The organism is Massilia sp. CFBP9026, from assembly GCF_034045165.1.
In the GTDB taxonomy this organism is placed as follows: Bacteria; Pseudomonadota; Gammaproteobacteria; order Burkholderiales; family Burkholderiaceae_D; genus Telluria; species Telluria arenae.
Genome location: NZ_JAXCWH010000006.1, coordinates 1 through 56,002 on the forward strand (window position 1 = coordinate 1; position 56,002 = coordinate 56,002).

A 56,002-nucleotide genomic window follows, 5' to 3' on the forward strand; every position below is an offset into this window, starting at 1 on the left:
CGATCTCCCGCTTCGAGGGCAACTTCTTGTTTGTCATGTAAATCCTCCCGGGGCATATTGTCCCCTATTCGGAAGTCCATGAAACCCGGACCATCTCAACCTGACCCCAGCTGTTCATGCAGCCCATGCGGACCGCAACCTCACATCATCAGTTCTTCGAATCCGATGACGCTTCACCCTGGGTATGGCCCGCGCCTTGCTCCAGGAAGGCGCGCAGCATCCACGCATTCTTCTCGTGCACTTCCATACGATTTGCCAGCATGCCGGCGGTCGGCTGGTCGTCGGCGGCGTCGGCGATGCGGAAGGCCGCACGGGCGGTGCGCGCCACCGCTTCCTGGCCTGCGACCAGCTGGCGAATCATTTCTTGCGCGCCCGGCACGTTCGCTTCTTCCTTGATGGTCGACAGCTCGGCGTAGCGCTGGTAGGTGCCCGGTGCGAAATGGCCCAGGGCGCGGATGCGCTCGGCGATGTCGTCCAGTGCGTTCCACAGCTCGGTGTACTGTTCCTGGAACATCACGTGCAGGGTCTGGAACATCGGGCCGGTCACGTTCCAGTGAAAGTTGTGGGTCTTCAGGTACAGCATATAGCTGTCAGCCAGGACGCCCGAGAGCGAGTCGACGATTTTTGCGCGGTCTTCGGTGCTGATGCCAATATCGATATTCATGTGCTTCCTCCGTAAGTCAGTAATGGGTACGTGGTGCTGATGTCTGAAAATGCAACAGTGTCATAACAGCATGAGCTTACCATTTCGGGCAAAAACGCGATGGACGCCATCTGTGGCCGCATCTGTGGCCGCATCTGTGTCCTACCTAACGGCAGACCTGTCGATTCCTCCCTACTATCGGTAACTTATCAACTGTGGCTTTCGATAGCAATCATACGGGAGGATGGTATGCCCCTTCATGCCGCCATTCGCGCCGGAGACCTTCCCACCGCGAACGCACTGCTCCGCACCGGCGCTGACCCGGATCGCCGTGATCCCGAGGGCTTCACGCCCCTGATGATCGCGGCCGGCCTCGGACAGTCGTACATGGTGTCGATGCTGCTCGCCGCCGGCGCCGACGTGCTGGCGCTCGATCCTCGCATGGGGGCGAGCGCGCTCCACAAGGCGGCGCAGTCCGGCAATGCCGACGTCATCGGCTTCCTGCTCGATCGCGGCGCCTTCATCGACCAGCAGTCGCCCGTGCTCGGCAATACGGCGCTGATGGACGCGGTGCTCCACAAGCATGCCGGCGCCGTGGCGCGGCTGCTGGAGCGCGGCGCCAGGCCGAACATCCGCAACCACTGGGCGCAGACAGCGCTCGACATCGCACGCGGCGACGGCCTTGACGCCATCGCGCGCCTGATCGAGGCCAGGATCGACGCCGACGCCGGGCGCGTCGCCGCGCTGACCCTCGTCGCGGCGGTCAAGGCCGGCGACCGGGCCGAGGTCGAGCGGCTGATCGCGGCCGGCGCGAATCTCGACGAGCAGGTGCCGATGGTCGGCGGCCTCGATGACAACTACACGCCGCTGGGCATCGCCGCGCGCGAGGGCCATCTCGACATCGCGCACCTGCTGCTGGAGGCCGGCGCCGATCCGACCCGCATGATTGGCCTGATGGGCGGCACCGCCCTGCACGACGCCACCTATTTCGGCCATGCCGACATCGTCCGCCTGCTGGCCGAACCACGGCACGGCGTGCGGCCCTTGCCCGAGCTGAACGCGCAGGGCGCCTACAACGGCTTGTGCGCGCTCCACGACGCCGTGTGGCAACAGCAGGTCGATGCGGTCCGGGCCTTGTGCGACGCCGGCGCCCGCCACGATCTCAGGGGCCATACGGGCCTGACGCCGCGCGAGCTGGCGCTGCACTACGGTGATGACGCTATCGCCGACCTGCTGGCCGAGAGAGAGCGCAAGCGTGCGCAAACCCCAACCGACGATCAACGAGGAGACCAGCCGTGAGCAACGCCATCCGACCGCATCCCTTCGCCATTCCCGAGGCCGACCTCGACGACCTGCGCCAGCGCCTGGCGCGTACGCGCTGGCCCGACAAGGAAACCGTCGACGACTGGAGCCAGGGCGTGCCGCTGGCCAGGCTGCGGGCGCTGGCCGACTACTGGCGCGACCGGCATGACTGGCGCGCGACCGAGACGCGGCTGAACGCGCTCGAACCATCCTCGACGACCATCGATGGCCTCGACATCCACTTCCTCCACATCCGCTCGCCGGAACCCGATGCGCTGCCGCTGGTGATCACCCACGGCTGGTCCGGTTCAAGCGTGGAAAACGTGAAGGCCGCCAGGATGCTGGCGGATCCGCGCGCGCATGGGCACGACCCGGCTGACGCTTTCCACGTCGTCCTGCCGTCGATGCCGGGCTTCGGCCTGACGGGCAAGCCGCGCGAACCCGGCTGGACGCCGGAGCGCATCGCGCACGCCTGGGTCGAACTGATGCGCCGCCTCGGCTACGACGGGTTCGTGGCCCAGGGCGGCGACTGGGGATATTCGATCACGAATGAACTGGGCGGCATCGGGCTGCCGGCGGTCAAGGCCGTGCACTTCAATATGCTGCCGGTGGTCGAGGGAATGGAAGCGCGCGACGCGCAGGAGGAGGAAGGGCTGCGGCGCGTGCGCGACTTCAAGGAAAACCAGTCCGGCTACCAGCTGATGCAGATCCAGACCCCGCAGACGATCGCTTATGCGCTGACCGACTCGCCGGTAGGCCAGGCGGCGTGGCTGCTCGACCTGTACTGGCGCTGGATGGACCACGATGGCGATCCGACCGACGCGGTGAGCATGGACGACATCCTCGACACCGTCGACTGGTACTGGCTGACCGGCACCGCAGGGTCGTCGGCCCGCATCTACTGGGAGAGCATGCGCACCTTCAAGGAACGCGAGATCGCCGTGCCGGTGGCCTTCAGCCAGTTCCCGCGCGACCTGCACATGGCCAGCCGGCGCTGGGTGCAGGAGCGTTATCCGACGCTGATGTACTACAACGAGGTAGCGAAGGGCGGCCACTATCCCGCGATGGAGCAGCCGGAACTGTTCGCCGACGAGTTGCGCAAGAGTTTTCGCAGCGTGCGCTGATGCGCTGAATGAAGCGTTGCTTTGTCAGCCTGTAAATGTCGTCCCCGCGAAGGCGGGGACCCAAGCTCGCATGCACGCCGCCTGCTTCCAACGCAAGTGGCCACGTAAATGCCTTGGGTCCCCGCCTGCGCGGGGACGACGTGCTGGCGTCAGTAGAAGAACGACGTCGATAGCTTAATGCGTGCTACCGCTCGGCGGAATCAAGGTCTGGACCGGGCTGTCGCTGGCGAACAACTGCGCGCAGTCGACCTTGTCGAAGGCGTAGTGCTTGCCGCAGAAATCGCAGTTGATCCCCAGTTCGCCCAGCTCGGCCAGCGCCGATTCGACTTCTTCCTGGCCCAGCATCTTGAGCATATTGCCGACCTTCTCACGGTTGCAGCTGCAATGGAATTGCGGGTGCACCGGGTCGAACACGCGGATGGTCTCTTCCCAGAACAGGCGGTGCAGCAGCGTCGAGATATCGGTCGTCAGCAGCTCTTCGCGCTTGACGGTCTGGCCCAGCATGGCGGCGCGGTTCCAGGTTTCCAGGTCTTCGGCCTCGGAGGCCTGCTTGACCTGGTCGTCCTTGCCGCTGTGGCGCGGCAGCTTTTGCAGCAGCAGGCCGCGCGCGACCTTGTCGTCGGCCGCCAGCCACAGGCGCGTGTCCATCTGCTCCGAACGCAGCATGTAGTTCTCGATCACGGTCGCCATATCGTCGCCGTCGAGCGGCACCACGCCCTGGTAGGGCTGCTGGCCCGGGACCTTGTCGGCCGGGTCGAGCGTGATCACGAAACGGCCCTTGCCGTTGGCGTTGAACATGTCGCTCAGGGTGACGTCGTCCGCGATCTCGACGTCGGGCGCCAGTTTCGCCGTGGCGCGCATGCGCAGGTCGGCGTCGCATTCGACCACCAGCAGGCGCACCGGGCCGTCGCCGTGGATCTGCATCACGATCGAACCGTTGAACTTGAGGTTGGCCGACAGCAGGGCGCCAGCCGCGACCATCTCGCCCAGCACCGAACGCACCGCCTTCGGGTAAGCGTGACGGGCCTGGATCTCGCGCCAGGTGTCCGAAATCTCGACCAGCTCGCCGCGCACGGCCGCATTGTCGAAGATGAATTTTTGCAGGGTGTCCCTGTTGGTGGTGCCAGTATCCGTAGTCGTCATTCTTTATCCGATTTTCTTGAGCTGCGCCTTGAACAGCTGGCCGCGCGCAACATAGTTCGCGGCATTGCCTTCCAGGCGCAACAGGTCTTCTTGTGTCAGTGTCCGCACCACCTTCGCGGGCGAACCCAGGATCAGCGAGTGATCGGGAAATTCCTTGCCTTCCGTGACCAGGGCGCCGGCGCCGACCAGGCATCCCTTGCCGATCCGCGCGCCGTTGAGCACCACGGCCTGGATCCCGATCAGCGAACCGTCGCCCACCGTGCAGCCGTGCAGCATGGCTTGATGGCCGATCGTCACGTTCTTGCCGATGTCGAGCGGATAGCCCGGATCGGTGTGCATCACGGTGCCTTCCTGAACATTGCTGTTCTCGCCGATCGTGATGGGCTCGTTGTCGCCGCGCAGCGTGGTGCCGAACCATACCGACGCATTCGCGGCGAGCCTGACCCTGCCCACCAGGGTGGCCGTGTCGGCGACAAACGCCGACGGATCGATCTCGGGCGCATGCTCGCCCAGCTGGTAAATAGCCATGGATGTGCTCGCGTAGGTGGAAATGGCGCTATTTTACCGCCCCCGTCCTGTCCCGAAGTCCGGCAGATGGGGCCGCGATGCGCGAATTCAACCGCCGGCCCGTATAATCATCCGAACGACCGTACTAATTTCAGGAATAGCATGAAACCTTCCCGTTCCGAATTCCTTACCGTTCGCGGCCTGCGCATGCACGTGCGCCACTGGGGCTCGCCCGGCGCGCCCAGGCTGTTCATGCTGCACGGCTGGATGGACGTGTCGGCCTCGTTCCAGTTCATGGTCGATTGCCTGAAAGAAGACTGGCACGTGATCGCGCCCGACTGGCGCGGCTTCGGCCAGAGCGCACGTTCGGGTGCCGACACCTACTGGTTCCCGGACTACGTGGCCGATCTCGACGTCTTGCTCGACCATTACGCTCCGGGCGAGGCGGTGAACCTGCTCGGCCACAGCATGGGCGGCAATATCGCCGGCATCTACGCCGGCGTGCGGCCGCAGCGCATCGCGAAATTGATTAACCTGGAAGGCTTCGGCTTGCCGACCACGCACCCGAAACAGTATCCGGGCCGGGTGGCCAAGTGGCTCGACGAGTTGCGCGAGCCCCCCGAGATGCGCGGCTACGCCAGCCTGGACGAGGTGGCGGCGCGCCTGCGCAAGACCAATCCGCGCCTGGCGCCTGAGCGCGCCGCCTTCCTGGCCGTCCACTGGGCGGAACAGGACCGCGACGGGCTGTGGAAGATCCTGGGCGATCCGGCGCATAAAATGAGCTCGCCGCTGCTGTACCACGTCGACGAAATCATGGCCTGCTGGAGCGCGATCACGGCGCCGGTGCTGTGGGTCGAGGCCGAGGACACCGATATGTGGCGCTGGATGGGGGCCAAGGAACAGGCGCGCGCCGAGGTCGATCGGCGCATGGCTTATCTGAACAATGTGACGCCGCGCATGGTGCCGCAGGCCGGCCATATGCTGCATCATGATCAGCCGGAACTGCTGGCGACCATGGTCGAGGAATTCCTTGTTGCGGGTTGAGAACGTCCGATAAACCATCTTCACACTGATCGCCCATGAATATGCCCGGATCGGCCCATATGCGCAGGGCGCGCCGTCGGTGCCTGCTGGCGCTTCTTTTGTTGAGCGCTTCGACCGCATACGCCACGCCGCCTCCGCCACCGGAACCAAAGCAGGTGCGCGAGGCCAGCATGAAGGTCAGCGTTCACCTGCTCGAAACAAGGAATGGGCGTGTCAGCAAGCGGACCAGGCTCTGCGAGGTCAGCGGAAAAGTCCCAGTCTATGCCGATGACGGCAGTGCCGCTGGCGTATATGGCCGGCAGATTGCCGGTTGCCGTATGCGGTGGCAAGGCGGATATCTGCCGGTGGAGGTACGGGGAGCGGTGGCCGTCGTGCCCGGTCCCGTGACCTTCGCCACCGCAGTCGTCAGCGCGGTGCCGCCAGACGCCAGGCCACTGTGTCGCGACCTGTGCGGGCCGCAACCGCTGGCCGATTCCAGTGGAGAGGTCAGGGCAAGCGGCACGCCCGCGACACTGGCGTTCGGATTGACGCCGAACCCGGTGTCGATCCTGAATGCCAAACCACCGGTCTGGCTCGAGGCAGACGTCGTGGTCACCAACTGATTGTATCGACGGCGTGTCAGCCATGGCGCCGGGGGCGCCATTGTCGTTGTATCCACACCTCATCCTTAATAGATAAATTGCCCGAGGGAAACTGCTGTGATACAGTCGCCCCCGAGCGTGCGCCAGTCCGGTCGCACCATAGACCGACAGGATTCACGATGGCTTACCGAGGCGCCAGCGCGCTCGCCGCCGGCCTGCTGCTCGCAGGCTGCGCCATGCCCTACAGCCCGGCCCCCGTGGCCACCAATTTCGCCAGCACGCACCAGCCCAAGCTCCAGGCCGCGGCCCATTGGGGCGTGATCGCGCGCCATATGGCGACCGAGCTGGGCCCGACCCTGAAGACGGCGCCGAGCCGCTCCCTGTACGTGGAGCCGCTGCAACTGTCGATCTTCAGCACGGGCGTGAAGTCGCACCTGGTCACGGCCCTGGTCAACGATGGATTCGTGGTCGTCAAGAATCCCGTGCCGGGTGCGCTCAAGATCGAGCTCGACACGCAAGTGGTCGCCTTCTCGGCCGACCGTCCGCAGTACCGCTACGCCGGGCTGCCGACGGCGCTGGCCAGCGGCGCCTGGGTCCTGACCAGCATCCAGCACAGCCCCGAGTGGCTGCTGACGGCCGGCGTCTACGGCTTCGACGCGCATCGCTGGTTCACCGCCCAGTTCGCGCCGGGCGATACCCCGAGGACCGAAATGATCGTGACCGTCTCGGTTGCCGACGAGCAGCGCTATTACACGCGCAACACCTCGGTCTACTACACCAGCGACGAGGACCTGGCGCTGTACGACGCCGCCCAGGCAGCGCCGGTGCCGACATCGAAGACCTTCGCGGTCAAGGACCATTGAGCTGAACATGCGCACATTGAAACTATCGGCGGCCGCGCTGGGCCTGTCCTTGCTGCTGGGCGGCTGCGCGCTGGTCGAGCAACCCAACTACACCTCGGTGAGCGCGAACGATTTCGTCGCCGCCAACTACCGCGCGGCCGACGCCTTGCAGGCCCAGCTGGCCAGCAAGCTGACCGGCGACCAGCCACTGATCATGGCCACGCTCGTCAATATCGACGCCCTCGAACATAGCTCGATGCTGGGCCGTGTGGTGTCCGAGCAGATCGCCACCCGCCTGGCCCAGGGCGGCCTGCCGGTGCTGGAAATGAAGCTGCGCAACAGCGTCTACCTGAAGCGCAACCAGGGCGAGCTGATGCTCACCCGCGAGCTGGGCGAAGTGGCCGGCACGCACAACGCGCAGGCGGTGGTCGTGGGTTCGTATGCCGAGACGCGCGACACCATCTTCATCAACGTCAAGGTGATCCAGCCGACCACGAACCTGGTGCTGGCGGGACATGACTACGTGCTGGCGAAGCAGGGGACGATCCGTTCCATGCTGGTGCCGGACTGACCAGGGCAATCTGGCGCACGATTTCCGGCAGCTGATTGCGCACCCAGCGCAGCTCGGCGTCGTCCAGCGCTTCCGGCGCCTGCGCCAGCATCGCGAGCCGGTCCATCACGTCCGGGGCGATCCGGACGTCGTCCGCCGCGTCGATCGCCAGCACGAAGCGCTGCGCCAGCGCGCCGACCGGTCCTCCGTGCGCGCGGTAGCGCTGCAGCTCGCCCATCAGGTAAATGGCGAGAGCCGGCTGGCCCGCATCAGGCGGCGTCGCCGGCGGCATTGAGTTCACGCACTAGCGTCTCCACCAGTTCCGCCGCCGGCATGGCGCGCGCGAGCGGGGCCCCTTGCCCGGCCCAGTGCGCCGCATATTCATGGTTGCCTGTCTTCGCCGCCGCCGCGTGCAACTGCTTGGCCGCGTCATACGCCACCGGATAGGCGGCCGGAACGCCGGACGCGCCATGGCTTACCAGGCGATTGACGATGCCGCGCGCCGGCCGTCCCGAGATTGCCGCGGTCAGGGCGGTGGTAGCGGCGCGTTCGCTTTGTAGGTTGGTGCGGTAGGCGTCGTTGGCCGCCGATTCGGGCGTCAGGATGAAGGCGGTGCCGAGCTGCGCTCCCGCCGCGCCGAGGTCCAGCGCGGCCTTGATGCCGGCGCCGTCCATGATGCCGCCGGCGGCGATCACCGGCAGTCCCGTCCGTTTGACCAGCAGGCGCACCAGCACCGCCATGCTCAGCCGTTCGTCGGTCGCATCGAGGTCGAACATGCCGCGGTGGCCGCCGGCTTCGATGCCTTGCGCCACGATCGCGTCGATTCCCGCCCGTTCTATGGTCAGCGCTTCATCCAGGTTGGTGGCGGTGGCCATGGTGCGGATGCCGGCCGCGCGCAGCGCCGCCAGGCGTTCGCCCGACGGCAGGCCGAAGTGGAAGCTGACCACTTGCGGGCGCAGGTCGAGCAGCATCCTGAACGACTCTTCGTCATCGTTGAAGCTGCGGTAGATTTCATCGAGCGAGGAGGGCAGCGCCGCGCCGGCGTCCGCGAACAGCGGCGCCAGGTGAGCCAGCCAGGCCGACTCGCGCGCGGCATCGCGCTGGGCCGGCGCGTGGCAGAACACGTTCACATTGATCGCTTTCCCCGTCAGCGCCCGCGTTTCCTCGATCGTCGCGCGCGCCTGCGCCGCCGTGCTCGCGCCGATCCCCAGCGAACCCAGCGCACCGGCATTGGATACCGCCGCCGCCAGTTGCGGCGTGCCTACGCCAGCCATCGGCGCCTGGATGATCGGATGCGTGACGGACAGCTGGGAAAAGAATGGATGGGACGGTTGCATGGCGGCTCCTTTCGTTTGACTGTTATTCTCAATTCGAGAATGAAGTGATGGTATCATTCTGTTTTGAGAAAAGATATATGGAAACTGAATCTTTGCGCATTTTTTGCGCCGTGGCGGCGGAGCTGAGCATCACGCAGGCTGCGGCGCGGCTGGGGCGGGCGCCGTCGAATGTGACGACCCGGATCCAGCAACTCGAGGCGGACCTTGGGGCCGGACTGTTCGTGCGGAGGGCCAAGCGCATCGCGCTGTCGACGGCGGGCGAGGAGTTCCTCGTCTATGCCGAACGCCTGCTGGCGCTGGAAGACGAGGCGCGGCAAGTCGTATCGAACGGCGCCTCGGGCGGCGTGCTGCGGATCGGCAGCATGGAGAGTACGGCGGCCAGCCGCTTGCCGGGCGTGCTGGCCGCCTTCCACGTCGACCATCCGGCCACGCGGCTGGTCTTGCGCACCGGCCCGTCGCGCCAGCTCGTCGAACAGGTGAGGACGGGTGCGCTCGACTGCGCCTTCGCCGCCTTGCCGGACGATAGTGCGGAGCTCATCGAGATGGGGCTGCAATCGATGCCAGTCTGGGTCGAAGAGCTGCTGTTGTTGCTGCCGCCCGGCGAATCGGACGTCGAGGACGCGCGGCAGGTGAGGGCGCGCTCGCTGGCTGCCTTCCCGCAGGGCTGCACTTACCGCAGCCTGGCGGAAGACCGGCTGGGCATCGCCGGCGACCCGGCCTGGCGGGTGCAGGAGATGAACTCCTATCACGCGATGATCGCCTGCGTGGCCGCCGGCGCCTGCTTGACGGTGCTGCCGGCCAGCGTGCTGGCGCTGGGCGGTGCGCCGGCTTCGTTGAAGATCCTGCCATTGGGCCGTCTCGATACCTGCCTGGTGTGGCGGGATGGCTTCGCGACGCCGGCATTCCGTGCGTTTGCCGAGCGGCTGGGGTGGGGCTCGAACCGCGATAGCGGGCAGCCAAATGCGCGTACAATGTGTCGTTCCAGATACCACATTCGCCCCATGCTGAAAGTCGACCTGCACTGCCATTCCACCGTCTCCGACGGCGTACTCGCTCCTTCCGATGTGGCGGCTTACGCGCGCAAGGGCGGGGTTGACGTGTGGGCGCTTACTGACCACGACGAGGTCGGCGGCATCAAGGCCGCGCGCAAGGCGGCGGACGAACTGGGCATGCGCTTCGTGGCCGGGGTCGAGATCTCGGTCACCTGGGCCAACGAGACCGTGCACGTGGTCGGCCTGCAGGTCGACGAAGACAATCCGGCCCTGATCGCCGGCCTGGCCGCGACCCGCAACGGCCGCGAGCAGCGCGCGCGCGAGATGGCGGCCCAGCTGGAGCAGGCCGGCATTCCCGGCGCCTATGAGGGCGCATTGCGCTACGTCGCCAATCCCGACCTGATGTCGCGCACCCATTTCGCGCGCTTCCTGTGCGAGATCGGCGTGTGCGACACCACCTCCGAAGTATTCCGCCGCTTCCTCACCGAAGGCCGGCCCGGCTATGTGCCGCACCGCTGGGCCACGCTGGCCGAGGCGATGGGCTGGATCCGCGGCGCGGGCGGGATTCCCGTGATTGCGCATCCGGGCCGCTATCGTTTCAGCGACACGGCGCAAGGCGTCCTGTTCGACGAGTTCCGCCAGCTGGGCGGCAATACCATCGAGGTCGTCACCGGCAGCCACACGCCGGACCAGTACGGGATCTATGCCGAGCTGGCGCGGCGCTATGGCTTCCTGGCCTCGCGCGGCACCGATTTTCATGCGCCCGGGGAGGCGCGGGTCGAGTTCGCCGAATTGCCGCCGCTGCCATCCGGCGTGACGCCGGTGTGGCACGACTGGTTCTGAAGCAGCTGCTGTTTTAATCCTGGGCGGCTAGCAGTAGTTCGCCGTCCAGCTTTGCGTCCAGTTGCTCGCACTATGGTGCTGCCATACGTCTTCTGGCACGGCCAGGAACAAGTGGTGCTCTCCTTCACGCCAGAGCAGGCGATATTCGTCGGCCAGCAATTTGGCGGCTGGTGCGATTGCCTCGGGGGCGAATTCCGGTAACGCCAGTGCAAGCGCTTCCGAGGTGTGGATTGCGTCTTCGCACGCCAGCAGCAGGCGCCGTTCGAGGCCGTCGAAGCCTTGCATCGTTTCGGCCCCGAAGCGGCTGTCGTGGACGGTCAGCGTTGCTCCGTCATCGCTGTAGTACAGGTAGACAGCCCGTTGCCGATGCTGGGCCTTCCAGTGTTCGACCTGCTCCACCAGCATGCGGTAAAAAATGCAGAGTTCGTTCGGATAGTCAAAGCCTCGGGCGAAATAATAGGCGTAGTCATCCAGCCGAAAGTCATGCGCTTGCTGGAATGCGCGGGAGAACATGACGTCATAGCAGCGATGATGGCGCGGCTTGGGGGACAATCCGAAGCGTGTCGGATCTGCCTGCAAGGGGGCAAAGCGCGTGACGATCGTTTCGGTGCGGCTGACCGGCGGTGTCAGGTGGTATAGCTTGGGCAGCTGTTGCACCATTGCGCGATACCACGCGACCTGTTCGCCCGGCAAGCCATACAGGATGTTGTAATTGATCTGGATGCCGTGCCGGTAGCCGGACTTGAGGGTCAGGACGTTGTGGATGCCGCGTACGCCCTTGTCCATCAGCTTGAGCACCTCGGACGAGAACGATTCGATGCCGGGTTGGAGTTCGACGAAGCCTGCTGCCGCGAAACGGCCCAGGCGCTCGTCGCTCTGGTTGGCCTTGATTTCGCCCATCAGGCGCAGCCGTGGGGAAGTCTGTGCCAGCTGGTCGAGCATGTCGTGGTAGTACTGGCGTGGAAGGATATAGTCCGAGAAGCGATAGATGCGATCGCCATGGCGTTGGCGCATGGCGTCCAGCATGGACAGCACCTGCCCCGACGATTTGGCGCGATAACGCAGGGTGTCTTCGTCGATGCCGCAGAAAACGCAGTGTTTGTGCTGGCCCCACCAGCAACCGCGTGACGCCTCCACCGGCAACACCTTGCTGTGGACGGTAATGCCTTCGTCGGACTGAAGGGCATCGAGGTCGGCGAACCAGTCGGTGTAGTCGGGTGGCGGGTTCCGGTCAAGCTCAGCCGCCAGCCCCTTGGGAACGGGCGTTTGCATGGCTCCCGGCCTCGGGCGAACCTGAACGCCGGGAATCCGGGCAAACTCGTCCTTTCCCACCGATGCCCAGGCCAGGCGCGCGATTTGCGGTTCGCCGTCCCCGCGCGCCACGGCATCGATCCATAGGAAGCTGCGCAGTACGTTATCGCCAGGTAACCCTTCGAGCGCATAGCCACCCAGGATCACGGGCAGGTCGGGGCGCCGCATCTTGAGCAAACGTGCCAGGGCAACGGACGCGAGGGTCTGGTCGAACATGCAGGTGAATCCCACCAGCGTGGGTTGCAAGGCCAGGATGTCGTCGGCGCATTCGGCCAGGTAGCGCGGCATGACGTCGTCGCGCAGGTGGAGGCAGAGATGCAGCAGCGCTTCCGTCGAGCGGTAGCGGTCTTGCTGGACCGTCGCCGCATGCACTGCGCAGCGCTCGGCAAGACATGCGGCTTGCTCGTCGTCCAGTTCGCCGTCGAGTAGTCCTGTGAACAGGAATTCATTGATGCCCCAGAACGTGGCCAGCATGGAACACGATTGCGCACTGACATAGCGTAGCAAGCGCAGATTCAAGTGGCGGACCCGGCAAGCGATACCCGCTCGGTCCAGTTCGGCTTTCAATGTCGCCAGACCCAGCGAGGGCTCGGCGTAGGTTGCCCACGGCAGGCTGGCCAGCACGACGTTCGGCGCCGACGTCTCCATGCGCTACAGTCTCACGAAGCCGCGCTGGTCGATGACGAGTTCTTCCAGCGGATCGATGCCCTTGACGATCACGACGGTCACGGCCACGGCGACGGCCACCACGGCGATATTCATTACCGTGCTTCCAGGGGGAAGTAGTTCGTTGACCGTGACGAGCCGCTTGATGGCGTCCTCGGAAAGCGGCAATTTCAGTTTCTCCGCCACTTCCTGTGGCGCTTCCAGCAGGCGATCGATGTAGCGGCCGTCCTGCACCACCTTGTTGTAGAAGTCGAGCGCCTCCTGGGCCGTGCCGCGCGAGATCTCGAGGCGGTTGCCAATCAACTGGTCCGTATTGATATAGGCCGCTTCGAGCGCGGTCGTGGAACTGATGTATTTGTTCAGTGCCGGCCAGCGCCGCGAGAGTTCTTCACGGGCAAAAAGCTGCTGCTTGAAGGCAATGCGATCAGTCGACTTGCAGTCCATGATGAGCCCCCGGAATAACGTGGTTAGGAGAGCCTAATGGAGCGTTCAAGGCACTTCAATACACACGTGCGCGCAGACGGTGCGAGCTTGATATCTCTCACTGCGCCAGTCGGCTCCCGGAACTTTTGCTAAATGGACCGTAGGATCCAATCCCGCTGGAAAAGCTTGTGTGTTACCGCTTATCGGCATAATATACTCCAATTGGAGTATGAGAGGAGTATGAGAAGATGGTAAAGCGCGCATTGTCCCAAGCAAGGCTGCCTGATAGCGACAAGGTCACCGTCAACGTCGGCCTGGTCGACCTGGCCCAGGTGGATCTGCTGGTCGACGAAGGTTTTTATTCCAATCGTACCGACCTCGTCCGCGCGGCAATTCGCAACCTGTTGCAGCAGCATGCCGACGTGATCCGCCAGGCCGTCGTGCGCAAGCGCTACGTCATGGGCCTGCACCGTTATTCGCTGCGCGAACTTGAGCAGGTAGTGGCTCAGGGGGAACAGCTTGAAATTAATGTGCTCGGTCTGGCCGTGATCGAAGACGACGTGCCGGTAGAGCTCGCCGTGCAGGCGATCGCCTCGATCCATGTGCTTGGCGCCTTCGTTGCCGCCCCTGCAGTCCGGCAGGCGCTGGCAGACCGCATTTACACCCGTTATGGGAATTGATATGAAAAACCTCGATCGTTTTATCGGCCAGATGCTGGAATCGGCGCGCATGGTGCGCGGCAAGGACATGTCTGGCGCGACCGCCGTAATCCAGCAGGCACTGGCGCAGGCCGGCCTGGCCACCCCGGAATCGCATCCCTCAGCCAGCGCGTTTGCGCGCCAGCCGGAATTCGTCGACCTGAACCCGGCGCCCGACTGGAGCCGGAGTGCGGGCAAGCGCTTCGTCCCGCCCCGGCCCGCGGCCTGCCCATCGGCGTCCGCGAAGGCAGCGCCCGGCCGCTTCATCGCCGGCAGCCACGTCTGCGAAGCGGGCAGTCGCCGCTACAAGCTGTACATTCCCGCGAAACCGGCCGAGGGCCGCCGTCCGCTGGTCGTCATGCTGCACGGCTGCACCCAGAACCCGGACGATTTCGCGGTCGGCACCGGCATGAACGCGCTGGCCGAAGAACTTGGCGTCCTGGTGCTGTATCCCGAGCAGGACGGCCGCGCCAACCATTCACATTGCTGGAACTGGTTCGAGCCGGGCCACCAGGCGCGTGACGCGGGCGAGCCGGGCATCCTGGCCGCGATGACGCGCGAGGTCGTGCGGGAGTACGATGCCGAGCCCTCGCAGGTGTTCGTGGCCGGCATGTCGGCCGGCGGCGCGATGGCGGCGGTGCTCGGCGCCGAGTATCCGGAACTGTTCGCCGCGATCGGTGTCCATTCCGGTTTGCCGGCGGGCAGCGCGCGCGACATGATCACGGGTCTTCAAGCGATGAAAAAGCCGGGACGCGGGCGCAGCCTGCGCGAGGCGGTGCCGGTGATCGTCTTCCATGGCGATGCCGACCATGTGGTCAATCAGGGCAACGGCGAAGCGGTGCTGAAGCAATTTGTCGGCGCCCACGCCGGCCTGCGCGCCACGCCGCTGCATGCGAGCGATACCGAATCCACCCAGGGCGGGCGCCGCGCCACCCACCGCACCTGGCGCGACCAAGAGGGCCGGGCGATGGCGGAACACTGGATTGTGCACGGCGCCGGGCACACCTGGGCGGGCGGTGATGCGGCCGGTTCGCATACCGATGCGCTCGGCCCCAACGCCTCGCGCGAGATGCTGCGCTTTTTCCTGCAGAGGTAAGGCGTCAAGGCCCGGTTCGATAATGGCTGGGCCTTGAATTTCGCGCGGTCCAGCCCAATCTTGGCATCTTGCCATCAACTTACCGGAGATGTCTGCCATGAAGCGTGTCGTTCTGTTCCTTGCCACCAACCTTGCCGTCGTGCTGGTACTGACGCTGGTGATGAATCTGTTCGGCCTGGGCCGGGGTGTCTCGGCACAGGGCATCAATGTCGGCGAACTGGCCGTGTTGTCCGTGGTAATCGGTTTTACCGGCGCCATCATCTCGCTCCTGATGAGCAAGCCGATGGCCAAGTGGTCGACCGGCGCGCGCGTGATCGAGCAGCCGGCCAACTCCACCGAGCAATGGCTGGTGCAAACGGTGCGCCGCCTGTCCGAGCGCGCCGGCATCGGCATGCCTGAAGTCGCCGTGTATGACGGCGAGCCGAACGCCTTCGCCACCGGCGCGTTTAAAAATTCCGCTCTGGTCGCCGTCTCGACCGGCCTGCTGCAGAGCATGAACCAGGACGAGGTCGAAGCCGTCCTCGGCCACGAGGTGGCGCACATCGCCAATGGCGACATGGTCACCCTGACCCTGATCCAGGGCGTGGTGAATACCTTCGTCGTGTTCCTGGCGCGTGTGGTCGGTTTCTTCGTCGACAAGGTATTGTTCCGTAAGGAGGGCGAGGGCCCCGGCATCGGCTACTTCGCCAGCGTGATTGTGCTCGAAATTTTGTTCGGCCTGCTGGCCTCGATCATCGTTGCCTGGTTCTCGCGCCAGCGCGAATTCCGCGCCGACGCCGGCGCCGGCAAACTGATGGGCAGCCCGGTGCCGATGCAGCATGCGCTGGCCCGCCTGGGCGGTTTGGCGCCGGGCGCGCTGCCCAAGACGATGTCCGCATCGGGCATTTCCGGCAGCGGCGGCGGCTGGGGCGCGCTGTTCTCCACCCACCCGCCGATGGAACAGCGCATCGCCGCGCTCCAGCAACTGCGTTAATCAATCAAGGACGTTTAGATGGGCCAATATTTCCAGATCCACCCCGAGAACCCCCAGGCCCGCCTGATCAAGCAGGCGGCGCAGATCGTCAGCAGCGGCGGCATCGTCGCCTTGCCGACCGATTCCGCGTATGCGCTGGTCTGCCGCCTGGATGACAAGGCGGCGGTCGACAAGCTGCGCCGGATTCGCGGCATCGACGACAAGCACCACCTGACCCTGCTCGTCCGCGACCTGTCCGAGGTCGCGCAATATGCTCGCGTCGATAACACACAATATCGTCTGCTCAAGGCCACGATGCCGGGCCCGTATACGGTGATCCTGGAGGCGACGCGCGAACTGCCGCGCCGCCTGTCGCACCCGTCGCGCAAGACCATCGGCCTGCGTGTGCCCGAGAACCGCATCACGCTGGCGCTGCTCGAAGAACTGGGCGAGCCGCTGATCGGCACCACCCTGCAACTGCCGGGCGACGACCATATGCTGTCCGACCCGGAAGAAGTGCGCGAGCGCCTGGAAAAGCAAATCGAGCTGATCATCGACGGCGGCGCCGGCTTGCTGGAGCCGACCACCATCATCGACCTGACCGGCCCCGAACCAGAGCTGGTGCGCGAGGGCAGGGGCGATCCGGCGGCCTTCGGTCTGTGATACTGGGTCAATAAGCGGCTTAAGAATTCCACAGGACAAGTGCGTACCGGCCTCTGATAGAATCCCCCCTTATGGATGAAACGATACGCAACATCGCCGTCTACGCGCTGCCCGTTCTTTTTGCGATTACCCTGCACGAAGCCGCCCACGCCTACGCCGCCAAATTTTTCGGTGACAACACCGCCTATTCCCAGGGCCGCATGAGCCTGAACCCGCTGGTGCACGTCGACATCTGGGGCACCATCGTGATTCCGATCATGATGTATCTGTTTACGCCCTTCGTGTTCGGCTACGCCAAGCCGGTGCCGGTCGACTTCGGCCGCCTGCGCAATCCGAAGCGCGACATGGCCTGGGTCGCGCTGGCCGGTCCCATTGCCAACCTGATCATGGCCGCGCTGTGGCTGCTGTTCGCGGCGTTGCTGGTATTCTTTGGCGTCAGCGAGACCTTCCCGCGCCGCATGGCCGAGGCCGGCATCCTGACGAACCTGTTGATCATGGCCTTCAACCTGCTGCCGATCCCGCCGCTGGACGGCGGCCGGGTCTTGACCAGCATGCTGCCCAACAGCCTGGCCTGGAAATTCGCCCGCATCGAGCCCTACGGCTTCTTCATCGTGCTGGGCCTGGTGTTCCTGCAACTGGTGGGCTACTGGGTGGTGCCGGTGATGCAGCTGGGCCGCTGGATCGTGGACCTGATGGTCCTGCCGTTCACTTTCGTGCTGTTCTGACGCCATGCCAGTCGACGCGCCGCGTGTGAACATGCAGACGCTGCCGCCGTCGCCATGGGTGGAACGCTTCGTTTCCCTGGCGCCGCCGGGCGAGGCGCTCGACTTGGCTTGCGGCAATGGCCGCCACACGCGCCTGCTGGCGGCGCGCGGCCTGCAGGTGCTGGCGCTGGACCTCAAGCCCGAGGCGCTGGCCGCCAGCGCAGGCGAGAACGTCACGACGATGGCCTATGACCTCGAGGCCGAGGGTTCGCCCTGGCCCTTCGAGGCGGGGCGTTTTTCGGCGATCGTGGTCACCAATTACCTGCACCGGCCCCTGTTCGCCGCATTGGCGGCCAGCCTGCGGCCAGACGGCATCCTGATCTACGAAACTTTCGCGCAGGGGAACCAGATCTACGGCAAACCATCCAATCCTGCCTTCATGCTGGCGCCTGGCGAACTGCTGGGGCTGGCGCAGGACGGTGGCTTGCAGGTGCTGGCCTACGAGGACGGCCATGTGGAGCGGCCGCATCCGGCCCAGGTGCAGCGCCTGTGCGCGGCCGGTCCGGCATTTGCCAAAACCGAGGCCCGGCTCGACCATATTGTGGTCAGGAATGAACCATAGCGGCGGGCTATCCGCTACAATCAGATTTTTTAATGAATGGCACGGCCAAGATTATGATTAAGGGCAGTATCGTAGCACTCGTCACTCCGATGTTCGAAGACGGCAGCCTTGACCGCGATTCCTTGCGCAAGCTGATCGACTGGCACGTCGCAGAAGGCACCGACGCGATCGTCATCGTGGGCACGACGGGCGAATCCGCCACCGTGTCGCCGGAAGAGCATTGCGAACTCGTCAAGCTGGCCGTCGATCACGTCGCCGGCCGCATCCCGGTCATCGCCGGCACCGGCGGCAACTCGACCGCGGAAGCGATCGCGCTGACCCGTCACGCCAAGGAATGCGGCGCCGATGCATCGCTGCAGGTCGTTCCTTATTACAACCGTCCGACGCAAGAGGGCATGTACCGCCATTTCCGCACCATCGCGGAAAGCGTGGACCTGCCGATCATCCTGTACAACGTGCCGGGTCGTACCGTGGCCGACATGGCCAACGAGACCGTCGCGCGCCTGGCGCCGATCGAGAATATCGTGGGCATCAAGGACGCCACTGGCAATATCGGCCGCGGTATCGAGCTGCTCAAGATGGTGGACAAATCGTTCGCCGTCTATTCGGGCGACGATCCGAGCGCGATGACCCTGATGTTCTGCGGCGGCGCAGGCAATATTTCGGTGACGGCCAACGTCGCCCCGCGCGCGATGCACGAGCTGTGCGTGGCCGCGATGGCAGGCGACGTCGCGCGTGCGGTCGAGATCAACAACCGCGTGCTCGGCCTGCATGGCAAGCTGTTCGTCGAACCGAACCCGGTGCCGGTCAAGTGGGCGCTGGCCGAAATGGGCAAGATGCCCGCCGGCCTGCGCCTGCCGCTCGCGCCGCTGTCCGCCCAGTACCACGAGACCGTGCGTGCCGCCCTGGTGGAAGCCGGCGTTCATTCCTAATCCCGGACCCGCAAGGGTTCGGGTTCCTGACCTGATATCGAACGACATGACTAAAAGCAAGTACTCGGCATTCAACTCCGCGCGTTCCAATTTCTCGCCCCTGGTTTCCGCTCCTGCTGCCGCACGCGTGCTGACGCTGACCGCGCTCGCTTTCAGCCTGGCGGCCTGCACCACCATCTTTGAAGGCGACAAGGTCGATTACAAGGGCGCCAAGAAAGCCGCGCCGCTGGACGTGCCGCCCGATCTGACCAAGCTGCAGCGCGACAACCGCTACGCCATCCCTGACGGCCGTGGCGTCGCCACCGCGTCGGGCCAGGCGGCGGCCGCTGCCGCCGGCACGGGCGGCGGCTTCGTCCCTGGCGTCGCGGCAAGCAGCCAGCAGATCGGACCGATCTCGAGCGACGCGATCAGCGTGCAGCGCAACGGCGACCAGCGCTGGCTGGTGGTCAAGCAGACCCCGGAACAGCTGTGGCCGCAGCTGCGCCAGTTCTGGGAAGAGCAGGGCTTCGCGGTCGAGACCGAGTCGGCCACCACCGGCACCATGGAAACCGCCTGGGTCGAGAACCGTTCGAAGATCCCGCAAGACTTCATCCGCAACGCCATCGGCCGCGTGTTCGACCGCGCCTACTCGACCGGCGAGCGCGACAAGTTCCGCACCCGCCTCGAGCGCCTGCCGGACGGCTCGACCGAGATCTGGGTCAGCCACCGCGGCGCCGAGGAAGTCCTGACCGGCCCGCAGAGCGAAACCACCACCTGGACCTCGCGTCCCAACGATCCGGGCCTGGAATCGCAATTCCTGGGCCGCATGGTCGCGATGCTGACCGGCACCAAGGAAGTGGCAACGGCCGAAGCGACGGTCGCCAATGCACCGGTGGCGCCGCAGCACGCCAAGCTGGTGGGCGACACGGTCGAGGTCGACGAAGGCTTCGACCGCGCCTGGCGCCGTGTCGGCCTGGCGTTGGACCGCGTCGGCTTCACCGTCGAAGACCGCGACCGCGTGCAGGGCGTCTACTTCGTGCGTTACGTCGATCCGGACGCGGCTGAGCAGAAGGAAGGCTTCTTCAAGCGCCTGTTCTCGTGGGGCGGCAAGTCGGAAGACGAGCTCAAGGAAGCCCAGCGCTACCGCGTGCTGGTCAAGACCGAGCAGGGCGCCAACGTCAGCAAGGTCACGGTGCAGAACAACGAAGGCCAGGCAGATACCTCGCCGACCGCGGGCAAGATCCTGAACCTGCTGCATACCGAGCTGAAGTAATCCTGGAGCCGGCCACCGGCTTCAACACGTCGTCCCCGCGCAGGCGGGGACCTAAGTTTGCCAGCGTTTCGATAGCGCTGGCAGTACTTGGGTCCCCGCCTTCGCGGGGACGACTTTTTTTGTGCCAACGATTAGGTCAAGCCAATCGCCTGGTCACGAGAACAAAAGTACAGACGTAAAAAAACCGGCCCGCAGGCCGGTCTTTCTTGCCGAAGTAACGAATTACTTGGTGGTAGCAGCAGCGTCAGCAGCTTGCTCAGCCGAACCTTGAGCAGCAGCAGCTGCGTCGGTTGCGGTGGTAGCAGCAGCAGCAGCGTCAGCGGCAGCAGCGTCAGCAGCAGCTGGTGCGGTTGCATCAGCAGCTGGGGTAGCGGTTGCGTCAGCTGGTGCGACAGCTGCTGGGGTTTCGGTAGCAGCTGGTGCGACTGGAGCTTCTTCTTTCTTAGCGCAAGCAGCCAGGGTAACAGCGAACAGGGAGGCGATCAGCAGGGTTTTTTTCATGATTTTTCCTTAGTATTTACAAGAGTCGAACACTTGTTGCGATTAATAATTACCGGTAATTATTTCTCGGTGGAATTCTCGTGCTTTCACAAATAGCGTTAACGCCATAGACGCAACGGAACCTTCCTGATTGATATTATAGACAATTTTACAGTTTCGCAATAGCGAACACATGCCGTAACGAAAGAAATTTGCGGATGAATAAGCTTCATATTGTTACAAGATGCAACGTGGCTAAGAAACATCACGCTATGTAACTATCTGGCGCTTTTCAGGCAATTATTGCGCCCGCTCATAAACCCGTCCTGGACATTTGCAACGCGAGATATGACTCTTGCCAGATTGCTTCGAAGCGGTGCTGCGACAGTTCGCAGGCGGCCGGATCGTCGAAGCTCGCCTCACCGCGCATGTGGTCGCTGTGGAAGCGGCGCACGATGTACCGGTCGTCGCCGATACAGAAGGAATCGGTGAGCTGGCGCAGGCTGCGCGGGGTTTGCCGGCATTCGCACAGGTGACCGTAGTCGCGCAGCAGGCGCAGGAAGCGCGGATAGTGGCGCTCGACGTGGGACGGATCGTGCAGCGCCAGGCGCAGCCGGCCGCCACGGGCAAGAAAGGCTCGCAGCGCGGTGTCGATGCTGGTGCTGCCGAGTGGAAAGACCGCGACATCCGGATCGAAGACGGCCAGGGTGCTTTGCGCCGCTTCGATGCAGGCGTGAAAGTGCGCCTCGCAGTCGAGGCGGGTGTCGAAGGCAATCGTGCGTGGTTCGCTCATCGACACCCCGTCCCTCAGCCCAGCTCGACCCAGCCGTCCTGGTACCAAGTGTACAGGGCTTCGAGCACGTCGTCGGTGGCTTTGTCGAGCACGGCGCCAGCGATGCGGCGCTCGTTGGCCAGCACGTCCAGCACCTCCTTGTCGGCGCGGCCGACGGCGAACGATTCGCCGTTGATGAAGACGTGCTTGCCGCGGTACAGCATCAGGGTCTTGCTCGACAGCTTGATGCCGCGCTTGGCCGCGGTTTCCATGAAGCGGCCCACGGTCAATGGTTTCGCCGGACCGGTGAAGAACACATTGTGCTTCGGCTCGGACATATGCTCGCCCAGGAACACGGTCACGTCTTCCTCGTCCCAACGCACCTTGTTCAATTCTTCGGTGACGGTGTCGAGCATATCGCGCGGAATCTCGGCCGGGTTCTTGGCCGGCTTTAATTCCGGATCCCCATAACGACCAGGCAAATCGATGGAGTCGGCCATGAATTGCAGGAAGGCCTCTCCCAATTCCTGGAACGAAGGGGAGCGGAAGCCGATCGAATAGGTCATGCATTCGCCTTCGGCAATGCCGTCGTGGGCATAATGCGGCGGCAGGTACAGCATATCGCCCGGTTCGAGCACGAATTCTTCTTCGGGCTTGAAATTGGCCAGGATCTTGAGCGGCAAGCCTTCGACCAGGGTCAGGTCTTGCTGCGAACCGATCTTCCAGCGCCGCTTGCCGTGGGCCTGCAGCAGGAACACGTCATAGGAATCGTAGTGGGGACCGACGCCGGCGCCATCGGTGGCGAAGCTGATCATCAAGTCGTCCAGGCGGGCATCGGGCACGAAGCGGAACTGGCGCAGCAGCTCGTCGGCGCGCTCGTCGTACAGGTTCACGCCCTGGACCAGCATCGTCCAGTTGGGCTCGGTGCGGGCCGGGAGTTCGGCCAGGGGACCGTGCTGCATGTCCCAGTTGCCGTCCTTCTGGGTGACCAGGCGCGCTTCGACGTGATTCTGGCGCGCCATTTCGGCCAGTTTCTCGAATTTGAGCAGGGGTTTGAAGCCGGGGATCGCGCCACGGATCAGGAGCGGTTTCTTGTGCCAATAATCGCGCAGAAACTCGGCGGGAGTGATATTCCCGAGAAGCGGTAATTTTTTCATGCGTCATTATAACCAGCCGGACAAGTGACGGAACCCATCGGGGGTATAATCCGAGCCTTACTACGAAAGGATGTGCGATGAAGATTGCCAAAGACACAGTCGTGACGGTTAACTACAAGCTGTCGGATGCCCAGAACAACCTCATCGAAGAAGGCGTGCAGCCGATGGTTTACCTGCACGGCGGCTACGAAAATACCCTGCCGAAGATCGAAGAAGAGCTCGACGGCAAGGAAGTCGGCTATTCGTCAACGATCCAGGTAGAACCGGACGACGCGTTTGGCGACTACGAGCCAGAGCTGGTCAAGGTCGAAGAGCGCGCCCGCCTGCCTGAGCCGATCGAAGTCGGCATGCAGTTCGAAGGCGTGGCTGAAGGCGGCGACGACGAGCCGGTGATCTTCACCGTGACCGAGATCGCCGAAGACAAGGTAGTCCTGGACGGTAACCACCCACTGGCCGGCATGGCACTGCGCTTCGATCTGTCGGTGATCGACGTGCGCGCAGCCACCGCCGAGGAAATCCAGCACGGCCACGTGCATGGCGCCGGCGGTCATCATCATGAGATGGATGACAGCGACGAAGGCGACCACTTCCGTAGCCAGCCGCTGCAGTAATTGCGTTGGTGGTGGGCTGAGTGACTTGGGTTCCCGCCTTCGCGGGAACGACGTGCAAAGGTTGCGGGCCAATAGTGCTGCCAGCGACTACCACACGTAAAACCGTCGTTCCCGCGAAGGCGGGAACCTAAGTTCTCACGAACACTACACACGCGAACCAATCACTGCTTCGCATCCTCCACCCCAAACTGCGCTTCTTTCCCCACTTTCACATTCACCTCGACCGCCTTCGTCCCTACCGACAGCTGTCCCAGGTTGCCCTTCCACTCGATCTCGGGTTTCTTCCCATGCGGCGTACCGCCGTCGACCAGCAGCACCTTGCCATCGAATTTGAGCGCCTGGCCCTGGATCTGGCGCCGTACCGCCTCGAACCCATCCTTCTCCACCGGATCGCGCCGCAGCAGGCCGCGTAGCCCCGCCGGCTGGTCCAGGTAGAACGGCCGCACCGCGCCTTCCGAAAACAGCACCAGCGCCTCGGCCTTGTCGCTGCGAGCGATCGCGAACAGACGGTTCAGCCAGAAGCGGTTGGCGACCGTCCGGTCTTCGTACTCGCTGTTGCGGCCGGCCGCCGGCAGGAAATGGTTGTTGCCGGCCGGGAGATTGATGGTGGCGTACAGCACCTTGCCGACCTTCCAGTGCGCATTCTCGGCATAGCTGCGAAACCGCGGGCTGGCCGACAGCTGGGTGAGGTGGATTTTCTCGCGGCCCAGCGACTCGGGCTCGCCATGGAACAGTTCGCGCAGGCGGTTCAGGCGCTCGATCGCATTGGTGCGGTTGGCCGAGTTGCGGCAGGCCGTCCAGTCGCTGCCAGCCAGCGACACGACAGTCGGCCGCCGGGCGCGCTCGATGATGTCGCGCCGCTCCTGGTACAACCGGTCGCCGCAGCTTTCCTTCTCGCCCTTGATGCCGTTGATGACGACGAAGGCCAGCGATTTTTCGGACGAATCGGCCAGCGCCTGCTTCAGGCGCGGCTCGCCGTCTTCGCCCGAGTCGTTGCCGATCACCGCGAACCGGTGCGCGCCGTCATCCGCCTTGTCCTTCGCGCCGGCGAGCGAAGTGAAGGACAGCAGGGCCGCCAGCAGCAGGGATCGGCGCCGTGCTTGCATCAGGCGGCGAGTCGCTTGAGCTCGTAGAGGCGTTCGAGCGCTTCGCGCGGCGTCAACGTATCCGGATCGATCGCATCGAGCGCGTCGCGCAGGCCGTCGTCCTGCGCTTCGGCTTGCGCAAAGGCCGGCGCCGGGGCCTCGCCGATTTCTTCCTCGGCGAGCGGCGCCGCGAACAGGTCGCGCTGCGGCGTCGCATCCAGCGCCTGCGCTTCCAGGCGCGCCAGGTGCTTGCGCGCGGCCTTGATCACCGGCTGCGGCACGCCCGCCAGCTGCGCCACCTGCAGGCCGTAGCTTTGCGAGGCGGGGCCGTCCTGCACCGCGTGCAGGAACACGATGCTGTCCTTGTGCTCGACCGCCGACAGGTGCACGTTGGCGGCGCTCGGATAGGTCTCGGGCAGCTGGGTCAGTTCGAAGTAGTGGGTCGCGAACAGCGTGAAGCTGCGGCTGGTGTCGATCAGGTGGCGCGCGATCGCCCAGGCCAGCGCCAGGCCGTCGAAGGTCGAGGTGCCGCGGCCGACTTCGTCCATCAGCACCAGCGAATGCTCGGTGGCGCCGTTCAGGATCGCGGCCGATTCGGTCATCTCGACCATGAAGGTCGAACGGCCGTTGGCCAGGTCGTCGCTGGCGCCGATGCGGGTGAAGATGCGGTCGATCGGGCCGAGCGTCGCGCTGGTGGCCGGCACGTAGCTGCCGACGTAGGCCAGAAGCGTGATCAGGGCCACCTGGCGCATGAAGGTCGATTTACCGCCCATGTTCGGGCCGGTGATCAACAGCAGGCGCCGGTCGTTGGACAGCTTGCAGTCGTTGGCGATGAAGCGCTCGATCTGGTTTTCCACCACCGGATGGCGGCCTTCGACGATGGTCAGGCATGGCGCATCGGAGAGGACCGGCGCGCACCAGTTGTGGCGCAGCGCGTGGCTGGACAGGGCCACCAGCACGTCGACCTGGGCCAGCGCGCGAGCAATCGTCTGCAGGCAGCCGATATGCGGCGCCATGTCGGCCAGCAGCTGGTCGTACAGGATTTTTTCGCGAGCCAGCGCGCGGTCTTGCGCCGACAGGGCCTTGTCTTCGAAGGCCTTCAGTTCGGGCGTGATGTAGCGTTCGCAGTTCTTGAGGGTCTGGCGGCGGCGGTAGTCGTCCGGCACCTTGTCGGCCTGGCCGTTGGTGACTTCGATGTAGAAGCCGTGCACCTTGTTGTACTCGACCCGCAGGTTGGCGATGCCGGTGCGGGCGCGCTCGCGCGTCTCGAGGTCGACCAGGAACTGGCCGGCGTTCTCGGACAGCGCGCGCAGTTCATCGAGCTCGGCATCGAAGCCGCGCGCGAACACGCCGCCGTCGCGCACCATCGCCGCCGGCTCTTCCATCACGGCGCGCGTCAGCAGGTCGACGCACGCGCCCGGCGTGGTCAGATCGTCGTGGATCTCGCGCAGCAGGCAGGTGTCGCCCGGGATGAAGCAGCGCGCCACCTGTTCGCGCACCACCGGCAAGGCTTTGAGTCCATCGCGCAGCGCGGCCAGGTCGCGTGGCCGCGCGGTGAGCAGGGCGATGCGGGTGGTAATGCGTTCGATGTCCGGCACCTGGGCCAGGGTCGACGACAGCGCATCGTTGGCATCGGCCTGGATCAGCGCTTCGATCGACTGGTGGCGACTGCGCGCGATGGATTGGTCGCGCCGCGCGTGGTGCAGCCAGTGGCGCAGCAGGCGCGAGCCCATCGCGGTGCGGCAGCCGTCGAGCAGCGAGAACAGGGTCGGCGACTCCTGGCCGCGGATGGTCTCGGTCAGTTCCAGGTTGCGGCGGGTGGCGGCGTCCAGGCCGATGTATTCGTTCTCGGTCTCGCAGGCCAGGCCACGCACGTGCTGCAGGCCGCGGCCCTGCGTCGATTGCGCATAGCGTAGCAGCGCGCCGGCCGCGCCGAATGCGGCGCCCAGGCCGTCGGCGCCGAAGCCGGTGAGGGTGGCCACGCCCAGTTGCTCGAGCAGGGCCCCGTGGCCCTTGACGACGTCGAAATGCCATTCGGGCACACGCTGGAGGTGAGCATTTGACCCATCAGTCTCGAACATGTCGGCGCAATCGGCGCGCAGGATCTCGGCCGGCGCGATGCGTTCGAGCTCGTGCGCCAGGCGCTGTTCGACGGCGCGCGCATCGCCCGAGAATTCCATCAGGCGCAGGTTGCCGCTGGCGAGCGACAGCCAGGCCAGGCCGGCGGTGACGGTTTTACGCTGGTTGATCAGGCACAGCGCCAGCAGCGGGCGCTCGGCCTTTTCGGGCAACAGGTCGGAATCGGTGAGGGTGCCGGGGGTGACCACGCGCACCACCTTGCGTTCGACCGGACCTTTCGACAGGGCCGGGTCGCCGATCTGTTCGCAGATCGCGCACGATTCGCCCAGCTTGACCAGCTTGGCCAGGTAGCCGTCCAGCGAATGGAAGGGCACGCCGGCCATCTTGATCGGCTGGTCGCCCGACTTGCCGCGCGCGGTGAGCGTGATGCCGAGCACGCGCGAGGCTTTTTCGGCGTCCTCGAAGAACAGCTCGTAGAAGTCGCCCATGCGGTAAAACACCAGCATGGTGGGGTAGTCGGCCTTGATGCGCAGGTATTGCTGCATCATCGGAGTGTGCTTTTCCGTCGCGCTGTTCTTGATGGCGGCGGCGTTGATTTCTTTGGGGGCGGTGGTCATGTCTTCGTGATTCGGTACGGCAAGCCAGGTAGGGCCAGGATGTGCCATTTTACCTTGATTGACCTGGCCGGACACCAACCCAGGTGCGCCTGGTGACAGGCCAGTCATGAGCGAGATTCATAGGGTTATCCACGTTTGGCCATCTAGCCGTACGATCCGGCCCTCGTTATATTGATCCCGACAGTCTCGACGCAGACAACGACAACGCACTTAGGGAGTATGAAGATGGAATTGGCACACAATGGCTCACAGCCTTCGCAACAAGGCCCGGCAGAGTACTTTACCGGCACCGTTCGCATCGATCCGCTGTTCGCAGCGACGGAACCGAGCCGGGTCTCGGGGGCAAGCGTCACCTTCGAACCAGGCGCGCGCAGCGCATGGCATACCCACCCGCTGGGGCAAACCCTGATCGTCACCGCCGGCTGCGGCTGGACCCAATGCTGGGGCGGGCCGATCGTCGAGATCCGCGCTGGCGATGTGGTCAATTGCCCGCCCGGTCACAAACACTGGCATGGCGCCACCTCGACGACCTCCATGACCCATATCGCGATCCAGGAAACGCTCGACGGAAAGAACGTGAACTGGCTGGAAAAGGTCAGCGACGAACAATACCTGGCCGGCTCGGTCGACAAGGAGGACGCACGATGATGGTCAAATTCCTTGTCTCGGGACTGTTGTCGGCCGCCGTGGGCGTCGTCGGCGCCGCCGAGCCTGTAACTTCCCATTCACAGCTGATCGGCAAGGCGGGCGCGCAGGCATCGACCAAGGGGCCTGCCGAGTACTTCACCGGAAGTGTCGAGGTCGGCCCGCTGCTGGCGGCAGGCGGATCGAGCAAGTTTTCGGCGGCTCAGGTGACGTTTTCGGAAGGTGCGCGTTCGGCATGGCATACGCATCCGGTTGGGCAGTACCTGGTGGTCACCGCCGGCAGCGGCTGGACCCAGGAATGGGGCGGCAAGCCAACGGCGATCCGCGCCGGCGACGTGGTCTGGTGTCCGCCCGGGGTCAAGCATTGGCACGGCGCGACGCGCACGACCGGCATGTCGCATGTCGCCATGACCGGCACGCTGGACGGCAAGAACGTCAACTGGATGGAAAAGGTCTCCGATGCCCAGTACCCACGATAAGCATGGGCGCGCAACCATGATGACGCCATCGCCCGGCAAACTGACGGTCGCCACCCTGGCGGCCCTGTCGTCCGCCGCCGCGCTGGCCGCGGCGCCCGCCATGCAGAAGGGAGCACCGATGAACACACCCGTACTCGAACACTACACCCAGGGCACGCTGGATGGCGTCTGGAAGCGTCCCGGCCTGTCCATGCGCGACCGCAGCATCGTCACGGTCGCGGTCCTGGTTGCCCGCAACCAGGCCGCCGGCCTGCCGCACTACCTGAACCTGGCCCTCGACAGCGGCGTCAAGCCGGCTGAACTCGATGAGATCGTCGCGCACCTGGCCTTCTATTCGGGCTGGGGCAACGCCGTCGCCGCCGATCAGGCCATCGCCGGCGTCTACGCCCAGCGCAAGATCAAGACCACCGATGCGGGCGCCCAGGCGGCCCGGCTCAAGCTCGATGAAGCGGCCGAACGTCAGCGTGCCACCATGGTGAGCAACAACTTCGGCGCCGTCAGTCCGGGTGTGGTGGAATACACCACCGATGCCTTGTTCCGCGACCTCTGGCTGCGCCCGGGCCTGGCGCCGCGCGACCGCAGCCTGGTGACGGTCAGCGCACTGGTCGCCTCCGGCCAGGTGGCGCAGGTTACTTTCCACCTCAATCGCGCGATGGACAACGGCCTGACCCGCGAAGAAGCCGGAGAAGCCCTGACCCAGCTGGCGTTCTATGCGGGCTGGCCGAATGTGTTCTCGGCCATGCCGGTCTTCAAGGAAGTCTTCGCAAGCCGCCCGCAGAAGGATTGATCAGGCCAGCCGCAGCGCATCGACGACCAGCGCGAAGGCAGCCGAGTGCTGGCGCCGGCTGGGGTAGTACAGGTGGTAGCCGGGCAGTGTGGGCCACCACGGTTCGAGCACGGCGATCAGGCGGCCGGCCGCGACGTGGTCCTGGATCATGTCTTCGGGTACGTAGGCCAGGCCGCAGCCATCGAGGGCGGCGGCCAGTTTCTGCGGCGTGGTGTTGAACACGCACTGGCCTTCGACCTGCCACTGCGAAGTCTTGCCGTCTTGCGCGAACTCCCAGGATGACAGGCCGCCATGCGTCGGCAGGCGCAGGTTGATGCAGTCGTGGGCGGCCAGGTCCTGCGGCGACTGCGGCGGCGGGCGCCGCGCGAAGTACGCAGGGGCGCCGACCACCGCCATGCGCATATCGGGCGCGATGCGTACCGCGATCATGTCCCTGGCGACGATGTCGCCGCAGCGGATGCCGGCGTCGAAGCGCTCGCCCACGATATCGGCCAGACCGTAGTCGATGCTGACCTCGACCTTGATGTCCGGGTAATGCGGCAGCAGCGTCGCCAGTCTGGGCCAGAGCACCGTGCTGGCCGCGTGGTCGTGGGCGGTGATGCGGATCGTGCCGCTGGGGGTGTCCCGCAGCTCGCTCACGGCGCAGAGCTCGGCCTCGATGCCCTGGTAGAGCGGGGCGATATTGGCCAGCATGCGCTCCCCGGCGTCGGTCGGCGACACGCCGCGCGTGCTGCGCATCAGCAGCCTTACGCCGAGCCCTTCCTCGAGCTTGCGGATGGTGTGGCTCAGGGCCGACTGCGATACCCCGAGCTGGGCCGCGGCGCGGGTGAAGCTGCGCTCGCGCGCCACCACGATGAAGGCCGACAGGTGATTGAGGTCGATTTTTGCCATGTGCCGAAAATGGAGATCAGTTGGCCGCTGCCTGCGCGCGCAGGGCCTTGACGTCGCGCAGCGGCGAGCGGCCGAAGAAGCGGCTGTATTCGCGGTTGAACTGGCTGGCGCTTTCATACCCGACTTCGAAGGCGGCGCTGGCCGCGTCCAGGCCATCCATCAGCATCAGCATGCGCGCGGCCTGCAGGCGCAGGCGTTTCTGGTACTGCAGCGGCGTCATGGCGGTGAGAGCGCGGAAATGGCGGTGCAGCGTCGACTGGCCCATGGCCGCCACCCCGGCCAGTTCCTCGAGGCGCAGCGGCTTGGCGTAGTTCTCGTTGATCCAGGCCACCACCGCCGCGGTGCGGTGGCTATGCTCTCCCAGCGTGGCGATGCCGCGCAGGCGTTTGCCTTCGGTGCTCTGCAGCACGCGGTAGACGATCTCGCGCCCGAGCAGGTCGCCCAGGAAGGGGATGTCGCCCGGGGCATCCTGCAGGTCCAGCAGGCGCACGAAGGCATCGGTCAGCTGCCTGGTGGTCTGGCCGGTCGTCATGGCCAGGCCGCTGTCGCCGCGGGGCGCCGGCGCGATGCCGTCGCGCGCCAGCAGCTCGCGCACCATGCCCATGTCGAAGGCGAGTCGCACGCACAGGTAGGGTCGGTCGATGCTGGCCTCGATGACGCGGCTGGTCACCGGCATCTCGAGCGAGGTCAGCAAAAAATGGGACCGGTCGTAGATGAAGGTGGTGTGGCCAAGGGAGGCTTGCTTCTTTCCTTGGGCGACCAGCGTCATGCTCGGCTGGTAATTGCTCGAAATCGCTTCGGTCGGGGCGGTGTAGCGGTAAATCGTCAATCCCGGCACGTCCAGCTCACGGTAGCCCTGCTGGCCGATCAACATGGCGATCTTGCCGGCGAGCTTGCCGCATGGTGGGTCGTTGTGCGGCTGGACGGAGGATGAATGCATGGATCGCGCTCGTGTCGGATTACTCGTGTCGAGCGGCGATGATACCCGTCAGCGCGGCCGCTTGCCTATCGTGGAGCATGGCTGGCGAGAAGATCGGGCAATAAATCGAGAACTTCCGGACATTGTGCGCGTGGCGATTGTGCCAAGCTGAAACTGAGGGCCGCACAGGCCATGGACATTTTGTGAGCAGGCAAGGAAACGACATGAAATTCGATAAACCCGCAACCCGCAATCCGATCGATCAGCTGCGCGTCGTCGGCAAGCCGGTCGACCGCATCGACGGCCCGCTGAAGGTGACAGGCAGGGCCATCTACGCCTACGAGCAGAACGACGCCGCCCCCAACGCTGCCTACGGCTACGTACTCGGCGCCGCCATCGCCAAAGGGCGCATTGCCTCGATGGCACTGGAAGATGCCAGGCGCGCGCCGGGCGTGCTGGCCATCGTGACGGCCGATAACGCCGGCAAGCTCGATCGCGGAGAATTCTATGTGGCCCGTGCCCTGGCCGGCCCCGGGGTCGACCATTATCACCAGGCGGTCGCGGTCGTGGTCGCGCACACCTTCGAGCAGGCCCGTGCCGCTGCTGGCCTGGTCAGGGTCGAGTACGTGCGCGAGGCGGGCGCCTTCGACCTGGCGGCGACCAGGACCAGCGCGCCGATGGCCAAACAGGGTTCTTTCGGTCCGCCCCCCGAGACCGAGCTGGGTAACTTTATCGGCGCGCACGCCGCGGCGCCCGTGCGGCTCGATGCCGACTATTCGACGCCCGACCAGGCGCACGCGATGATGGAACCGCATGCGACCATCGCGGCCTGGGATGGCGACAAGCTCACGCTGTGGACCGCGATCCAGCAGATCAACTGGGGCGTGCGCGACATCGCCAAAACCCTCGGCATCCCGAAGGCGAATGTGCGCATCGTCTCGCCCTTCATCGGCGGCGGCTTTGGCGGCAAGGGCACCATCCTGTCCGACGCCGTGATGGCGGCCCTGGCGGCGCGGGCGGCGCGGCGGCCGGTCAAGGTGACCCTGCAGCGCGCGCTGATGTTCAATAACGTCACGCACCGGCCGGCCACGATCCAGCGCCTGCGCATCGGCGCGAGCAGGGACGGCAGGATCACCGCGCTCGGCCACGAGAGCTGGTCCGGCAACCTGGCGGGAGGCCGGCCGGAGTCGGCGACCATCCAGACCGGCGTGCTGTACGCGGGCCCCAACCGCATGACGCGCCTGCGCCTGGCGCACCTGGACTTGCCGGAAGGCGGGGCGATGCGCGCGCCGGGCGAGGCCCCGGGCATGATGGCGCTGGAAATCGCGATGGACGAAATGGCCGAGAAGCTGGGGATCGATCCGGTCGAGTTCCGCATCCTGAACGACACGCAGGTCGATCCGGCCAATCCCAAGCGCCCGTTCTCGCGCCGCCAGCTGGTCGAGTGCCTGCGGACGGGCGCCGAGCGCTTCGGCTGGAGCGATTGTCCACGCAAACCGGCGACCCGGCGCGAAGGGGACTGGCTGATCGGGGTGGGGGTGGCCGCCGCGATACGCGGCGCACCGATCATGAAGTGTGCGGCGCGGGTGCGCCTGAATCGCGCCGGCGTGGTGACGGTCGAGATGGACATGACCGATATCGGCACCGGCAGTTACAGCATCATCGGCCAGACCGCGGCCGAAATGATGGGCATCGGCATGGACAAGGTCGTCGTCAAGCTCGGCGACTCGCGCTTTCCCGAGTCGCCAGGCTCGGGCGGCCAATGGGGCGCGGCGTCGGCGACCGCCGGTGTATATGCCGCCTGTGTCAGGCTGCGCGAAGCGGTTGCCGCGCGGTTCGGTGTCGCAGCGGCCGACGCCCAATTCGTCGACGGCGCCGTGCGCGCCGGCGGCAAGACCTTTGCGCTGGGCGAGGCAGCCGAGGCGGGCGAGCTGGTGGCCGAGGACAGCATCGAGTATGGCGACCTGGCCAAGCGGTATGTCCAGCAGACCTTCGGCGCCCACTTCGTCGAGGTGGCGGTCGATGCCGTCACGGGAGAGATCCGGCTGCGGCGCATGCTGGCAGTGTGCGCCGCCGGGCGCATCCTCAATCCCAAGACGGCGCGCAGCCAGGTCATCGGCGGCATGACGATGGGCGCGGGCGCAGCCCTGATGGAACACCTGGTGGTGGACAAACGCATCGGCATGTTCGTCAACCACGACCTGGCCGGCTACGAGGTTCCGGTGCACGCCGACATCCCGCACCAGGACGTGATCTTCCTCGACGAAGTCGATGAAACGATCTCGCCGGTCAAGGCCAAGGGTGTCGGAGAACTGGGCATCAGCGGCGTGGCCGCCGCCATCGCCAATGCCGTGTACAACGCTACCGGCGTGCGTGTCAGGGATTATCCGATCACGCTCGACAAGCTGCTCGATCGCTTGCCTGCCTGAGTTACTCGGCCCGGTCAGGGTTTGGCAGCCGCCTTCGCCTGCGCGATCCAGCTATCGAACAGCTCCTGGTGGAACTTGATCCACCCCGCCGTATGCCGCGCGATCTCGGCCTGCGAGTTCTGCCCTTCACGCACACGATCGTTCTGTGCATTGATGTCGGCAATCGGCAAGCGCATGACTTCGAACAGCTTGACTGCCGCCGGATTCTTCTCGGCCCAGCCGCGATTCACGACGAAGCGCGTGGTGTTGACGGCAAACCCGTAATCGCTGCCATCGGCCAGGCGGGTATTGGCGTTTTGCGGGTTCGACGAGTGCGGCACCTGCAGCCACACGACATCCTTGCCCGGCACCAGCACGCTGCTCACCCAGTAAGGCGTCCAGGTGTAGTACAGGATCGATTCGCCGCGCTTGTAGCGGCCGATCGTATCGGCGATCAGCGCCGAATAGCTGCCCTGCACGTGCGTGACCGTCGGACGCAGTTTGTAGCCGTCCATATGATGCTCGATCATGGCCTCGCAGCCCCAGCCCGGATCGCAACCGGTCAGGTCGGCCTTGCCGTCGCCGTCATGGTCGAACAACTTGGCGATGGTCGGGTCGCGCAACTGGTCGATATTGGTAATGTTGTGCTTCTCGGCCGTGGCCTTGTCGATCAGATAGCCCTGGGCGGCAGGACCAGCGTAGCTGCCGGTGCGCAGCAGCTTGGCGTCACCGCCCGCGTTATCGTAATAATCCTGGTGCAAAGGGTCCCAGTGCACTGCGAGGAAGGTCGCGTCGCCGTTGCCGACGGCGATGTGCGCGGTCGGATAGGCGACTTCCTTGATCGGCTGCGTTTCGTAGCCCAGCTGTTCCAGGGCGCGATTGGCCAGCATGGTCTGGAAGGTTTCCTCGGCCAGCGAGCTTTGCAGGGCCTGCACCTTGATGCCCTTGCCGGGCAGGTCGGCGCCTGGTGTTTGCGCCGTCGCGATGCCGGTGCAGAGGGCGAGTCCGGCAAGCACGAGGGCCGAGATCCAGCGAAACGCGCGCTGCGTTTTATAGGTGGCGTTGAAGTGTTCGGTTTGACGCATCGGTATCCTTTCTAGTCTTATTGTGCGGTGGCGGGCTTGGTGGACGGGGCCGCGTCGGAGCCGGCGGAACCGCCGACCCGGCGCAGGACGAAGCCGACCGGACCGGTCTGGTACCAGTGGCGCACGCCGCGGCGCGGTTGCCCCATGGCCTGGGTCAGGCGGTCCAGCATGATGGCCAGCAGGACGATGCCGAGACCGCCCACGGTGGCTAGGCCCATGTCAAGGCGGCCAATGCCGCGCAGCACCATCTGGCCAAGGCCGCCGACCGCGATCATCGAGGCGATCACCACCATCGACAGCGACAGCATCAGCGATTGGTTGATGCCGGCCATGATCGACGGCATTGCCAGCGGCAGCTGCACACGGCTCAAGAGCTGCAAGGGCGAGGCGCCATAGGCGCGCGCCGCCTCGATCAGGTCGGGACGCACCTGGCGAATGCCGAGGTTGGTCAGGCGCACCAGCGGCGGCAGGGCGAAGATGATGGTGACGATCACGCCTGGCGCATTGCCGATGCCGAACAGCATGACCACCGGCACCAGATAGACGAAGGCGGGCGTCGTCTGCATCGCGTCCAGCACGGGGCGCAGGATGTTCTGCGCACGGTCACTGCTGGCCAGGAAGATTCCCAGCGGTAGACCGATCACCAGGCAGAACACCAGCGAGGTGAGCACCAGCGACAGGGTGATCATCGCTTCCGGCCACACGCCCAGCACGGCGACCGCCACCAGCGCCAGCACGGTGCCGACGGCCAGCGCACGGCTGGTGAACTGCCATGCCAGCAGGCCGATGATGGCGATCAGCACCAGGGATGGCACGGCCAGCAGCAACTGGCTGGAGCCGGTCAGTGTCGCGTCGATCGGCGCGCGTACGGCCTGGAAGAAGGGACGGAAATTCTCCACAACCCAGCCCAGCCCGTCGTTGATCCAGGATTGCAGCGGCAGCGCGCCATCGAGGAGGTGCGCCAGGTCGAAACTGCTGGCGTGCTCGGGCGTGACGCCCGGCGCTGCCGCGTCGAGCCAGGAGGTGTCGCTCGGCGGCGTCGGCAGCCAGGGATTGATCTGGGCGGCCGCGTGTGCAGCCTGTCCTGCAGCTTGTCCTGCAGCCTGTTCGGTGGCCGGCTGCACCGCGGCCGGCTGTACTGCTGTGATGTTCTCGGTCATGCTCATGCTTGTCCTTTCTGATGCTGTGCCTCGGGAATGGCGGGCGTGTCGGGGTCGAGGAATTTCAGCAAGGTGGTCTTGCTGATCGCGCCGCACAGGCGTCCGTCATCGCCCACCACCGGCACCGCGTACGGCAGTTGCGCCACCTGGCCGAACAGGCCGGCGACGGGCTCGTCCGCCTTGATGGTCTGCACGTCCGCCAGGAAGGCATGCGCCAGGCCCAGCGGGCCGGTATGGCCGTCGAGGGCGCTGCGCAGGGAATCGACCGACACCAGGCCGAGGAATTCGCGCTGGGGATTGACGACGTAGGCATAGGTCCGGTCCTGCTCCTCCAGCATGGAGAGAGCCGCGCGCGAACCGCGGGTCGGCGATTCCGACACCACGATCTGGCTCTTGCGGGCAATGTCGCTGGCCTTGAAGACCGCCGCAGCATCGACGCCGCGCACGAAATTGCGCACGTAGTCGTTGGCGGGCTTGCGCAGGATTTCCTCGGGCGTGCCGACCTGCACCACGTGGCCATCCTTCATGATGGCGATGCGGTCGCCGATGCGCATCGCTTCGTCGAGATCATGCGAAATGAAGACGATGGTGCGGCGCTTGATCTGCTGCAGGCGCAGCAGTTCGGATTGCATCTCGGTGCGCATGATCGGGTCGAGCGCCGAAAACGCCTCGTCCATCAGCAGGATCGATGGATCGCTGGCCAGCGCACGGGCCAGGCCCACGCGCTGCTGCATGCCGCCGGACAGTTCGTCGGGATAGCTGGCGGCATAGCCCGCCAGGCCGACCTGCTCCAGCGCTTGCCGCGCCTGCTCATGGCGCTCGGCCTTGGGAATGCCGGCCAGCTCCATGCCGAAGGCGGTGTTGTCGAGCACGGTGATATGCGGCAGCAGCGCGAACGACTGGAACACCATGCTGATGTCCTTGCGGCGCAAGGCGCGCAACTCGGCGTCCGGCAGCGTGTTGATATCGTTGCCGTCGACCAGGATGCGGCCGTCGGTCGGCTCGACCAGGCGGTTGAGCATGCGCACCAGGGTCGACTTGCCCGAGCCGGACAAGCCCATGATGACGAAGATCTCGCCCGCTTCGATGGTGAGGGTGGCGTCGAACACGCCGATCGTGCAGCCGGTCTTGGCCAGGATGTCTTGCTTGTTGGCGCCCTGGCGAACCAGCGCCAGCGCGTCGTCGGGCTGGTCGCCGTACACCTTGAAGACATGGTCGATGATGATTTGTTTTGCCACGTTGTTGTTCTCCTTCGATTTGGCGAATGGAATGAAACCCTGCAGCCAATGGCGTTCATGGGAATCGATGGACCCGGGCCGTCGACAGTGCAATTGGCGCGCAAGCGTGCAGGCGATGGAAACGGCAGGCGCGCTTTGCCGGCGGGATGGGTGCTGACGCGAATTGCGTCAACGTTGTCGAGATGCAGGCGCTGGGCCTGAGAGCGATTTCCCATCCATGGGATGGGAAATATGGTGCAGCAGGGTTGTTGCTACGAATAACTATTATCTAGTGGGCATGAATTATAGAGCAAGCCCAATGATAAGTCAATTTGATTTATTTATTCGGCGCGTGCGACGCCGGAACGGCTATCGCTTGTGCTCGGTGCGCCACGCGCCCGGCGCCAGGCCCATCATTTTTCGGAATGTCCTGCCAAAGTGAACCGGATCCGCAAAGCCGGTGGCATGCGCCACCTCGCCCAGGCTCGCGTCGGAAGCGGACAGCAACTGCTGCGCGCGCCGGATGCGGGCGTCGAGCTGCCATTGGTAGGGCGCCAGTCCGGTCGATATCTTGAACGCGCGGCTGAAATGGGCTTGCGACAGGTTGACCAGCGCTGCCAGGGTGTCGAGCTCGATACGGTGTGGGAGATTCGCATCCATATAGTCGATCACCCGCCGCAGCTGCCATGGCGCGAGTCCACCGGCTTTGAACTCCGTGATGCGCGGCGCTGCGAACAGCTGCGACGACACGGCGGTAATGATGCCGTCGCCGTATAGATGCATCGACGGGTCGGGGTTATGGACTGCCTCGGAAAGCAGCTTGACCAGATTCCAGATCCGGTCGTTGGCAAAGCGCAGCCTCGGGACGCTGGTCCGGTCCGGGTCCAATGTCGTTTCCAGGCGCTCGCTCAAGACGTCGAGGTCGAACACGAGGACGGCGTCGACGACGCGTCGCGCGTTTTTTGAATGGCCCCATATTTCCATGCCGGCTGGCGCGAAATACATATGCCGCGGTACATGCTCGACGGGGCATGGACGATCTGGATGGAAGCGGGGCTCGCATGCGCCCCCATGCTCTTCCAGCACGACGCTCAGGCGTGCGTGATCGCGATGCGGAAGGATGCTCGTGCCTTCGCCCTCACAGTCGTAGCCGGTGACGACGAGCTGGACGCCGCTCCACGCGCGCCCTGCCTGCGACAGGCCGACGATGTTGTAGGGAAGAGGCGGGGGCATGACCAATGGGGCGGGAATAATGTTCTCCTAAGACTGACTTCGTCGATCTGGCGCAGCAGGAATGAACCACCGATAGCAGGATTGAACATTGTCGCGCCTATATCGGATTGGTATTGTTCTATCTCCAACGCATGGGCGTCAGGACGATTTTGCTGGCCCCGCGTAGCGTGCGCTAGTGCCGCTCTCGGATGTGCTGTGTTGCGCATCCGGGAACGCCAGCGCCTGTCGTTGCGCCTGAATGAGTGCATGAAATGAATGAAATGAGCGAGGAGAGTTGATGGCTGGAGCAAGCCTGGGGCAAACGATCGGCCCGGTGGTCGTCCTGATGGGGGCGGCCGTGATCGCCGTGCCGTTGTTCCGGCGGCTGGGCCTTGGCGCGGTCCTTGGTTACTTTGGAGCGGGCATCCTGGTGGGACCGTCGGTGCTGGCCCTGGTCACCGATGCGCGCTCGATCCTGCATATCTCCGAGCTGGGCGTGGTGATGTTCCTGTTCGTGATCGGGCTGGAGCTGCGGCCGCACAAGCTGTGGGCGATGCGCGGCCAGATCTTCGGCCTGGGCCTGGCCCAGGTGTCCGCCGCGACCGCCGCGCTGGCGCTCACCGGCTATGCGATGTTCGGCCTGTCCGGGCCGGCCGCCTTCGTCGCCGGCGCGGGCTTCGTCCTGTCCTCGACCGCCGTCATCATGACGGCGCTGCAGGACCGGGGCGAAATCTCCAGCGAGCAGGGGCAGAAGTCGGTCGCGATCCTGTTGTTCGAGGACTTGATGATCGTGCCGCTGCTGGCGGTGGTCGCCTTCCTGGCGCCGCAGCTTCCCGGACAGCAGGGCCAGGGCTGGTCCGACCTGCTGCTGGCGATCGGCGCGCTGGCGGTGCTGCTGGGGGTGGCGCGCTGGGGGCTCGATCCGTTCTTCGCCTTGCTGGCCAGGTCGCGCACGCGCGAAGTCCTGACCGCGGGCGCGCTGCTGGTGGTCCTGTGCGCGGCGCTGCTGATGGAATTCGCCGGCCTGTCGATGGCGATGGGCGCCTTCCTGGCCGGGGTGATGCTGTCGAGTTCGAGCTACCGGCACCAGGTCGAAAGCGATATCGAGCCGTTTCGCGGTCTGCTCATGGGGCTGTTCTTCCTGGCGGTGGGCATGTCGCTCGACCTGGCCATCGTCGCGGCCGAATGGCAGCTGCTGCTGTCCATGCTGTTCTGGTTCATGGTGGCGAAGGGCATCGTCGTTCACGTGGTCGCGCGCCTGTTCGGCGCCAGCAATCACCAGGCCCTGCACCGTACCTCGATGTTCCTGCAGGGCGGCGAGTTCGCCTTCGTGCTGTACGCCGCCGCGCTCTCGGCCGGCGTGCTCGACGAACGAGAGAATGCCTTGTTCGCCACCGTCGTGATCCTCTCGATGGCGCTCTCGCCGCTCCTGACGCTCGTGACCGACCGCCTCCTGCGGCATGAAAAATCGATGGAAGGCGTCGAGCATGCGCGCGACCTGAAGGGGAGGGTGCTCGTCATCGGCTTCGGCCGCTTCGGCCAGATCGCCTCGCAGGTGCTGCTGTCCAGCGGCGTCAAGCTGACGGTGATCGACAAGGATCCCGACCGCATCCGCGATGCGCAGCGTTTCGGCTTCAAGGTGTTCTTCGGCGAAGGCACCAGGATGGACACCCTGCGCCATTCCGGCGCCGGGCAAGTCGATGCGATCATGGTGTGCATCGACGAACCCAAGGCCGCGAACGACATCGTGGCGCTGGCCAGGCGCGAGTTTCCGCAGGCCCGGCTGCTGGTGCGCAGCTACGATCGCGGCCATGCCATCACCCTGATCCGCGCCGGTGTGGATTTCCAGATTCGCGAGACCGTCGAATCGGCCTACCTGATGGGCGCCGAGGGCCTGCGCGCGCTGGGCGTTGCCGAAGCCGACGTCCAGGAGGCGGCGCTCGATATCCGCCGGCGCGACGCCGAGCGTCTGGCCGAACAAATCCACGGGGACGAGCTGTCGGGTCGCGATCGCCTGCACCTGCCCGTCATGCCGGAGCCGTTGGGCAAGCCGGCGACGCAGGGCAGTATCATCTAGGCGACGCCACTTGGCACAATCGGGAGCATCGTAGTGGATATCGAAGAGTTGCAGACATTCGTGGAAGTCGCCGATGCCGGCGGCATTTCGGCGGCCGCGCTCCGGCTTGGCGTGTCGAAGTCGATCGTCAGCCGGCGCCTGGCCCGGCTCGAGGAGGAGCTGGGCATCCAGCTGCTGTCGCGCACCACCCGCGGCGCGGCGCTCACCGAAGCCGGCACCACCTTCCGCGACTACGCGGCCAGGGTCTGCGCCGAGATCGCCCTGGCGCGCGAGACGATCCTGCCCGCCGGCGAGCTGCGCGGCCGCCTGCGCATCGCCGCGCCGCTGTCGTTCGGGCCGACCCACTTCGCGCCCGTGCTGGCGGAAATGGCGCGGCTTCACCCGCGGCTGCACATCCACACCTGCTACAGCGACCACAACGTGGACCTGATCGCGGACGGTTACGACTGCGCGATTCGGCTCGGCTACCTGCAGGATTCCAACCTGGTGGCGCGGCGGATCGGGCCGATCTATGGACTGGTCGTCGCCAGTCCCGCCTATATCGCCGCCCATGGAGCGCCCGAGACGCCGGACCAGCTGCTGTCGCACCAGGCCCTCATGCAGGGCACCGAGGCCTGGCAGTTCCTGGATGGCGACAAGATCGTGACGGTCCGGCCCCAGGGGCGCTTCAAGGCGGACAACGGCACCGCCCTGGTCGCGGCCGCGCTGGCGGGGGTGGGCGTCGCCTATCTTCCCTACGGCTTGATGCATGAGTACCTGGATTCCGGCGCGCTCGTACCAGTCATGACGCGCTACCCTCCGCCGCCGGCCGGCGCCTACGTCGTGCGCCCGCCGGGCCAGCATCCGGCGCGCAAGATCCGCATCCTGACCGATCTGCTGGTGGCGTATTTCGACACCAAGCCGCCGATCGCCAGCGCCTGGCCCCGCGCCTAGGCCTTTCCCTCAATTCACTATGGAGTAACGAGAACCATGATTGACATGATCATCGAGCAGCGCCGCCGCAGCCTTGGCGGCAGTTTCGAAGTCGGCCGCGTGCTGCCGTTCGCCAAGCAGCGCATGGTGGGCCCGTTCATCTTCTTCGACCATATCGGCCCGCTCGACCTGGCGCCGGGCCTCGACCGCAGCGCCGACGTGCGCGCGCATCCCCATATCGGCCTGTCGACGGTGACCTATCTGTTCTCGGGCCGAATCATGCACCGCGACAGCGTGGGCGTCGAACAGGAGATCCATCCGCACGAAGTCAACTGGATGACCGCGGGCAGCGGCATCACGCACAGCGAGCGCTTCGAACACGCGCGGGCGCACGGCGACCACCTGCACGGCATCCAGGCCTGGGTGGCGCTGCCGAACGGAATGGAAGAAATCGCGCCATCGTTCTCGCACCATTCCGGCGCCGACCTGCCGCAGTGGAAGGATGGCGGCGTCACCGGGCAGCTCATCGCCGGCAGCGCCTATGGCCTCTCCGCCGCCGCGAAAACCTGTTCGCCGCTGTTCTATGCCCATCTCGACATGCAGCCGGGATCGACCGCCGAGATCCCCGGCGGCTACAAGGAGCGCGCCCTGTACATCGCCACCGGCGCGGTGGAAATGGACGGCATGCGCCACGAGAGCGGCCGGATGCTGGTGCTGGGGGCGGCGGCGTCGCGCTTCAAGGCGCTGGAGCATTCGACTGTGATGGTGCTCGGTGGGGACCCGGTTGGCGAGCGCCATCTGTACTGGAATTTTGTTTCGTCCTCGAAGGACCGTCTGGCGCAGGCGGCGGCCGACTGGCAGGCGGGCAGGATGAAGCTGCCGGATGCGGATGACAAGGAGTTCACGCCGCTGCCGGATGCGCCGCCGCCGCCGGTGGCGGGCAGTAGCGCTGCCGCCGATCGTGCATCGCCTTTGTGAAAGCTCCTGCCGTGTCGATCGACCACTTCCCCATTGGCCTCGAGATGGATGTCGCTTATCCTGAATTCCAGGTCAGCCTGACGCTGCTGTCATCGGCACAGCTGAAATTCGAGATCAAGGACGGGCCGTTTGCCCGATCCGAAATAGTCGCCATCCAGGTCGTTGCGCTGGGTAACGGCATGTTTGCCGTGAGCTGGCAAGAAAATGACGGCGCCAGCGTCGTCAATGTCCAGGACTACGATCGTGGCGTGGTCCACTCGTACGCGACGCTGCCCGGCGGCAGATTCCTGCGCATGGAAGGCGCCATCACCGTCACGCAGCCTGCACTACAGGCATCGGACGCGCGGCCGCGGCGCAACAAGGCGCTGGTGCTCGAGGCGATGACCTCGCTGTTCCAGGCGCACGATGCGTCGGCGGTCGACCGCCTCTATGCCGCGGACTACATCCAGCACAATCCCGATATCCCGCAGGGGCGTGACGCCCTGCGGGCGCTGGTGGCCGGCATGTCGAAAGACGTTCACTACGAGCCGGGCATGATGGTCGCAGAGGGCGACCTGGTTGCCATTCACGGACGCATCCGGGGCTGGGCCGAGGCGCCGCAGGTGGTGGTCGACCTGTTCCGTATCGAGGATGGCAGGTTGGCTGAACACTGGGACGTGTTGCAGGATGAAGTGCCGGTCAGGACGGCTGGAGGAGTGGCGATGTTCGATCCTCGGGAAGGACAACGCAGCGTCCCTCGATGACGATGCGGTTGTGGCATAGCTGCTGTTGCCAGTGGCGATGAGGACACCATTAGCGGGTCAGGCCACGACTCTGTTTGCCGCCAAGTCCCATCCGCCAACGGTGCTGCCGCCTCCGCCGCCGCCGATTTTCTGCTGGGTGTAGCGCCATTTCACCCTGGAGAATTTGAGGCTGACGTGCTCGTCGAGAATGGTGCCGGGCTCGATTCCGGGCGCGATACCTCCGATGAGTACGTTTTCCAGTTCGATCTGGAAGTAACAGATGGGTTCGCCATTGCCGTCGGCGCGCATGAAGTCGAATTTTGCCTTGGGAATCGTCTTGCCCATGGCGCAGGTCTGCATCAGGATGGGTGAGGCCAGATCTGCGATCTTGGTAAATGATATTTCCTTCAACTCCGCGCGTTCCGCAGTGTGGCCCCCGCCGGTCGAAGCAGTTGCCGATCTTGGTTGAAGAATGCCCCAGTGCACGCTCGTGCACTCGATCCAGTCCCTGTGCTTGGCATCCTGCGACTCGCCCTTGATGCCGTCAATCTGCAGGTATACGTCGATGGCCACGTTTTGCTCCTCAATGTCAGGTACGGCTGCAATTATTCGCCAGCAGTAGCAAACGTCGCTTGTGGTCCCACAACAGACGAGCATGCTACGGCAGATAGATTGGGTCACTAGCGATTCTGCCGGAGGAGCTATGGGACAAGCAGCGAGCCGAGCAATTGTGGGGGCCAACGATCATTTGAGTATGAGCGGAGAGGCACGGAAAAGGATGCAACGGCTAGAGGTTGTTGTACTGAACTACTACGATGATATGGGGCCGGGAAAAGGTAACTGCACATGGGGGGCCGGTATCCTGGCGCATCGCGGGCCTTGTACCAAGGAAGAACTAGCGCGACCGGTTAGTCCGGCCGAGGCAGATGCCGAGTTTGCGCGCAGGGTCGCTTATATGGAACGTGTAGTGCGCCGGAGCGTCACCACTCAGGCCCTGACTCAGGCACAGTTCGACGCCCTGGTGAGTCTTGCATACAACGCTGGCGAGCGCGGTGCAGGCACGACTTTTGATCTGGTCGATAGCGGTGACTTCAAAGGAGCCGCTGCCAACATCTTGAAAATGACAAGAACGACGGTCAAGGGCAGGAAGGTCATTGCACGCGGTCTAGTGTACCGGCGAAGAGAGGAGGCGGCGCCATTCCTGGAAGCCGCTGAAGTGCAGTCCATCAAAGAGTGAGGATACTGCAATGTCATTTCTGAAGTTGGCTGCGCGTCCAAAGACGCTGTCCCGGGCGACGGTCTTCCTGATGATCGCGTGTGCATCGCACGTGGGCCGGGCTGATGTATCGAGCGATAGTAATGAGCTGGTGGGCACTTGGATACTTACAAAAGTCCTTGATTCTTCCGTAATCGCATCGATCGACGATGCAGAGGCCGCAAAGCTGGTGGGGAAGGCCCTGGTGATCGCGCCGGACAAGATAACAGTCGCGGGAGAAAGCTGCCGCAGGCCTCCCACATTCACACGCCATTACGAAGACGCCGCCCGATATATCCGGGAAACCGCGCACGCTCCAGTTGGCCGACTGGGTATTCCGACGACCGTGGAAGCAGTCGAGTTGTCGTGTACTGAGGCGCTCGTCAAGGGCTACAACAAGATTGTCGTGTATTGGAAGGGATTTTTCTTCGACGCGGTAAAGAAAGAGTGACCCTGGCGCGACGCGCACTACTATGAATACCTTCCTTCCATGGCGATACGTTCGCCGCACATGACCGTGAACTCGCCGTCGCTGCCACCTGCCTGCAAGGTGACGTGGGCGCCCAGCGCCACCGGCTGACGGAAGCGGCACCACACCGCAGCGATGTCCTGGCCAGTCGATGCCTGCTGTAGCGCGCAGGCCTTCGCCAGCGTGTGTGCGCCGTGGATGATCGGCGCGCGCATCCCCATCAGGCGCGCCGACCACCGCCACAGGTGGATCGGATTCCAGTCGCCCGACAAGGCCGCATAGCGCCGGCCGGCGTCAAGTGCGACGGTCCACCCTCCGAGTTCCTGTCCACGCGGTGGCTCGGGCGGCGGCGTATCGCGGCCCGAACGGCTTCCACGCCGGATCAGATAGGTGCTGTCGCAGGAAAATGCCAGCCGTTCGCCATCGAAGGCGCGCGTCTCCAGCACGGCGTGCAAGGCGCCGTTCGGGGCAGGGGGCGGCAGTTGCAAGGCGGTCGTCAGCGCCAATGGCGCGTCAGGCACGACCGGGCCGTGCATCGCCAGCCGGTTCTCGACATGGATCAGGCCTGGAATGCGGAACGGGATCGGGCAGGCCAGCATGGTCGCCAGCTGCGCGCGCTGCGCCAGCAGGTACAGGAAGGTGAGCGGAACGGTATCGCCTTTGAATCCAAACGCGGCGTTATAGCGGCGCAGGTGATCGGCATCGATCCGGTCGAGGCGCCAGGTGGCGCCGGCCTGGCCGGTCGACGCGCGCGCCGGACGCTTGAGCAGCGCCCGCAGCAGCATGGCTGCGCCAAAAGGGGGAAGCGAAGCTAGGGAAGATAGGGGCGGAGTGCTCATCGGCGCAGGATAACATTCCCCCCTCAGATCCTGACACAGCAAAATCAGTCTGCTAAGCGCAGGAACCGTCATTGTCGCTGGATCATCACGTTGCTACCTTATTGCTTCCCAAGCGCGCCCCGGCGCTTGGTCAATTTAAGGATAGACAAAATGAGCAAGAATGGACTCAACGCGCTCCTGCGCCCGGAAGACAGCATCGTCGTTCTCATCGACCACCAGCCATTCCAGTTCGCCTGCCTGAAAAGCCATGAGCCAACCATGATCATGAATAATGTGGTCGGCCTGGCCAAGGCAGCAAAAGTCTTCGATGTGCCGACGATCCTGACCACCGTGCTGGAAGAGCGCGGCGGTTATCTCATCAAGGAACTGCAGGCAGTCTTCCCTGAACAAAAGCCGATCGATCGCACCTTCATCAATACCTGGGAAGATTCGAAGGTGACCGACATCGTGAAAAAGAGCGGCCGCAAGCAGCTGGTGCTCGCCGGGTTGTACACCGAGATCTGCCTGGCGATGCCGGCGATCCAGGCCGCGGGCGAAGGCTACGACGTGTTCGTCGTCACCGACGCATCCGGCGGCGTCAGCGAGGAAGCGCACGACATGGCCGTGCGCCGCATGGTCGCAGCCGGCTGCACGCCGATCACCTGGTTTGCCATCGTGTCCGAGTGGCAGCGCGACTATGCGCGCGAGAGCACGCTTGAGGGCGTCACCAACATCATTTACGAAAACGGCGGCGCCGCCTCGGTGGCCCTGTCATGGGAAACCCAACTGCTCAGCGCCCCCCGCGCCAAGAATCAGGCCTGATCAGCGGCAGCGCGCCACGGTCGCGTGGCGCGCTGCCACGCCACACAGAGGAAAGCAATGCGACAGCAGGGTATCGTGGTGTTCGCCGACGCGTCGACGGGACGATTCGGCATGCGCCTGGCCGATGGCAGCCATGTGCTGGCCGAGCAGCTGGATGTCCAGCCGCTGCATGAGGGCGATGAATTCTACGGTTGGATGGACGCGCTTGGCGTGGAAGCACTGACCGCCGCCTCCGGGAACGGCGTCAGCGTCTTCGTCCTGGCGCATGGCCTGTCGCGCGAGGCCATCGAGAAGGAACTCGGGGTGACGATGCCGCCGCAACGTCACTGCCCTTTTTGCCGGCGACGACTCAGGCCGCTTTAGCCTGGGTCACGCGCCGCGTGATGTGCGCCAGCGCCGCATCGACCTGGTCGATCAGCACCAGGCACAGGTCGCCCTCGTCCAGGCGGTCGAGCGCGCGGTCGATGGCGACGAACTCGCCATCGATCTCTTCCACGTGTCCGGTGCGGGTGGCGCCGGCCAGGCCCGCGCGCAGCAGCGCGATCACTTCGCCGTCGGCGCGACCGCGCTGGCACTGGTCCTGGTACAGCAGCACGTCGTCGAATGACTTGCCGAGGATTTCGGTCTGCTGGCGGATGTCCTGGTCGCGGCGGTCGCCGGCGCCGCTGATCACCACCGAACGGCGCTTGGCCGGCATGCCTTCCACCGCATTGACCAGCGCGGCGATTGCGTCCGGATTGTGGCCGTAGTCGGCGATCACGGTCGCGCCGCGGTAGTCGAACACATTGAAACGGCCTGGCGCATTGTCGCTCTCGCCCACGAAGGTTTTCAGGCCCAGGCGGATCGCATCCCACGACGTGCCCACGCCCCAGGCGGCGGCCACCGACGCCATCACGTTCTCGACCTGGAAGCCCACCACGCCGCCACGGGTGATCGGCACTTCCTTCATATCGATGCGTTCGACGAACTGGCCCTGTGCGGCGACCAGGTGGCCTTCCTCGACGAAGACGACACGGCGGCCTTGGGCGCGATGCATCGCCATGACCGGATTGCCGACATCCTGGGCGAAGAAGGTGACTTCGCCGCGGGTCTTCTCGGCCATCGCCGCCACGGTCGGATCGGCGGCATTGAGCACCGCCATGCCGCCCACGGCCACGTTCTGCACGATCACGCGTTTCAGTACGGCCAGGTCTTCCAGCGTGGTGATGTAGTTCAGGCCCAGGTGGTCGCCGGCGCCGATATTGGTCACCACGGCCACTTGGCACTTGTCGAAGGCCAGGCCTTCGCGCAGCAGGCCGCCGCGCGCCGTTTCGAACACGGCGGCGTCGACGTCCGGGTGCAGCAGCACATTGCGCGCGCTGCGCGGACCGCTGCAGTCGCCGCTGTCGATGCGGCGGCCTTCGATGTAGACGCCGTCGGTATTGGTCATGCCGGTGCGCAGGCCCGAGGCGGTGAGCAGGTGCGCGATCAGGCGCACGGTGGTGGTCTTGCCGTTGGTGCCGGTCACAGCCACCACCGGGATGCGGCCATCGTCGCCATCCTTGAACAGGGTGTCCATGATCGCTTCGCCGATCGCGCGCGGTTTGCCGAACGATGGCGCCAGGTGCATGCGCAGGCCTGGCGCGGCATTGACTTCGACGATGCCGCCGCTCACGTCTTCGATCGGTTTCAATACGCTGTCGGCCACCAGGTCGACGCCGCAGATGTCCAGGCCGATCATGTGGGCGGCGGCGATCGCGCGCTCGGCCACTTCAGGGTGGACGTCGTCGGTCACATCGGTGGCGGTGCCGCCGGTCGACAGGTTGGCGTTGTTGCGCAAGACCACGCGCTGGCCCAGGCTCGGGACCGAGTCGGCGTTCATCCCTTGCTGCACCAGGGTGCCCAGGGCGATGTCGTCGAAGCGGATCTTGGTCAGCGAGGTCGCGTGGCCGTCGCCGCGGCGCGGGTCGCGGTTGACCGCATCGACCAGCTCGCGCACGGTGTGCTTGCCGTCGCCGATCACCTGCGGCGGTTCACGGCGCGCGGCAGCGACCATCTTGTCGCCGACCACCAGCAGGCGGTAGTCATGGCCGGGCAGGTAGCGCTCGACCAGGATGTCGTCGCGGAACTCGCTGGCTGCCTTGAAGCCGGCGTCGAGCTGTTCGCGGGTGGTGACGTTGACCGTCACGCCCTTGCCCTGGTTGCCGTCCTTCGGCTTGATCACGACCGGCAGGCCGATTTCCAGGGCCGCGGCCCAGGCATCGTCCGGGTCGACCACGCCGCGGCCTTGCGGCACCGGCACGCCGGCCGCGTCCAGCAGCTTCTTGGTCAGTTCCTTGTCCTGGGCGATCGATTCGGCGATGGCGCCGGTGGCGTCGATCTCGGCGGCCTGGATGCGGCGCTGGCGGCTGCCCCAGCCGAACATCACCATGCTGCCTTCGGTCATGCGGCGAAACGGGATGTTGCGGGCCACGGCGGCCTGCACGATCGAGCCGGTCGATGGGCCCAGGCGCACGTCTTCGTCGGTATCGCGCAGCTGCTTGAGCGCGGCGGCCAGGTCGAACGGGGTGTCGTCGCGGGCTGATTGGATCAGTTGCTGCGCCAGGTCCAGCGCCAGGCGGCCGACGTCTTCCTCGCTGTATTCGACCACGACCTGGTAGATGCCGGTTTCCAGGGTGGCGGTGGTGCGGCTGAAGGTCACCGGGCAGCCGGCTTCGGCCTGCAGGGTCAGCGCCACGAGTTCGAGCACGTGCGACAGCGGCACCGTGTCATCGTGGCCGAAGGGTTGCAGGGCGCCCATCTGCGGGAAGCGCACGCGCAGGCGCGATTCGAACCCATTCAAGGTGGCGATCGATTCTTCTTCCGGCGTGCACGTCACGATGGCCTCGACCGAAGTGTGATGGCTCCAGAGATTTGGGCCACGCAGGGCCCGTACGCGAGATACTTCCATAAACCGTCTTCCTTTATTAATGGATTACTTCTTCGGCGTCGCGTCGAAGGCGCGCAGGCCACCGCACAGCAGGTCGCTCGGCACGCCGAGGGCCCACGCGGCGGCCACTGCGGCCAGCACGTTCTCCGGATACTTCACGGTCGACGGCTTCATTGCCGCCAGCGCGATCAGCAGCGTCTCTTGCTCGCCCGCGGCCAGCACGATGCGGCCGTCGCGCGCGAACACCACGCGTTCGCCGTCCTGGCGGTGCGCGGCCAGGACAGGGTTGGTTTCGTCGGCCGCGTAATAGATCACGCTGCCGTCGCACAGCTCGGCCAGGCCGGCCACCTGTTCGTCGGCCACGTTCAGCACCGCCACGCCGTCCGGCAGGATCACGTCGACCTGGCTGCGGATCACGGTGCGCATCGCATCGGCATCGTGCACATGGAACTCGGCCACGTCCTCGATGCCGTTCATGTCGGTCACCACGCCCACCGCGCAGCGGTCGTAGGGCAGGCCGTCCTGCAGGATCGAGCGCGCGTTCGATTCGAACACGGCGGTTTCCACGTTGCGGTTGATCAGGATGCGCTGGGCCGCCTCGACGCCGGTCGAATCGCGATTGGAGATGGCGCGCGCGTTCAGGTACAGGCCTTCGCCGTTGGCGACGCCGACTTCCTTGCCCGTGATGTTGACCAGGCAGCCGACCAGGCGCGTGATCAGGCTGCAGCCCTTCGAGCCGGTCACGCCGACCACCGGGATGCGCGCCGTTTCGCCCTCGGCGAACAGGTGGTCGACGATGTCCTTGCCGACGTTGCGCGGAGTGCCGCTGGCCGGCTTCATGTGGGCCAGCAGGCCCGGGCTGGCATTGACTTCGATGATGGCGCCGCGCTGCTCTTCGAGGGGACGCGAGATGTCTTCGCACACCAGGTCGATGCCGGCGATGTCCAGGCCGACGATGCGCGCGGCGAGGGCGGCGGCGTGGGCGACGTCGGGGTGCACCAGGTCGGTCACGTCGTCGGCGACGTTGCCGTTCACCTGGATCAGCACTTTCTGGCCTTCAGGCGGGACGGAGTCGGGGCTCAAGCCCTGGCGCTGCAGCTGCAGCTGGTTCTCTTCGCTCTCGCGCGGCTTGACGGGGCTGAGGGGGAATTCCTCGCTCTCGCCGCGGCGCGGGTCGACGTTGATCTGGGTTTCGCACAGCTCGGCCACGTTCTGGCGGCCGTCGCCCGTCACCCAGACCGACTCGCCGCGCGCGGCAGCCACCATCTTGCGGCCGACCACCAGCAGGCGGTGTTCGTTGCCCGTGACGTAGCGCTCGACCAGGACCGACTTGCTCTCGCCCTCTTCGGAAGCGATCGTGTAGGCGGCCTTGACCTCAAGCTCGGTCAGCAGGTTGAGCGACACGCCGCGGCCGTGGTTGGCGTCGATCGGTTTCACGACCACCGGCAGGCCGATGTCTTGCGCTTCTTCCCATGCGTCCTCGGGGCTGCGTGCGATCGCGCCTTCCGGCACCGGCACGCCGCAGGAGGAGAGCAGCGACTTGGTCATGTCCTTGTCGCTGGCGATGCCTTCGGCGATCGCGCTGGTGCGGTCGGTTTCGGCGGTCCAGATGCGGCGCTGGGCGGCGCCGTAGCCGAGCTGCACCAGGTTGCCGTCGGTCAGGCGGATCGACGGGATGCGGCGGTCGGTGGCAGCGTCCACGATGTGGGCGGTGGACGGGCCCAGGCAGTGGCGGTCGACCATATCGGTCAGGCGCACCACTTCGCTGGAAAGGTCGAACGGCTCGTCGTTGATCGCGGCCATCATCAGGCGGTGGGCGACGTCGAGCGCGGCGCGGCCGACGGTCTCGTCGCGGGTGCGGAAGGCCATCTTGTAGATGGCGTGTTCGCCGGTCGAGCGGGTCTTGCCGAAGCCGGTCTTCATGCCGGCCAGGTTCTGCACCTCGAGCACGACGTGTTCGAGGATGTGGCCGGCCCAGGTGCCGTCGCGCAGGCGCTCCAGGAAGCCGCCGCGGTAGCCCACGCCGCAGTGGTGCTCGACCAGTCCGGGCAGCCAGGCGGTCAGGCGCTCGGTGAAGCCGGGAAGAAGGTTCGAGGGATAGTCTTCCAGCTCGCCGATGTCGAGCCAGGCCTCGAGGACCGGACGGTAGGTCCAGATATTCGGTCCGCGCAGATAGGTCACGCGCAGGAATTTGATGTCATTCTTCTTGGTCATGTAATCACTTTTGCCACCTGGCGCCTCTCTCGCGCTGGCGACTTGTCCTTGTCTGCCCGACTTCCAAAACGGTGCCGAAAGCGGCCGCGTACAAATCGACTCATGTACACTTGCCGGCCTGCTGCGCCGCAACATTCCTACTAACACGTTTCTCGTGTCATCCAAACGATACGCACAAACGTTCTAGCGCTCTGTGGAGCGTTTCACGCAACGGCGTAACGACGATCCTCGTGCATCGCCGAACCGGCGCCATGTCCACCCTTAGAGAACAAAAGCCTGTTATCGGGCGCAATACATGACAACTCAACAACCTGCTATTCCATCGTCGCTTGCCTTGGCCGCCAGTTCCGTACCTGAACGGTGGCAAAGTGACGTCGCGAAACAGCTTGCACCAGGGGAAAACGTTTTAAGCAGCGTGGAGGTTGACCTCGACGCGAAATTACATTTTTCAAAAGGCCTGGTACTGGTGACGAATCGCCGCCTGTTGGCGCGCGCGCCGGGCGAGACCGTCTGGCGCGACTGGCCGCACCGCGCCGGCACCGAACTGCGCCACCATGACCACGCCGGCGTCGGCCACCTGGAGCTGATCGACGACGGCGGGCTGCTGTCCGCCTGGCGCTTCACCCTGGGCCAGAACCTGCACGCGATTCGCGTCGCCGACGGTTTCCGCGACCAGGTCCAGAGCGTGGCCACGGGCGTGCCGGTGCAGGCGCCGGACCAGCATACTTGTCCAAGTTGCAAGGCGCCGCTCGAACCGGACCAGGAAGATTGCCCGATCTGCGAGAAAGTGCTGCATACGCCGCCGTCGACCTGGACCCTGTTCCGCCTGTGGCGCTTCGCCCAGCCCTATAAAGGGCAATTGTTGTTGGGATTCTTGCTGATGCTGGGTTCGACCGGCGCACACATGATTCCGCCGTACCTGACGATGCCGCTGCTGGACAATGTCCTGATTCCGTACCAGAACGGGCAGCAAATCGATACCAATCTGGTCTATATGTATATGGGCGGCCTGTTTGCGGCCGCGCTGCTGGCCTGGCTGCTGGGCTGGGCCAAGACGTATGTCCTGGCGCTGGCCTCCGAGCGCATCGGCGCCGACCTGCGCTCGACCACCTATGAACACCTGATGCGGCTGTCGCTGGAATTCTTCGGCGGCAAGCGCACTGGCGACCTGATGGCGCGCATCGGCAGCGGTTCGGACCGGATTTGCGTCTTCCTGTCGCTGCACTTGCTCGACTTTTTGTCGGACGTGCTGATGATCGTGATGACGGGCATTATCCTGTTCACGATTAATCCCTGGCTGGCGGTGGTGACCCTGCTGCCCCTGCCGTTCATTGCCTGGATGATCCACATCGTGCGCGACAAGCTGCGCACCGGCTTCGAAAAAATCGACCGCGTCTGGGGCGAGGTGACCAATGTGCTGGCCGATACCATTCCCGGCATCCGGGTGGTCAAGGCCTTTGCCCAGGAAAAGCGCGAAGCGGCCCGTTTCCGCGAAGCCAACAAGCACAATCTTGCGGTCAACGACAAGCTGAACCGGGTGTGGTCGCTGTTCTCGCCGACGGTGTCCTTCCTGACGGAATTGGGCCTGCTCGTGATCTGGTGCTTCGGCATCTGGCAGGTGTCGCGCGGCGACATCACGGTCGGTACCCTGTCGGCCTTCATCGCCTATAGCGGCCGTTTCTATGTGCGCCTGGATTCGATGAGCCGCATCGTCTCGGTGACGCAAAAATCGGCCTCGGCCGCCAAGCGCATCTTCGACATCCTCGACCACGTCTCGAGCGTGCCGGACCCGGTCAACCCGGTGAAGGTCGACAAGATCGAGGGCAATATCGAACTGCGCGAAGTCGGTTTCCGTTACGGCAATCGCGCGGTCAACCGCGGCATCTCGCTCAAGATCAAGGCCGGCGAGATGGTGGGCCTGGTCGGCCACAGCGGCTCGGGCAAGAGCACGCTGGTCAACCTGATCTGCCGCTTCTACGACGTGGCCGAAGGCGCGATCCTGCTCGACGGCCAGGACATCCGCTCGTTTGCCGTGGCGGACTACCGCCGCAATATCGGCCTGGTGCTGCAGGAACCTTTCCTGTTCTTTGGCACGATTGCCGACAACATCGCCTATGGCAAACCGAACGCCACGCGCGAAGAGATCATTGCGTCGGCGCGCGCCGCCCACGCCCACGAATTCATCCTGCGCCTGCCGCAGGGCTACGATTCGATGGTCGGCGAGCGCGGCCAGGGCCTGTCGGGCGGCGAGCGCCAGCGCATCTCGATCGCGCGCGCCTTGTTGATCGATCCGCCGATCCTGATCCTGGACGAAGCGACCTCGTCGGTGGACTCGGAAACCGAAAAAGAAATCCAGAAAGCGCTCGACAATCTCGTGCAGGGCCGCACCACGATCGCCATCGCGCACCGCCTGTCGACCCTGCACCGGGCGGATCGCCTGGTGGTGCTGGACCGCGGCGTGGTGGTCGAGGAAGGCAATCACGACGAGCTGATGGCGCGCGAAGGCGCTTACCACCGACTCTACGAAGCGCAGGCGCGCAACGTGGACCAGGATCTGGACGACAAGGACGCATAAATGACGAGCATTCCGACTATCCCCTTCCAGCTGCGCCGCGACAGCTTCGGCAAACTCATCATTACACTGGAAAACGGCGAGGAATGGGTCGGCGTGACGCCGGTGCGCGCCTTTCCGATCCAGGCCCCGACCAAGGGGATCTCGCTGGTACGCGACGGCGGCAAGGAAGTTGCCTGGATCGACGACCTGGCCGACATGCCGGACACCATCCGCACCCTGATCCGCGAGGAAATCGAGGGCCGCGAGTTCATTCCCGAGATCCTGGCGATCAAGGACGTGTCGAGCTTCGCCACGCCCTGCACCTGGACCGTGCAGACCGACCGTGGCGACACCGCCTTCGTGCTCAAGGTCGACGAAGACATCCGCCGGATCGGCGACGCCTCGCTGCTGATCGCGGATAACCACGGCATCAACTTCCTGGTGCGCGATATGTTCAAGATCGACAAGCACAGCCGCAAGATCCTCGACCGCTTCCTGTAAATCTCCTGTGAACCTGTGTTGAACCGGGCGCCGGGCAATTCGATTGTCCAGCGTTCGGCCACCCACATACCGGCGCTAGCGATCCGGTTACAGTCTTCTCATCGGCCACATGGCCATCCTCTCAGGAGAAGACTATGGATTCCATCAACCGCAATCAAACCGAAGAAAACCGCCGCGACCTGGCCGGCATCGACGCCATCGAGCGCATCAAGGACATGATCGACGACGCCGATTCGTGCTTCTTCTGCACCGGCAACGGTCAAGGTCCAAGCCGCGGCGTGCGCCCGATGAGCGTGCGCGAGACCGACGATGCGGGCGCCATCTGGTTCCTCAGCAGCATCGACAGCCACAAGAACCAGGAATTGCAGGCCAATCCAACCGTCAAACTGTTCTTCCAGTCGGGCAAGCATTCCGGATTCCTGGAACTGGACGGCCACGCCGAGGTCTCGCAAGACAAGGCGCGCATCAAGCAGTTGTGGAACTCGATGCTCAAGACCTGGTTTACCGGGGGCCAGGACGATCCGCGCATCACCGTCATCAAGGTCACGCCCAAGGCCGGCTATTACTGGGACAACAAGCATGGCGACGCGGTAGCTGGCGTCAAGGTCGCGGTTGGCGCGGTGATCGGCAAGACGCTCGACGATTCGATCGAAGGTACACTGTCCTTCTGACAGAGATAGAGGGGGCAGGCGGGTGCATTTCATCCTGGCGACGATCGGCTCGGCCGGCGACCTGTTTCCCTTCCTCTGGATCGGCCGCGCACTGCGTGAGCGCGGCAACCGGGTCGATTTCCTGGGACCGGAACAGCATGCGCAATACGTCGAGGCAGCCGGGCTCACGTTCCACGGCTTGCCGGCCGATATGGCGGTACTCGACCATCCTGACCTGTGGCACGCCACCCGCGGCCTGGCCGTGGTGTGGGAAGCGACGCGGCCGGCGATGGCGCAGCTGCCGCGCGTGGTCGAAGCGCTTGCCCGCAAACAGCCGAACGAGCGGCGCGTGCTGCTGGTCCATCCGCTGGCGCTGCCCGAGGCCGACCTGTGCCGCCACGCCTGTCCCGGCCTGAAAATCGCGGCGGCCTGGCTGGCGCCGTCCAATCTGCCGACCGTGCACGACCCGCTGCTGCTCGGCCCCTGGCCGGTGCCGGCCTGGGTGCCGCATGGTGCGCGCCGCTGGCTGTGGCGCGCATTGGCGGCGCGCTTCGTCGATCCGGTAGCCTTGCCCGACCTGAATGCGGCGCGCGTGGCGCGCGGCTTGCCGCAGGTGGGCAGTATGGTCGACTACATTCCTTCCATTCCCGACCTGTCGCTGGCATTGTTCCCCGACTGGTTCGCCGCGCCGCCGCCGGATTGGCCGCGGCCGCTGTACCAGGCTGATTTCCCGCTCTACGATCCCGATCCGAATGCCGCACCGAGCGCCGGGCTGCGCGCCTTCCTCGATGGCGGCGCGCCGCCGGTCGTGTTCACGCCCGGCACCGGCAATCGCCAGGCGCGCGCCTATTTCGAGGCGGCGGCGCAGGCGGTGGCTGAACTCGACCTGCGCGCGATATTCCTGACGCCGCATGCCGAACAGTTGCCGGCCACGCTGCCGCCGAGCGTGTGCTGGCAGGACTACGTCCCGCTGAAGGCCTTGCTGCCCCACGTCGCGGCCCTGGTCCACCACGGCGGCATCGGCACCACGGCCGAAGCCTTGCGGGCCTGTACGCCGCAATTGATCGTGCCGCTGGCGCACGACCAGTTCGACAACGCGGCGCGGGTGGTGGCAATGGGGGCCGGCGCCAGCCTGCATGCGGCGCGCGTCACGCCGGCGCGCATGGCGAAGGCCTTGCAAGAGGTGGTCGGGAACACGCAGGTCGCGGCGCGCAGCGCCGGGCTCGCCGCGCGGTTCGCGGGGCAGGGCGGCGTCGATGGGGCGTGTGCACGCCTGGAAACCCTGGCTTGA

At 65.1% G+C, this 56,002-nt stretch carries 54 protein-coding genes and 1 pseudogene; 33 read left to right on the forward strand and 22 right to left on the reverse strand.

The features are described 5' to 3' along the window. Window positions 1–148: 148 nt before the first annotated feature. On the reverse strand, window positions 149–664 hold the full coding sequence (locus tag SOM28_RS15425) for a Dps family protein (protein WP_123068320.1): 516 nt from the start codon (window positions 662–664) through the stop codon (window positions 149–151). Window positions 665–892: 228 nt separating this feature from the next. Here SOM28_RS15425 and SOM28_RS15430 point away from each other — a divergent pair, with 228 nt between their 5' ends. Continuing rightward, window positions 893–1,942, forward strand: coding sequence for an ankyrin repeat domain-containing protein (locus tag SOM28_RS15430; protein ID WP_320468644.1), 1,050 nt, complete (start codon window positions 893–895; stop codon window positions 1,940–1,942). Further along, window positions 1,939–3,069, forward strand: a complete 1,131-nt coding sequence (locus tag SOM28_RS15435) for an epoxide hydrolase family protein (RefSeq protein ID WP_320468645.1) — start codon at window positions 1,939–1,941, stop codon at window positions 3,067–3,069. The genes SOM28_RS15430 and SOM28_RS15435 overlap by 4 nt, the downstream gene beginning before the upstream one ends. A gap of 174 nt (window positions 3,070–3,243) precedes the next feature. Here the strand turns inward: SOM28_RS15435 and hslO are convergent, their stop codons facing one another. Further along, a complete protein-coding gene (gene hslO / locus SOM28_RS15440; RefSeq protein WP_320468646.1) occupies window positions 3,244–4,212 on the reverse strand; it encodes an Hsp33 family molecular chaperone HslO in 969 nt (322 codons plus the stop codon). Window positions 4,213–4,215: 3 nt separating this feature from the next. Further along, entirely contained in the window at window positions 4,216–4,740 is a 525-nt protein-coding gene (locus tag SOM28_RS15445) for a gamma carbonic anhydrase family protein (RefSeq protein WP_147936876.1), read from the reverse strand. Between the two features lie 141 nt (window positions 4,741–4,881). On the opposite strand from SOM28_RS15445, the gene SOM28_RS15450 reads away from it, so the two are divergent. The 4 genes from SOM28_RS15450 to SOM28_RS15465 all read left to right on the forward strand — a co-directional run bounded on the left by SOM28_RS15450 (window position 4,882) and on the right by SOM28_RS15465 (window position 7,757). Then, complete coding sequence (locus SOM28_RS15450) at window positions 4,882–5,763, forward strand: alpha/beta fold hydrolase (protein ID WP_320468647.1); 882 nt, start codon at window positions 4,882–4,884, stop codon at window positions 5,761–5,763. A gap of 344 nt (window positions 5,764–6,107) precedes the next feature. Next, window positions 6,108–6,365, forward strand: a complete 258-nt coding sequence (locus SOM28_RS15455; protein ID WP_320468648.1) for a hypothetical protein — start codon at window positions 6,108–6,110, stop codon at window positions 6,363–6,365. A gap of 158 nt (window positions 6,366–6,523) precedes the next feature. Further along, a complete protein-coding gene (locus SOM28_RS15460; RefSeq protein ID WP_320468649.1) occupies window positions 6,524–7,207 on the forward strand; it encodes a hypothetical protein in 684 nt (227 codons plus the stop codon). A gap of 7 nt (window positions 7,208–7,214) precedes the next feature. Next, the gene (locus tag SOM28_RS15465) at window positions 7,215–7,757 is read left to right on the forward strand and encodes a FlgO family outer membrane protein (protein WP_320468650.1); all 543 of its coding nucleotides are present in this window, start codon (window positions 7,215–7,217) and stop codon (window positions 7,755–7,757) included. Here the strand turns inward: SOM28_RS15465 and SOM28_RS15470 are convergent. Together SOM28_RS15470 and SOM28_RS15475 are read right to left on the reverse strand one after the other, a co-directional pair. Further along, a complete protein-coding gene (locus tag SOM28_RS15470; protein ID WP_320468651.1) occupies window positions 7,660–8,037 on the reverse strand; it encodes a hypothetical protein in 378 nt (125 codons plus the stop codon). The two genes, SOM28_RS15465 and SOM28_RS15470, sit on opposite strands and share 98 nt — an antisense overlap. Next, on the reverse strand, window positions 8,006–9,073 hold the full coding sequence (locus tag SOM28_RS15475) for an NAD(P)H-dependent flavin oxidoreductase (protein WP_320468652.1): 1,068 nt from the start codon (window positions 9,071–9,073) through the stop codon (window positions 8,006–8,008). The genes SOM28_RS15470 and SOM28_RS15475 overlap by 32 nt, the downstream gene beginning before the upstream one ends. Before the next feature lie 77 nt (window positions 9,074–9,150). Here SOM28_RS15475 and SOM28_RS15480 point away from each other — a divergent pair. Together SOM28_RS15480 and SOM28_RS15485 are read left to right on the forward strand one after the other, a co-directional pair. After that, window positions 9,151–9,987: pseudogene (locus SOM28_RS15480) on the forward strand (LysR substrate-binding domain-containing protein); the annotation flags it as partial. 87 nt (window positions 9,988–10,074) lie between these two features. Further along, a complete protein-coding gene (locus SOM28_RS15485) occupies window positions 10,075–10,908 on the forward strand; it encodes a 3',5'-nucleoside bisphosphate phosphatase (RefSeq protein ID WP_320468870.1) in 834 nt (277 codons plus the stop codon). A 27-nt stretch (window positions 10,909–10,935) separates the two neighbouring features. Here SOM28_RS15485 and SOM28_RS15490 read toward each other — a convergent pair whose 3' ends face one another. Together SOM28_RS15490 and SOM28_RS15495 are read right to left on the reverse strand one after the other, a co-directional pair. Then, the gene (locus SOM28_RS15490) at window positions 10,936–12,867 is read right to left on the reverse strand and encodes a RiPP maturation radical SAM C-methyltransferase (protein WP_320468653.1); all 1,932 of its coding nucleotides are present in this window, start codon (window positions 12,865–12,867) and stop codon (window positions 10,936–10,938) included. Window positions 12,868–12,870: 3 nt separating this feature from the next. Continuing rightward, window positions 12,871–13,329, reverse strand: coding sequence for a hypothetical protein (locus SOM28_RS15495; RefSeq protein WP_320468654.1), 459 nt, complete (start codon window positions 13,327–13,329; stop codon window positions 12,871–12,873). Window positions 13,330–13,556: 227 nt separating this feature from the next. On the opposite strand from SOM28_RS15495, the gene SOM28_RS15500 reads away from it, so the two are divergent. The 8 genes from SOM28_RS15500 to bamC all read left to right on the forward strand — a co-directional run bounded on the left by SOM28_RS15500 (window position 13,557) and on the right by bamC (window position 20,227). Continuing rightward, the gene (locus SOM28_RS15500) at window positions 13,557–13,988 is read left to right on the forward strand and encodes a CopG family transcriptional regulator (protein ID WP_123069912.1); all 432 of its coding nucleotides are present in this window, start codon (window positions 13,557–13,559) and stop codon (window positions 13,986–13,988) included. A gap of 1 nt (window position 13,989) precedes the next feature. Beyond that, complete coding sequence (locus SOM28_RS15505; RefSeq protein ID WP_320468655.1) at window positions 13,990–15,102, forward strand: extracellular catalytic domain type 1 short-chain-length polyhydroxyalkanoate depolymerase; 1,113 nt, start codon at window positions 13,990–13,992, stop codon at window positions 15,100–15,102. Window positions 15,103–15,199: 97 nt separating this feature from the next. Continuing rightward, on the forward strand, window positions 15,200–16,075 hold the full coding sequence (gene htpX / locus SOM28_RS15510) for a protease HtpX (protein WP_320468656.1): 876 nt from the start codon (window positions 15,200–15,202) through the stop codon (window positions 16,073–16,075). A gap of 18 nt (window positions 16,076–16,093) precedes the next feature. Next, the gene (locus SOM28_RS15515; protein WP_123069915.1) at window positions 16,094–16,717 is read left to right on the forward strand and encodes an L-threonylcarbamoyladenylate synthase; all 624 of its coding nucleotides are present in this window, start codon (window positions 16,094–16,096) and stop codon (window positions 16,715–16,717) included. 71 nt (window positions 16,718–16,788) lie between these two features. Then, entirely contained in the window at window positions 16,789–17,442 is a 654-nt protein-coding gene (locus SOM28_RS15520; RefSeq protein WP_123069916.1) for a site-2 protease family protein, read from the forward strand. 31 nt (window positions 17,443–17,473) lie between these two features. Beyond that, the gene (locus SOM28_RS15525) at window positions 17,474–18,043 is read left to right on the forward strand and encodes a class I SAM-dependent methyltransferase (RefSeq protein WP_320468871.1); all 570 of its coding nucleotides are present in this window, start codon (window positions 17,474–17,476) and stop codon (window positions 18,041–18,043) included. Between the two features lie 53 nt (window positions 18,044–18,096). Further along, window positions 18,097–18,975: a 4-hydroxy-tetrahydrodipicolinate synthase gene (gene dapA / locus SOM28_RS15530; protein ID WP_123069923.1), complete on the forward strand. Its 879-nt coding sequence runs from the start codon at window positions 18,097–18,099 to the stop codon at window positions 18,973–18,975. A gap of 46 nt (window positions 18,976–19,021) precedes the next feature. After that, on the forward strand, window positions 19,022–20,227 hold the full coding sequence (gene bamC, locus SOM28_RS15535; RefSeq protein WP_123069918.1) for an NlpB/DapX family lipoprotein: 1,206 nt from the start codon (window positions 19,022–19,024) through the stop codon (window positions 20,225–20,227). Window positions 20,228–20,358: 131 nt separating this feature from the next. On the opposite strand, the gene SOM28_RS15540 is transcribed toward bamC, so the two are convergent. The 3 genes from SOM28_RS15540 to SOM28_RS15550 form a co-directional block, all read right to left on the reverse strand. After that, the gene (locus SOM28_RS15540; protein WP_183407448.1) at window positions 20,359–20,583 is read right to left on the reverse strand and encodes a hypothetical protein; all 225 of its coding nucleotides are present in this window, start codon (window positions 20,581–20,583) and stop codon (window positions 20,359–20,361) included. 437 nt (window positions 20,584–21,020) lie between these two features. Further along, complete coding sequence (locus tag SOM28_RS15545) at window positions 21,021–21,500, reverse strand: DUF7931 domain-containing protein (protein WP_123069920.1); 480 nt, start codon at window positions 21,498–21,500, stop codon at window positions 21,021–21,023. 14 nt (window positions 21,501–21,514) lie between these two features. Continuing rightward, window positions 21,515–22,636, reverse strand: a complete 1,122-nt coding sequence (locus SOM28_RS15550) for a cupin domain-containing protein (protein WP_123069921.1) — start codon at window positions 22,634–22,636, stop codon at window positions 21,515–21,517. A 77-nt stretch (window positions 22,637–22,713) separates the two neighbouring features. On the opposite strand from SOM28_RS15550, the gene SOM28_RS15555 reads away from it, so the two are divergent. After that, window positions 22,714–23,247, forward strand: a complete 534-nt coding sequence (locus tag SOM28_RS15555) for an FKBP-type peptidyl-prolyl cis-trans isomerase (protein WP_123069922.1) — start codon at window positions 22,714–22,716, stop codon at window positions 23,245–23,247. A 161-nt stretch (window positions 23,248–23,408) separates the two neighbouring features. On the opposite strand, the gene SOM28_RS15560 is transcribed toward SOM28_RS15555, so the two are convergent. Continuing rightward, window positions 23,409–24,353 carry a hypothetical protein gene (locus SOM28_RS15560; protein WP_123070302.1) on the reverse strand — a complete coding sequence of 315 codons (945 nt, stop codon included), beginning with the start codon at window positions 24,351–24,353 and terminating at the stop codon, window positions 23,409–23,411. Continuing rightward, window positions 24,353–27,028, reverse strand: a complete 2,676-nt coding sequence (gene mutS / locus SOM28_RS15565) for a DNA mismatch repair protein MutS (RefSeq protein ID WP_320468657.1) — start codon at window positions 27,026–27,028, stop codon at window positions 24,353–24,355. The genes SOM28_RS15560 and mutS overlap by 1 nt, the downstream gene beginning before the upstream one ends. A 225-nt stretch (window positions 27,029–27,253) precedes the next feature. On the opposite strand from mutS, the gene SOM28_RS15570 reads away from it, so the two are divergent. The 3 genes from SOM28_RS15570 to SOM28_RS15580 are packed head-to-tail and all read left to right on the forward strand — an operon-like array spanning window position 27,254 to window position 28,939. Next, complete coding sequence (locus SOM28_RS15570) at window positions 27,254–27,676, forward strand: (R)-mandelonitrile lyase (RefSeq protein WP_320468658.1); 423 nt, start codon at window positions 27,254–27,256, stop codon at window positions 27,674–27,676. Next, on the forward strand, window positions 27,673–28,152 hold the full coding sequence (locus SOM28_RS15575) for a (R)-mandelonitrile lyase (protein WP_320468659.1): 480 nt from the start codon (window positions 27,673–27,675) through the stop codon (window positions 28,150–28,152). The genes SOM28_RS15570 and SOM28_RS15575 overlap by 4 nt, the downstream gene beginning before the upstream one ends. Window positions 28,153–28,168: 16 nt before the next feature. After that, window positions 28,169–28,939 carry a carboxymuconolactone decarboxylase family protein gene (locus SOM28_RS15580; protein WP_341850608.1) on the forward strand — a complete coding sequence of 257 codons (771 nt, stop codon included), beginning with the start codon at window positions 28,169–28,171 and terminating at the stop codon, window positions 28,937–28,939. On the opposite strand, the gene SOM28_RS15585 is transcribed toward SOM28_RS15580, so the two are convergent. Both SOM28_RS15585 and SOM28_RS15590 read right to left on the reverse strand, forming a co-directional pair. Then, complete coding sequence (locus SOM28_RS15585; protein WP_123070261.1) at window positions 28,940–29,830, reverse strand: LysR family transcriptional regulator; 891 nt, start codon at window positions 29,828–29,830, stop codon at window positions 28,940–28,942. Between the two features lie 16 nt (window positions 29,831–29,846). Continuing rightward, window positions 29,847–30,770: an AraC family transcriptional regulator gene (locus tag SOM28_RS15590; RefSeq protein ID WP_320468660.1), complete on the reverse strand. Its 924-nt coding sequence runs from the start codon at window positions 30,768–30,770 to the stop codon at window positions 29,847–29,849. A gap of 203 nt (window positions 30,771–30,973) precedes the next feature. Here SOM28_RS15590 and paoC point away from each other — a divergent pair, with 203 nt between their 5' ends. Continuing rightward, window positions 30,974–33,178, forward strand: coding sequence for an aldehyde oxidoreductase molybdenum-binding subunit PaoC (gene paoC / locus SOM28_RS15595; protein ID WP_320468661.1), 2,205 nt, complete (start codon window positions 30,974–30,976; stop codon window positions 33,176–33,178). A gap of 14 nt (window positions 33,179–33,192) precedes the next feature. On the opposite strand, the gene proX is transcribed toward paoC, so the two are convergent. The 4 genes from proX to SOM28_RS15615 all read right to left on the reverse strand — a co-directional run bounded on the left by proX (window position 33,193) and on the right by SOM28_RS15615 (window position 37,852). Then, window positions 33,193–34,242, reverse strand: coding sequence for a glycine betaine/L-proline ABC transporter substrate-binding protein ProX (proX, locus tag SOM28_RS15600; protein ID WP_320468662.1), 1,050 nt, complete (start codon window positions 34,240–34,242; stop codon window positions 33,193–33,195). A gap of 17 nt (window positions 34,243–34,259) precedes the next feature. After that, the gene (gene proW, locus SOM28_RS15605; protein WP_414675179.1) at window positions 34,260–35,402 is read right to left on the reverse strand and encodes a glycine betaine/L-proline ABC transporter permease ProW; all 1,143 of its coding nucleotides are present in this window, start codon (window positions 35,400–35,402) and stop codon (window positions 34,260–34,262) included. Window positions 35,403–35,404: 2 nt separating this feature from the next. Next, entirely contained in the window at window positions 35,405–36,640 is a 1,236-nt protein-coding gene (gene proV, locus SOM28_RS15610) for a glycine betaine/L-proline ABC transporter ATP-binding protein ProV (protein WP_320468664.1), read from the reverse strand. A 348-nt stretch (window positions 36,641–36,988) separates the two neighbouring features. Next, window positions 36,989–37,852 carry an AraC family transcriptional regulator gene (locus SOM28_RS15615; RefSeq protein WP_123070252.1) on the reverse strand — a complete coding sequence of 288 codons (864 nt, stop codon included), beginning with the start codon at window positions 37,850–37,852 and terminating at the stop codon, window positions 36,989–36,991. A gap of 277 nt (window positions 37,853–38,129) precedes the next feature. On the opposite strand from SOM28_RS15615, the gene SOM28_RS15620 reads away from it, so the two are divergent. The 4 genes from SOM28_RS15620 to SOM28_RS15635 are packed head-to-tail and all read left to right on the forward strand — an operon-like array spanning window position 38,130 to window position 42,541. Then, on the forward strand, window positions 38,130–39,908 hold the full coding sequence (locus SOM28_RS15620) for a monovalent cation:proton antiporter-2 (CPA2) family protein (protein ID WP_123070251.1): 1,779 nt from the start codon (window positions 38,130–38,132) through the stop codon (window positions 39,906–39,908). A gap of 33 nt (window positions 39,909–39,941) precedes the next feature. Further along, window positions 39,942–40,841, forward strand: coding sequence for a LysR family transcriptional regulator (locus SOM28_RS15625; RefSeq protein WP_123070250.1), 900 nt, complete (start codon window positions 39,942–39,944; stop codon window positions 40,839–40,841). Window positions 40,842–40,877: 36 nt separating this feature from the next. Further along, window positions 40,878–41,798: a pirin family protein gene (locus tag SOM28_RS15630; protein ID WP_320468665.1), complete on the forward strand. Its 921-nt coding sequence runs from the start codon at window positions 40,878–40,880 to the stop codon at window positions 41,796–41,798. Then, on the forward strand, window positions 41,795–42,541 hold the full coding sequence (locus SOM28_RS15635) for a nuclear transport factor 2 family protein (protein ID WP_320468666.1): 747 nt from the start codon (window positions 41,795–41,797) through the stop codon (window positions 42,539–42,541). The genes SOM28_RS15630 and SOM28_RS15635 overlap by 4 nt, the downstream gene beginning before the upstream one ends. Window positions 42,542–42,598: 57 nt before the next feature. On the opposite strand, the gene SOM28_RS15640 is transcribed toward SOM28_RS15635, so the two are convergent. After that, window positions 42,599–43,093 carry an Hcp family type VI secretion system effector gene (locus SOM28_RS15640; protein WP_123070248.1) on the reverse strand — a complete coding sequence of 165 codons (495 nt, stop codon included), beginning with the start codon at window positions 43,091–43,093 and terminating at the stop codon, window positions 42,599–42,601. Between the two features lie 205 nt (window positions 43,094–43,298). On the opposite strand from SOM28_RS15640, the gene SOM28_RS15645 reads away from it, so the two are divergent. Both SOM28_RS15645 and SOM28_RS15650 read left to right on the forward strand, forming a co-directional pair. Further along, window positions 43,299–43,757: a glycoside hydrolase family protein gene (locus SOM28_RS15645; RefSeq protein ID WP_229414983.1), complete on the forward strand. Its 459-nt coding sequence runs from the start codon at window positions 43,299–43,301 to the stop codon at window positions 43,755–43,757. A gap of 10 nt (window positions 43,758–43,767) precedes the next feature. Next, window positions 43,768–44,226 carry a hypothetical protein gene (locus SOM28_RS15650; protein WP_320468667.1) on the forward strand — a complete coding sequence of 153 codons (459 nt, stop codon included), beginning with the start codon at window positions 43,768–43,770 and terminating at the stop codon, window positions 44,224–44,226. Window positions 44,227–44,246: 20 nt separating this feature from the next. Here SOM28_RS15650 and SOM28_RS15655 read toward each other — a convergent pair whose 3' ends face one another. After that, the gene (locus tag SOM28_RS15655) at window positions 44,247–45,029 is read right to left on the reverse strand and encodes a MaoC family dehydratase (RefSeq protein ID WP_320468668.1); all 783 of its coding nucleotides are present in this window, start codon (window positions 45,027–45,029) and stop codon (window positions 44,247–44,249) included. 204 nt (window positions 45,030–45,233) lie between these two features. Between SOM28_RS15655 and SOM28_RS15660 the strand changes: the two genes are divergently transcribed. Further along, the gene (locus tag SOM28_RS15660; protein ID WP_320468669.1) at window positions 45,234–45,884 is read left to right on the forward strand and encodes a hydrolase; all 651 of its coding nucleotides are present in this window, start codon (window positions 45,234–45,236) and stop codon (window positions 45,882–45,884) included. 57 nt (window positions 45,885–45,941) lie between these two features. Further along, window positions 45,942–46,247, forward strand: a complete 306-nt coding sequence (locus SOM28_RS15665; protein ID WP_320468670.1) for a hypothetical protein — start codon at window positions 45,942–45,944, stop codon at window positions 46,245–46,247. Here SOM28_RS15665 and cphA read toward each other — a convergent pair. Then, complete coding sequence (gene cphA / locus SOM28_RS15670; RefSeq protein WP_320468671.1) at window positions 46,234–48,813, reverse strand: cyanophycin synthetase; 2,580 nt, start codon at window positions 48,811–48,813, stop codon at window positions 46,234–46,236. The genes SOM28_RS15665 and cphA overlap by 14 nt on opposite strands. A 24-nt stretch (window positions 48,814–48,837) precedes the next feature. After that, the gene (locus SOM28_RS15675) at window positions 48,838–51,006 is read right to left on the reverse strand and encodes a cyanophycin synthetase (protein WP_320468672.1); all 2,169 of its coding nucleotides are present in this window, start codon (window positions 51,004–51,006) and stop codon (window positions 48,838–48,840) included. A 295-nt stretch (window positions 51,007–51,301) separates the two neighbouring features. On the opposite strand from SOM28_RS15675, the gene SOM28_RS15680 reads away from it, so the two are divergent. The 4 genes from SOM28_RS15680 to SOM28_RS15695 all read left to right on the forward strand — a co-directional run bounded on the left by SOM28_RS15680 (window position 51,302) and on the right by SOM28_RS15695 (window position 56,002). Further along, a complete protein-coding gene (locus SOM28_RS15680) occupies window positions 51,302–53,581 on the forward strand; it encodes a cyanophycin metabolism-associated ABC transporter (protein ID WP_320468673.1) in 2,280 nt (759 codons plus the stop codon). Further along, window positions 53,582–54,061 (forward strand): cyanophycin metabolism-associated DUF1854 family protein, encoded by a 480-nt coding sequence (locus SOM28_RS15685; protein WP_320468674.1) that lies wholly within the window; start codon window positions 53,582–53,584, stop codon window positions 54,059–54,061. Between the two features lie 134 nt (window positions 54,062–54,195). Further along, a complete protein-coding gene (locus SOM28_RS15690; RefSeq protein WP_320468675.1) occupies window positions 54,196–54,732 on the forward strand; it encodes a pyridoxamine 5'-phosphate oxidase family protein in 537 nt (178 codons plus the stop codon). Window positions 54,733–54,754: 22 nt separating this feature from the next. Then, complete coding sequence (locus SOM28_RS15695) at window positions 54,755–56,002, forward strand: glycosyltransferase (RefSeq protein ID WP_123070239.1); 1,248 nt, start codon at window positions 54,755–54,757, stop codon at window positions 56,000–56,002.

Bases quoted from the DNA above. Each gene is read 5' to 3' on its own strand.
- SOM28_RS15615 (WP_123070252.1), bottom strand. From the start codon at position 37,852: ATGCCCCCGCCTCTTCCCTACAACATCGTCGGCCTGTCGCAGGCAGGG.
- SOM28_RS15485 (WP_320468870.1), top strand. From the start codon at position 10,075: ATGCTGAAAGTCGACCTGCACTGCCATTCCACCGTCTCCGACGGCGTA.
- SOM28_RS15545 (WP_123069920.1), bottom strand. From the start codon at position 21,500: ATGAGCGAACCACGCACGATTGCCTTCGACACCCGCCTCGACTGCGAG.
- proX (WP_320468662.1), bottom strand. From the start codon at position 34,242: ATGCGTCAAACCGAACACTTCAACGCCACCTATAAAACGCAGCGCGCG.
- SOM28_RS15495 (WP_320468654.1), bottom strand. From the start codon at position 13,329: ATGGACTGCAAGTCGACTGATCGCATTGCCTTCAAGCAGCAGCTTTTT.
- SOM28_RS15585 (WP_123070261.1), bottom strand. From the start codon at position 29,830: ATGGCAAAAATCGACCTCAATCACCTGTCGGCCTTCATCGTGGTGGCG.
- mutS (WP_320468657.1), bottom strand. From the start codon at position 27,028: ATGACCACCGCCCCCAAAGAAATCAACGCCGCCGCCATCAAGAACAGC.
- SOM28_RS15560 (WP_123070302.1), bottom strand. From the start codon at position 24,353: ATGCAAGCACGGCGCCGATCCCTGCTGCTGGCGGCCCTGCTGTCCTTC.
- SOM28_RS15590 (WP_320468660.1), bottom strand. From the start codon at position 30,770: ATGCATTCATCCTCCGTCCAGCCGCACAACGACCCACCATGCGGCAAG.
- hslO (WP_320468646.1), bottom strand. From the start codon at position 4,212: ATGACGACTACGGATACTGGCACCACCAACAGGGACACCCTGCAAAAA.
- proW (WP_414675179.1), bottom strand. From the start codon at position 35,402: ATGACCGAGAACATCACAGCAGTACAGCCGGCCGCGGTGCAGCCGGCC.
- SOM28_RS15660 (WP_320468669.1), top strand. From the start codon at position 45,234: ATGAGCAAGAATGGACTCAACGCGCTCCTGCGCCCGGAAGACAGCATC.
- SOM28_RS15680 (WP_320468673.1), top strand. From the start codon at position 51,302: ATGACAACTCAACAACCTGCTATTCCATCGTCGCTTGCCTTGGCCGCC.
- SOM28_RS15675 (WP_320468672.1), bottom strand. From the start codon at position 51,006: ATGACCAAGAAGAATGACATCAAATTCCTGCGCGTGACCTATCTGCGC.
- SOM28_RS15465 (WP_320468650.1), top strand. From the start codon at position 7,215: ATGCGCACATTGAAACTATCGGCGGCCGCGCTGGGCCTGTCCTTGCTG.
- SOM28_RS15685 (WP_320468674.1), top strand. From the start codon at position 53,582: ATGACGAGCATTCCGACTATCCCCTTCCAGCTGCGCCGCGACAGCTTC.
- SOM28_RS15450 (WP_320468647.1), top strand. From the start codon at position 4,882: ATGAAACCTTCCCGTTCCGAATTCCTTACCGTTCGCGGCCTGCGCATG.
- SOM28_RS15665 (WP_320468670.1), top strand. From the start codon at position 45,942: ATGCGACAGCAGGGTATCGTGGTGTTCGCCGACGCGTCGACGGGACGA.
- SOM28_RS15505 (WP_320468655.1), top strand. From the start codon at position 13,990: ATGAAAAACCTCGATCGTTTTATCGGCCAGATGCTGGAATCGGCGCGC.
- htpX (WP_320468656.1), top strand. From the start codon at position 15,200: ATGAAGCGTGTCGTTCTGTTCCTTGCCACCAACCTTGCCGTCGTGCTG.
- paoC (WP_320468661.1), top strand. From the start codon at position 30,974: ATGAAATTCGATAAACCCGCAACCCGCAATCCGATCGATCAGCTGCGC.
- SOM28_RS15500 (WP_123069912.1), top strand. From the start codon at position 13,557: ATGGTAAAGCGCGCATTGTCCCAAGCAAGGCTGCCTGATAGCGACAAG.
- SOM28_RS15650 (WP_320468667.1), top strand. From the start codon at position 43,768: ATGTCATTTCTGAAGTTGGCTGCGCGTCCAAAGACGCTGTCCCGGGCG.
- dapA (WP_123069923.1), top strand. From the start codon at position 18,097: ATGATTAAGGGCAGTATCGTAGCACTCGTCACTCCGATGTTCGAAGAC.
- bamC (WP_123069918.1), top strand. From the start codon at position 19,022: ATGACTAAAAGCAAGTACTCGGCATTCAACTCCGCGCGTTCCAATTTC.
- SOM28_RS15580 (WP_341850608.1), top strand. From the start codon at position 28,169: ATGATGACGCCATCGCCCGGCAAACTGACGGTCGCCACCCTGGCGGCC.
- SOM28_RS15430 (WP_320468644.1), top strand. From the start codon at position 893: ATGCCCCTTCATGCCGCCATTCGCGCCGGAGACCTTCCCACCGCGAAC.
- SOM28_RS15460 (WP_320468649.1), top strand. From the start codon at position 6,524: ATGGCTTACCGAGGCGCCAGCGCGCTCGCCGCCGGCCTGCTGCTCGCA.
- SOM28_RS15540 (WP_183407448.1), bottom strand. From the start codon at position 20,583: ATGCAACCGCACCAGCTGCTGCTGACGCTGCTGCCGCTGACGCTGCTG.
- SOM28_RS15620 (WP_123070251.1), top strand. From the start codon at position 38,130: ATGGCTGGAGCAAGCCTGGGGCAAACGATCGGCCCGGTGGTCGTCCTG.
- SOM28_RS15645 (WP_229414983.1), top strand. From the start codon at position 43,299: ATGCAACGGCTAGAGGTTGTTGTACTGAACTACTACGATGATATGGGG.
- SOM28_RS15520 (WP_123069916.1), top strand. From the start codon at position 16,789: ATGGATGAAACGATACGCAACATCGCCGTCTACGCGCTGCCCGTTCTT.
- SOM28_RS15570 (WP_320468658.1), top strand. From the start codon at position 27,254: ATGGAATTGGCACACAATGGCTCACAGCCTTCGCAACAAGGCCCGGCA.
- cphA (WP_320468671.1), bottom strand. From the start codon at position 48,813: ATGGAAGTATCTCGCGTACGGGCCCTGCGTGGCCCAAATCTCTGGAGC.
- SOM28_RS15690 (WP_320468675.1), top strand. From the start codon at position 54,196: ATGGATTCCATCAACCGCAATCAAACCGAAGAAAACCGCCGCGACCTG.
- SOM28_RS15575 (WP_320468659.1), top strand. From the start codon at position 27,673: ATGATGGTCAAATTCCTTGTCTCGGGACTGTTGTCGGCCGCCGTGGGC.
- SOM28_RS15630 (WP_320468665.1), top strand. From the start codon at position 40,878: ATGATTGACATGATCATCGAGCAGCGCCGCCGCAGCCTTGGCGGCAGT.
- SOM28_RS15475 (WP_320468652.1), bottom strand. From the start codon at position 9,073: ATGCAACCGTCCCATCCATTCTTTTCCCAGCTGTCCGTCACGCATCCG.
- SOM28_RS15655 (WP_320468668.1), bottom strand. From the start codon at position 45,029: ATGCTGCTGCGGGCGCTGCTCAAGCGTCCGGCGCGCGCGTCGACCGGC.
- SOM28_RS15555 (WP_123069922.1), top strand. From the start codon at position 22,714: ATGAAGATTGCCAAAGACACAGTCGTGACGGTTAACTACAAGCTGTCG.
- SOM28_RS15445 (WP_147936876.1), bottom strand. From the start codon at position 4,740: ATGGCTATTTACCAGCTGGGCGAGCATGCGCCCGAGATCGATCCGTCG.
- SOM28_RS15425 (WP_123068320.1), bottom strand. From the start codon at position 664: ATGAATATCGATATTGGCATCAGCACCGAAGACCGCGCAAAAATCGTC.
- SOM28_RS15525 (WP_320468871.1), top strand. From the start codon at position 17,474: ATGCAGACGCTGCCGCCGTCGCCATGGGTGGAACGCTTCGTTTCCCTG.
- SOM28_RS15515 (WP_123069915.1), top strand. From the start codon at position 16,094: ATGGGCCAATATTTCCAGATCCACCCCGAGAACCCCCAGGCCCGCCTG.
- SOM28_RS15550 (WP_123069921.1), bottom strand. From the start codon at position 22,636: ATGAAAAAATTACCGCTTCTCGGGAATATCACTCCCGCCGAGTTTCTG.
- SOM28_RS15490 (WP_320468653.1), bottom strand. From the start codon at position 12,867: ATGGAGACGTCGGCGCCGAACGTCGTGCTGGCCAGCCTGCCGTGGGCA.